The organism is Legionella navarrensis (assembly GCF_052527415.1).
This window is the reverse complement of record NZ_JBNVZR010000001.1, coordinates 115344-173014: the sequence shown is the minus strand read 5'-3', so window position 1 is coordinate 173014 and position 57671 is coordinate 115344. Positions and strand designations below refer to the sequence as shown.

Below are 57671 nucleotides of genomic sequence, written 5' to 3'. Positions count from 1 at the left end.
CCAGGGATTAACATTTTTTGCCGGGGAAGGAACGCCGGTTCATGCCGTTTATCCAGGAAAAATTGTATTCAGCGACTGGCTGAATGGCTATGGTCTGCTGATAATCATTGATCATGGCCAGGGCTTCATGACCCTCTATGCCCGCAACCAGTCACTGTACAGACACAAAGGCAGCATGGTCATGCAGGGCGAACAGATTGCGGCTGTAGGACACAGCGGTGGAATTCAGAAAAACGGTCTATACTTTGAAGTGAGACAACGTGGCAAAGCTGTTCCACCGTTAGACTGGATATCCTGAGTGCGTATCAACGAACAAATAAAGCAGCTCCCGGGGACACATTTTTAATCAGCGACGGTCTACCCTGCAGACAGGGATTGAAGTTTTTTTTGTTGTAAAAAAAGCATTCTGTTTGGCATTTATATTGCTTAATAATAATTAACACTGGAAGGTAGCCGCCTCTTGCGTGCCACACTATCCTTGGGAGAGAAACCATGTGGAAACAACGCCTTTATTCTGGAGCTATGGCATCGATTTTAACAACGGCACTGGTGTTGCCTCCGCATCTGTTTGCGGCAGCCGCAGCGTCAACATCAGCGTCTACTGAAGCAAATCAGCGCATTCCCCTGGAAGACGTGCAGCGATTTTCCAATGCGTTGAATCAGATCAAAAAATATTATGTTAAGCCCACCGACGATAAAGAGCTTTTCGACAACGCCATACGCGGCATGTTGACAGGCCTGGATCCCCATTCAAGCTATTTGAATGAGGAGGACTATAAGGATCTGCAGACCTCCACCAGTGGCGAATTTGGCGGACTGGGTCTTGAAGTCACCATGGAGGAAGGCGTTGTCAAGGTGGTTACGCCATTAGTGGATACGCCGGCGTTTAAGGCCGGAATCAAAAGCGGTGACTACATCATCAAATTTGATAAAAAATCCGTGGAAGGTCTCAGTCTGAAAGATGCGGTGGATCTGATGCGCGGCAAGGAAGGTTCCACTATCGATCTGACTGTCCTGCGCAAAGGTGAAAGCAAGCCCCTGGTTTTCTCTCTGGTGCGGGAAAAAATATTAATCAAAAGCGTTAAAAGCAAACTGCTGGATAACGGCTACGGTTACATTCGCTTAACCCAGTTCCAGGCGACAACGCCACAGGATATGGAAAAGGCCATTGCCCAATTAAAGCAACAGGCTGGTGGTCATTTGAAAGGCATGATTCTCGACTTGCGCAACAATCCGGGCGGCCTGCTGGACTCGGCCATTCAGGTATCTGACGCGTTTCTCGATACCGATAACAAAGGCAAGGAAGAGATGATCGTTTACACCCAGGGACGCCTGCCGGGCTCGAAATTCACGGCACTGGCCAATCCCGGCGACATGCTCGACAAAGCCCCCCTGGTAGTTATCATCAACAATGGTTCCGCTTCTGCGTCTGAGATTGTCGCCGGTGCGTTAAAAGACAACAAGCGCGCTATTATTGTAGGCACACGCAGCTTTGGTAAAGGCTCGGTGCAAACGGTATTGCCGCTGGACGACAAGCGCGCCATTAAACTGACCACGGCTCTTTACTACACGCCATCAGGCACGTCAATTCAGGCTAAGGGAATCACACCTGACATCATAATTGAAGAAATTGACGTACCCAAAAACACTGGAAAACCTGATGCCATGGACTTTAGCGAAGCTGATTTGAATGGCCATCTGGCTAACAAAGGGGATGCTGCCAGTCAGGCCAGCCAGGAAAAAATGGACAAGGAAAACGATGCCCTGCTGCATGAGGACTATCAGTTATATGCCGCACTGACGATCCTGAAAGGTCTGGCAGTAGCGCAGAAATAAGAGGCCATCTTGAATACAGTCCCGGATTACGCTGGCGCTAATCCGGGCTACAAGAGATTTGGTACGTTTCTTACCAGGCCTGTTCAAACTCAGCCAGTTTCAATTCAAGCTGCCTTTGCAGCCCCGCTTTTTCGCTTTCCTTGATGAACTGATCGCAGCTACTGCTGTTTAAATCCATGCACTCAGGAACAGGAATCGCCAGGGCTGCATCACGCCACAGACTTTTGCCGGGGAGAAAACTGTAGGTCAATGCGTTACGGTTAATCTGCCTGAGTGCGGGGTAATCCACACCGTGTTGCTGCACTGCCTCAACGTATTGATGCGTCAAATCGGTGCGTAATATTCCCTCATCATCCGTAGACAACACCACCGGTACGTTACGGGACAGGTAGTAGGACAAGGGATGCTTTCTACCCGAAATACCAAAAATCTTTTGATTACTTACCAGATTAATTTCTACTGGAATCGAATTTCTGGCCATATCAGCCAGTATGTTTTCCGCATTGTCTTCAAAGCCAATATCCAGACCATGACCAATGCGTTCAGCATGACCGGTTTTAATGGCATCATGAATATGAAAACGCAAATCCTCGGGTAACACATCGCCAGATGACAGCTCCCCGGCATGAAGAGAGATTCGCACATCAGGATAAGCCTGATGCATAAACTCGAATATCTGCATTTGCTGACGATAATCGCGCAGAGAGATAAAACCATCTTCAGCCTGCACCAGGTTCACACCCACAATCGCCTTGGACCGCGACGCCGCAGCAAAGGCATGTAACGCCTGAGGAAAGACTTTTTCAAGAGGCTGGTTACGCAACACGTGATACTGAAAACGAACTGTCAGACGGCAGACATCCTGCTCCAGCGTCTTATCACAGGCCAGATACTTCTGAGTGTCTGTCAATAGAGAGTCGGCCACCTTCACTGTATTATCAATCTCGGCGGCAAAAGCCGGATCAGCCAGCAGGCGCGATTTTAATTCGGTAAAATCAGCCGGTAAAACCGGTATGGAGACAATGCTGCCAGACTTCGCGTTATCCGGCATGATCATGATTTCCATGTACTGCTCATTTTGATCCACTGCCCGCTGCATCACTTCCGCCAGAAGAGGCACGTGTTCTGCGGCAACCAGTTTGCCGAACAGATAAAAGCTGGCAAAAAAATGATCATGCGATGATTGCCGCCCGGGAATAAAGTCCTTCATGGACCAGGCTCGTATGGTTTGATTATACAGCTCAGGGTTCTGGCTCAAATCCCTGGCCTCTATCCCCTCGCAGGTCTGCAGAATCGGACTCATGACAAAAGTGTCCTGATTCAGACAGTAATTGCCCTTAGCCGCGACTGCCAGCATGGTTTCGGGATACGCACCACCGGACAGGTGATAATGCAGCTCACCGCCTTTCGGCATGTTTTTTAAAAAGGCATAGAGGGCATTGGGATCAGATTTGACCTGCTCAAAGCGCTCGTTGACGCTGGCAGCTGCCAGAGAAGGCAAGGTGGAGAAAAGAATACAACTCAAAGCAAGCAAACGCATGATGACCTCGTAGTTGATTGCAGATCACACTAAACACCGGATGTATTTCACGATGTTCAGCTTAAGGGGCGCAGCCCAGGATTTCCTGGGGCGCCGAATCATTTAAAACAATGCATGTGTTCCTGATGTTGTATGCAATGATCCTGATTACGGTAGGTTGGGCCTTGGCCCAACAATCAGCCGGGGTGCCAATGCCATGTTGGGCCAAGGCCCAACCTACTTCATGTAGCGTGTTAAATTATCCGGCGCTTCAGGCGGCAAAGGGATCCCGGAATACCATCGTTGAATCACGCTCAGGCCCTGTTGACAGCATATCAACCGGAATACCCAGAATGGCCTCGAGCCGCTTCACGTAGGCACGGGCATTGGCTGGCAAATCGTCAATCGAGGTGATATCGGCCGTGCACTCCTGCCACCCTGGCATGTCTTCGTATATCGGCGTCAAACCGTCAAAATCATCAGCCGACTGGGGTGGACGACTCAATTCCAGGCCATCCCGGTTACGGTAAGCTACGGCAATGCGAATCGTTTCCAGACCATCCAGGACGTCCATTTTGGTCAGGCACAGACCGGTGATGCTGTTCAGCTCTATCGAGCGGCGCAGCAGAACGGCGTCAAACCAGCCGCAGCGACGAGGACGGCCAGTAACCGCACCAAATTCGTTGCCACGCTCGGCCAGATGCCTGCCCACCTCGTCATGCAGCTCAGTCGGGAACGGACCACCACCCACACGCGTGGTGTAAGCCTTGGTAATACCCAGTACGTAATCGAGATACCTCGGGCCAAAGCCCGCGCCATTCACGACACTGCCCACGCAGGTATTGGACGACGTGACGAAAGGATAGGTTCCGTGGTCAACATCCAGATAAACGCCCTGCGCCCCTTCAAACAGAATATCGTCACCGCGCTCACGATGCTCATGCAGACGCGTGGTCACATCGCAAACCATGGGCTTTAATTGCTCAGCCCAGGCCATAGCCTCGTCAAACAGAGCCTGGAAAGGAACTTCAGCCTGATGGAAATAGTTTTTCAAGACAAAATTATGGTATTCCAGCAGCTCCTTCAGTCTGGCGGCAAACCGCTCAGGGTGGAACAGGTCACTGACTTTCAGGGCGCGTCTGGCTACCTTGTCTTCGTAGGCAGGGCCAATGCCGCGACCGGTCGTACCGATCGCTGACTGGCCTTTATGCTGCTCACGGGCCTTGTCCAGAGCAACATGGCAGGGAAGAATCAGAGGGCATGCCTGACTGATGAACAGACGGCTGCGCACATTGATTCCCTTGGCTTCCAGCTCGGCAATTTCATCCAGCAGGGCCTGGGGCGACAGTACCACGCCATTGCCAATATAACACTGAACGTGTGTACGCAGCATACCGGAAGGAATAAGGCGGAGAACCGTCTTTTCACCATTAATCCTGAGTGTGTGGCCAGCGTTGTGTCCACCTTGATAGCGAACTACCACCTGCGCCTCGCGCGTCAGCAAATCAACAATTTTACCTTTGCCTTCGTCGCCCCACTGCGTACCAACAACTACAACATTTTTACCCATAGTCAACTCTTACTCTGCAAATTGGTGAATAATCGTGAGGATAACAACCCCCACAGACATGCTAAAAAATCCGATCATGCGTAAACGCCTGTCACTTTGCTCCAGTATCCTGCGAATAACCTGCTTCCAGCGCTGTGGCGAGGCAAATGGCATCAAACCTTCCAACACCATAACCAAAGCCAGAGCAGATAAAAAATTAACCAACACTTGCCAACCCCCTCAAACGCGTAAAAAAAAAAGGTTAAGCGTACTTAACCCATTTTCAACATTCGTCCATTCGTTTTTGGCAAAATCAGCAATTATAATCAGTTTTTCTTGCTAACACCATCCTCTTTTACCATGGATTGTTTAAAATAACGAAAGAAGTCACTGCTCTGATCAAGAACGAGCAAATCCTGCTTGCTGGTAAAACTGCCTTCATAGGCTTTCAGGCTTCGATAAAAGGCAAAAAACTCTTTGTTTTTATTGTAGGCATCGGCATAAATAGCTGCCGCTTTTGCCTGACCGGCAGCGCGGGTTATCTGACCTTCACTGCGGGCCTTCGCCAGGAAAACGGTGACCTCGGCATCGGCTGCGGCCTGAATGGCCTCGGCGGTCGCGTTACCGTCCGCACGATGGCGGTTGGCAATTTCCTGCATATCGGCACGCATCCGCTGATACACAGCATTGGTAGCGCTGGAGGGTAACTCAATCCCTTTGATACGAACATCCACAACGTGAACACCCAGACCGCTGGCCTGCACTTCGGCATTATCACGCAGGAGACCCATCAGATCATCGCGCCCGCCAGACACCAGTTCGGAAATGCTGCGTTTACCAAACTGCGCCCGAAGAGACGTATTCAATTGCTGTTCGAGCAGGGTCTCAGCCTTAAACTCATTGCCACCTGTCGATTTGAAGTAGCGAGCGAGGTTATTGATTTGCCATTTGACGTAATAATCTACGATAACGTCTTTCTTTTCTTTGGTCACGATACGTGAAGACTTGATATCCAGGGTCTGCAGGCGGGTATCAAACAGACGCACGCTCTCAATAAAAGGGGTTTTTACGTGCAGACCAGGAGACAGAACTCTGGCCTCGCCGGTTTGCGCGTCATTCACCAGACGCCCAAGTCGCAGCAGGATACCATGCTCACCTTCAGTTACCGTGAAGACGCTGGTCAGGAACACGATGAGACCAAAAAAAAGAATCAAACCAAGGCTTATTTTTAATTTACTCATGATAATTACTCTCTCCCTTGACGCAGGGTTTGCCGTACAGCATCCCGGCTGGACATTATCTGATTCGCCATGTTGTTAACATCTTCAGGCTCGCCAGGCATGGCAGTGGCCCTTGTGCCGTTTGCTGGCGGCTGCGCAGCCGCCATTTTGTCCAATGGCAGATAAAGCATGTTACCGGCCTTGCCATCCACAATTATCGTGCTGCTGCGGCTCAATACGGTCTGCATGCTGTCCAGATACATACGTTCAGCGGTTACAGCCGGTGCCTGCAGATAAATGGGTAAAACAGCCAGAAACTCTGCCACGTCACCGGTTGCTTTCAGTACCACCTGTTTGGCATAGGCTTCCGCTTCGGCTTTAATCCGTTTTGCGTTACCCTGAGCAATCGGCACCACGCGGGCCTGGTAGGCAAGAGCCTGAGCCTTGAATCGCTTTTCATCTTCCTGAGCCTTGATGGCGTCATCGAAGGCATCCTGAACATTCTCAGGCGCGCGCGCCGGCTGCGGGGTTACGTTAACAATCACAATACCCGTTTTGTAGTCACCAAGAATTTTTACGAGCGAGTCCTGCACGTTGATACCCCAGGCCTCACGACCGGCGGTAATAATCTGATCAAGAGTAGTATTACCTACAACCTGGCGCAGGGCGCTGGATGTTGCCTGTCGCAGACTTTCCTGAGGATCGGCAACATTGAACAGGTAGGCCTCCAGATCGCCGATACGGTATTGCACGGCCACAGAGACTGAAACCAGATTTTCATCCTGGGTCAGCATTTGCCCGGAATAGGAATAGTCGGACACACGATCGACGTTCATGACAATTTTGGAATCGATAAGGCTTGGGATCCAGTGCGGCCCGGGCCCTACGGTCTCGATGTACCTGCCAAAACGGAGGATGGCCGCCTGCTCGGCCGGATCAACAATAAAGATTCCAGACAGCGCCCACAGCACAAGCACAATAAGGCCAAGCATGGATGCAATAAAACCGGCGCCCGATCCCTGAGATTTGTCCGTCTGAGCATCAGAGCCCTGGCCTGAACCGTCGGAACCACCAAAAAATACCTTTTTCAGTCTGGCCTGCAAACGCTTCAGCGCCTCGTCCAGATCGGGTGGTTGCTGCCTGCCACTCCATGGATCTTTACCTTTGTCCGGTTCATTCCATCCCATTGGATTCTCCCAACCTTAATTTATGCAAAGCTTGAATTCTATGACCTATGCGCGCTTTAAGCAAGTGTTGTGCGTCAAACGCAGACTGTGGCTGTAGTTAGCCGGTTTGGCGTACATGCATGGGCACTGACAGGCTCCGGCTTCAGCTGATATACTCTCCGGCTTTTTACAGGATGGGTTACATCATGCGACGAATTATCAAAAGTTTTGTGTTACGCACAGGACGTGTCAGCAACAGGCAGCAGCATGCGCTGGACAACTGGCTGCAGGACTATTCCCTTCCCTGCGACAAAAGCCCATGGGACTTCTCTGCTCTGTTTGGTCGAGAGGCGCCGGTTATCGTTGAAATTGGCTTTGGCATGGGCGCCTCGTTATTTGCCATGGCACAGGCTCATCCGGAAACAGATTTTATCGGCATTGAAGTGCATCTGGCGGGCGTAGGCAGTCTGGCTGCAGACGTCCACGATCATGACCTGCACAACATCCGCCTCGTTTCTCAGGATGCCGTTGAAGTGTTCCAGCAACAGATAGCCACAGCCTCTCTGGATGGTATCCAGATCTTTTTCCCTGATCCATGGCATAAAAAACGCCACAACAAACGTCGCCTGATTCAGACTGATTTTGTGCGCCTGCTGTCTGACCGTCTTAAGCCGGGCGGTTTTCTGCACTGCGCTACCGACTGGGAAGATTATGCTGAACATATGATGAGCGTCTTGTCTGCCGAACCAACATTATGCAATACTCAGCCGACTGGGCAATTTGCACCCAGACCAGACAGCCGTCCTCTCACTAAATTTGAACAGCGTGGACAACGTCTTGGGCATGGCGTATGGGATTTAATATTTAAAAAGTCCTGAATCGGCGTGGGCTGTGCGTAATTGGTGCACACAATCAATGCGCTCGCTTTTCTCTTAAACTGTTACAGGAAACAGCACGATGGCTTTATTTACCGAGTTACAATCTCACATGGAACTTAATCAGTTTAAAGAATTTATTCTGATGAAACTGCAAACTGACGAACGCTTCCTGCATCAGACATTCTGGATGGAAGGCGGGCAGCAGTTAACTGTTTTGAACTACCTGATTATGGAGCATGACTCCAAGGACAACAATCTGGTTGAACACATGTCCTGGTTAATAGAACAAGGCGCCCCACTGGATCTCGATCAGCCCATTCACCTGGCCTTTCAATGCAGAAAAGAAGATTTGATAGCGTTTCTGCTGCGCCAGATACACGCTACACAGTATGTGGCGACTTCCGCCCTGGATACACCCGTTCGTCCCCCCTTCTCTCCTGTTCGATTTGCTCTCTCACCGGCAATAAATGACGCTCAGCCCGGCTCGAGCACATTACAGGATAATGACTCCGACGATGACACAGACAACACCGTCGGGCAGGAAGTGGAACACAGACAAAGCGTCGATAGCATCCTGGTCAGTAACGCCCGCCCTCTTTCCAGACAATGGCAACGGCAGGATCAACAGCCCCAGGTGATACAGCCTAAAGCCAGCATCAACTCGCGTGATGACCAGGGCCGTACCCTGGTTTCTCATGCCATAGAGCTGCGCAACATCGATGTACTGAAGCTGTTAATGCAGTTGAATCCTAACCCCAATCAGAAGACAAACAACCTGCAGGCGCTGCATGAAGCCGTCAAATGTAATTTTGCTGATGCCGTGGAGCCCCTGGTTAATGCCGGTGCGCAGATACACAATCCCTGCGGAGCGAAAAAAGAAACACCACTTATCCTGGCTGCCCGCTACGGTGCCATTGATGCCATGCAGGCTCTGCTCCGGCACATACCGGTCCAGCCCGGCCCCCAAAACCCTGTGGATACTGGAAACAAGAATAACACCCGCGCCATCGACCTGTTATGCAAACGCCTGAATCAGAATAAACAGCGTCCGGAAGCTCTGCGTGGAATTGCCATGCTGCTGTGTCATGGCGCCGAAGCCCCACGGAGTGAGCGGTGGTGCAAACTGCTGCAAAGCAACCGCCGGGCGCTGATTGCCGCTGTAGCAGAATATAAAAAGGACAGGCCAGAGCTCGTTGCCAATTTCTACCGGGCAGCTCACAATCGCGCCAATCCTCTGCACGAGATCATTTTTGCGGATCGCTCCTTTTTGACGGCGCTCCGACACTTCTTTGGTCGCGCAGACAGGACTGTTTTTAAACTGGAAAAACTGGTTCCTGATAACGCAGACAGGCAGATTAAAGGCAACTTTGATGAGGATGAGCAATGGTTCGCAGAATTGCTCAGACGCTATAGAGCCACAATCAAGACCAGTACCTTCTACAACCCATACAGCGACTTTCTCTGGTCAGTCAGCCGAGGGGTTATCAACAACAGGGCCGAAGCCGAGCGTTACTGCGATAACCATCCCAACAGCCGTACTGCCAGATTGCGTTCGATACTGAATCGGGAGCTGGCCGAGGCCGCACAACAGACAGCCCAGCCACTGGCAGCAGAGGTGGATGACAGCCCAGGTGATCATGAACCTGTCATGTCAATATAATTCGAGAAATTTTCACAATAAATGGTCAGGGGATTTGCATCCCTGGCCTTTTTTTGCTATAAAGTCACACCTGTATATTGCAGATTAATTTGCTGACTTAAATCTATAGAATAATTGGAGTAACAACATGTCAAGAGTATGTCAGGTTACTGGCAAGCGCCCCATGAGCGGGAATAACGTATCGCATGCCAATAACAAAACAAGACGCCGTTTCCTGCCTAACATCCAGTTCCATCGTTTCTGGGTTGAAGAAGAAAACCGTTTCGTTCGTTTGAAAGTCAGTACGAAAGGCATGCGTATTATTGACAAACTGGGTATCAAGGCTGTTTTGGACATGCTGAGAGCCAATGGCGATAAAATTTAATTATAAGGGGCTAACATGGCAGCAGTTACTGTCAAAGTCAAAATGGAATCTACCGCTGGTACAGGCTATTTTGTGACGACAACCAAGAATCCACGTAACCATCCTGAAAAGATGGAATTAAGAAAATACGATCCCGTCGTTCGTAAGCACGTTATTTTCAAAGAGAAAAAAGTAAAATAATCTCTTCGAAACAGATGTTGCAAATAGAAAAGGTAGACTGCTTTTCAGGCATTCTGCCTTTTTTGTTTCATTCAGGCTTTAAACCATGAGCAGTATCAAAGCAGCAGTAAAAATTCTGGCACCCGCCTACCTGGGAACCGTACTGGAATGGTACGACTTCTCCATCTTCGCTTTTTTTTCACCCATCATGTCTGAGCGTTTTTTCCCTGCTGACAACCCATGGGCATCATGGATATCTGTATACGCCGTATTTGCTGTCGGTTTTTTGATAAGGCCATTGGGAGCCGCCGTATTCGGTCATTATGGGGATCGCATTGGCCGTAAACGGGTACTGGTTCTGTCCATGCTTGCCATTTCTCTGTCCACAATAGCGATTGGTCTGCTGCCCACCTGGCAGCAGATTGGCTTGATGGCGCCGGTGCTGCTGGTGATCTGCCGCCTGATTCAGGGCTTTTGTGTGGGCGGCGAAACCACGGGAGCAGCGGCCTATGTACTGGAATCGCTGCCCGAAAGGTCGCGTGGCGTACTTGGTTCCATGATGTGGTCGGCGGTTGGTACTGGAATGCTGTTAAGCTCGCTTGTTACCAGCATCATGACACAATGCATGAGCCCCGCAGATTTGAGCGCCTGGGCCTGGCGGCTTCCCTTTTTATTTGGCATCGTCAGTGGACTTCTTGGTTATTATTTTCGCCGTCAACTACCGGAAGCAGCGTTGTTTACGCGCATCAAAAACGAAGGTCAGCTCAACGAAGAATCAACCCTGCAGGTGATCAGACACAATAAAAAATCCATTGGCATCCTGACAGGCCTCTACGCCCTGAGCGCCATGATTACTTATCTAGTGTTCGTATTCATGCCCTTCTATGCGTCAAACGTCATGGGCATTCCCATGAACACAGCCAGCCTGGTCACGACCGTGGCGATTGCGGTGGTGACATTCACTATCCCCTTTGCCGGCATGCTGTCGGACCGTATAGGCAGAAAGCCCTGCCTGTGCGCCGGTGCGGTTGGGTTCCTGATTTTTGCCTGGCCCTCTTACGCCCTGCTGGCCAGCAAAGGCTCTCTGGCCAGTCTGATTACGGTTGAAGCCATATTCGTTCTACTCGCGTTTTTGTATCAGGGAACCCTCACAACGGCGGCTCAGGAGCTGGTACAGACTCCGGTTCGCTACACCATTACAGCCATTGGGTACAACGTCAGTTACGCCATTTTTGGTGGCACAGCACCTTTCGCAGTCACCTGGCTGACCAACCTGACCCAAAGCCAGTCCATACCCGGTCTGTATCTGATGTCAGGAAGTATCCTGGCACTTATCGCCCTGAGCCAGATGAAGGAAACAGCGAATACTGCGCTGGAGTGAGACAATCTCCTTTATCGTTATGCCACTTCTCTCGCAGGCTCCCGAGGCATGATCAACAGGTAATAAACAAACATCATGATGCCTGATATGACCAGGAAAAATAGCGGCAAAGCGTTCAGGCTACCGTTGTGCAGAAGCGCCATCAGTGCCGTAAACAAAGAAATTAAAAAGTAATAATAAAAGCCAAAAAGTGAAGCCGCAGTTCCCGCATACGAACCATATTCCTGCAGGGCCTGGCTCAGGCAATTAGGAATAATCATGGTTACGCCGCTCATGACAACACAGATACAGCTTAAGGACAGCAGAACAGATATCAATGGGCCAGAGGCGTCAATCATGGAGGATGTGGTTAATATATAGAACGATAAAGCTCCTGAAATAATCACGCGAATACCATGGCAGAGGATACGGTCGGCAGAATCACCTCGCGCATGTAATCGTTTGGAAATAGCCCCGCCCAAGGCGAGGGGCAGACAAATCCCAAAGGCCAGCAGGCCAAAAGTCGAACTGTTTAACCCCAGTGACTCGATGAAGAAAAATGGGGATTCCGCGAAGTAACCAAAGAGGATTCCGTTCACACCACCTACCATCATACCCAGGCCCAGCAGTCTGGGATCGCGGATCATTTGTGCCATACAGCTCTTGAGCAGGCTGCCTTTTGCAGAAGGCGCTTCGGTTTTAATAAGTGTTTCTGGTAGAAACAACAGGATCTGAATGATGATAAGAACAGCCAGGGCACACAGGACTAAAAACACAGACGACCATTTCGTGTATTGAATAATAATCCCGCCAATGACAGGACCAAGTGCTGGAGCAAATGCCATGGCAATACTGACAATCGAAAAGGCACGCCCTCTGTCTTCTGGCCTTATCACATCACGGGCAATGGCCTGTCCGAGAACGGAACCAACGCTTGCGCCAAAGGCCTGCAAAAACCGCATGGCAAGTAACATTTCAATAGAAGTGCTCAGGTAGCAGGCGAAGGATGCGATAATGTAAATAATTAAACCAAATAAAACTCCAGGCTTCCTGCCAATGCGATCTGATAATCGGCCCCATAGCAGTATGCCAAAGGCAAAACCGATGAGATAGGTTGTCAGGGTGTATTGCGCGAGGCGCTCAGTTATATGAAGTCCCTGCGCAAGCGCTGGCAATGCCGGGGTATAAATAGTTTCACTCAGCTGCGGCAGGGCGGCGATTAATGCGATAATCCATAAGGGTACTTTGATGCTCTTCATGTCAGCTCCTCCCGGTCAATGCTGCAGATACTTAAATAAACAGCTTAATCGCCGGGTCCTGCTGCACTGTCTGTGAAGCTCAGCGATGCTCTTTGCATGGGATTATATAGTAAGACAGTTTATCTGCTACTGAAACGACGGATTTTTATCAGGACCTGTTCATAATGGGTAACGCGGTCAAAAACCAGGTTGATTCGCATAAATTATCCGGATTTTTGCCTGGCGCCGGAAAATGTCAACAGACCTGAGCCTAAAACTCACTTTTTATTTCCCTTCCTGACCCGCATCTAATATCATACGGGCTTTATTATTGCGGTGCTTGTTCCATGACTCTATCTGCCCTGAATGCTGTTTCCCCCATCGATGGTCGCTATCTGAAAAAAACGGAGAGCCTTAGCCCGTATTTCAGCGAGTTCGCGCTTATCTATTATCGCCTGATGGTGGAAATACGCTGGCTGGAATCGCTGGCTGCCAATAAGGACTTGCTTGAAGTTCCTGAGCTGGATGCCACATCGAAGGCCTTTCTGGCCAATATCCTTACAAATTTTGATGAGCAGGAAGCCGAGCGGGTCAAGCGCTATGAAAAACAAACCAATCATGACGTTAAGGCCATCGAATATTATCTGCAGGAAAAACTGTCTGTTCACACTGATCTGAAAAAATACGCAGGCTTTATTCATTTTGCCTGCACCTCCGAAGACATCAATAATCTGGCCTACGCCCTGATGATGAAGGAAGCGATTGCCCAAATCATGCAGCCTGCGCTGGCCGAAATTATCGGTGGCATCACCATGCTGGGTAAGCAACACGGTGATATCGCCATGCTGTCGCGCACCCATGGTCAGCCGGCAACCCCAACGACTGTGGGCAAGGAGCTGGTGAATTTTGTTGCCCGCCTGAAGCGCCCGATGCAGCAGCTGGCTGAGGTGTTAATACCGGCCAAGTTCAACGGTGCGGTAGGAAACTACAACGCACACACCATCGCCTACCCGGAAATTGACTGGCGCAGGCACTGCGCGCAGTTCGTAACGTCCCTGGGCCTGTCGTTCAGCGCCTACACCACCCAGATCGAGCCGCATGATGGCATCGCAGAAGTCTGCCATATCATGACACGCATCAACAACATTCTGATCGATTACACCCGCGACATCTGGACCTACATCTCACTGAGCTATTTCACTCAGAAAACCATTGCCGATGAAGTAGGATCCTCGACCATGCCGCACAAAGTGAATCCCATTGACTTTGAAAATGCAGAAGGTAATCTCGGCCTGGCCAGCGCACTGTTCGAGCATTTTGCCAACAAGCTGACGCAGTCACGCATGCAGCGCGATTTGTCTGACTCGACCGTTCTGCGTAATCTTGGTGCCGCCTTTGCCTATAGCCTCATTGCCTGTCAGGCTATTGCCAAAGGCAACGACAAACTGCAAATCAACAAGGCAGCCCTGCAAAGTGATTTGGATGAAAACTGGGAAGTGCTGGCCGAAGCGGTACAAACGGTGATGCGCCGTTATCAAATCGCCAATGCTTACGAGCAGTTAAAGGATTTAACGCGTGGTCACGGTATTGACGCACACACACTCAAACAGTTCATCACAGCACTGAATATTCCGGAAGACGCCAAAAGCAGGCTGCTGGCACTGACGCCAGAAAAATACACCGGTCTGGCTGCTCAGCTGGTTAAGGCTTTTTCATGACGAACAGCACCTCCCAACAAGGCGAAGCCCGCGAATTTGACGTGCTGGTTTTAGGCTCTGGCCTGGCTGGTCTGCACTACTGTCTGCAGCTGCTGAAACGGCAGCCTCATGTACGCATTGCTCTGATAAGCAAGGCAGAGGCCAGTGAATGCAACAGTCGATACGCGCAGGGAGGTATTGCAGCCGTTGAGTCTCATGAAGACTCAGTAGAATCCCATATCGAAGATACCCTTATTGCCGGGGATGGCTTATGTTACCCTCCCGCGGTCGAATTCATCATTCGCCAGGGCCCACAGGCTATTCAGGAGCTGCTCGATTATCCGGTGCTGTTTAATAAAACTCCAGGCGGAGATTTTTCTCTGGCACAGGAAGGCGGACACTCTCATCGGCGGATTTTCAACACCGGCGATCAGACCGGGCTGACGGTAACCCAGACCCTGCTGCAACTGGTCCGACAGCAAAAACAGATTGAGATTTTCGAACATCACATTGCCGTGAATCTGATTACTCATTATCACCCACACCGCACCGATAATCAGGGCGAGGTACTGGGTGCCTACGTACTGGACTGTCAGAAAAATACGATTCATACCTTTGTATCGCGCTGCGTCATCCTCGCCACTGGTGGTGCCGGCAAAACCTATCGTTATACCACCAATCCCATGGTCGCTACCGGCGACGGGGTAGCCATGGCTTACCGGGCCGGTGCCCGGGTGGGTAATATGGAATTCTATCAGTTTCACCCAACCCTGCTGCATCATCATTCGGTTAATAATTTTTTGATTTCCGAAGCGGTACGCGGTGAAGGCGCCCTGCTGAAAAACGCGGAAACCGGCGACCGGTTCATGAGGAACTACGCACCGGAGCAACTGGAACTGGCAACACGTGATGTGGTTGCGCGCGCTATTTTCAGCGAAATCGAGCAAGGGCAGAACGGCTTCGTATATCTCGACATAACCCATCAGCCCCGTGCCTTTTTGAAAAAGCGCTTTCCCCAGATATTCACGACCCTCGAATCAATCGGTATCGATATGAGCCAGGACATGATTCCAGTAGTTCCTGCAGCTCATTACCAGTGTGGAGGCGTATTGACCGATGTGGACGGCCGGACGGATATCAAACGCCTGTTTGCCATTGGCGAAGTGGCCTTTACCGGGCTGCACGGTGCCAATCGACTGGCCAGCAACTCCCTGCTCGAAGCGCTGATTATGGCCAGCAACGCGGCACACTGCACCCTTAAGGACATCATGACGCCCTGCAAGGGCGTGGACAACATCCCGGGCTGGAGTTCCCCCGGTGAAATCAACACGCGCCGTGCCAGCCAGATCAATGCTCACTGGCGCAGTCTGCGTGGCGAGATGACGTCTTATGCCGGCATCGTTCGAACCGAAGCAGGCCTTGAGGATCTGCTACAATTAATCATGAAGCGCAAAAAAATAATTGAAGAATATTACTGGAAACACTGCATTACCCGCGATTTTATTGAATTGCGCAATATCGTGTTGAATGCTGAATTAATTGTGCGTGCCGCCCTGTCGCGCCGGGAGTCCCGTGGTGGCCACTACAGAGAAGATTTTCCGAACAAAAAGGCTCACGCTCAGGAAAGTATTTCCCGAATGACTTCACCGCAGAACCCGTTTATTTAAAGTTTGAGGTATCTTGATATGTTTCGCAGCCCAACCGAGTACCAGCCTGAAAAAACGCTGATGCCCATTACCAATGACATGAGCATTTGTCAGAGTGATTATCCTCTGGACTGGTATCAACAGGATTTTATTCCTTATGCGGAAGAATACCAGGCGCTGCCGGATCGCAGATTAACCACTGTTTTAAACTGGATGACGCCCTACATCCGCAAAGCCCAGGATCACTTCGGCGATGAACTGCTCCTCCTCGCTCACTATTATATGGGTGGCGACATTGTCCGGCTGATTGAACAGTTTGGCGGGCAGATTGGCGACTCGTACCAACTGGCGCTCATGGCGGCTGATAATCCGCAAAAATCGGTTATTATCGAATCGGCAGTTCATTTCATGGCTGAATCTATCAGTATTCTGGCCAATCCTCATCAGTCCGTGTATATCACCAATCCCAAATCCGGCTGCACGATGGAAATGCTTGCCAAAGACTTTATGGTCGAACCGGCTTTTCAGGATCTGAATGAACGCTATGGTGCTGAAAATATCTTACCGGTTTGCTATATGAATACGTCGGGCCGGGTCAAAGCCATGACGGGTGCCCAGGGTGGCGCAGTGTGCACCAGTTCAAACGTGAAAAAAATCTTTCAATGGGCGCAGCAGCAAAATAAAAAAATCCTGTTTATTCCTGACCAGCATATGGGAGAAAACGTAGCCTGGTGGCTGGGCATCAACAATCTCGCCTACTGGCCGGGTGGTACCGCAGGTGCACAGTATTCACTGGCCGAACAGGACAAGGCAACGCTGGATCGCTTCGACAAATCCGACTTGATTCTGTTTGCCAGTCAATGCGCCGTACACACACATTATCAGCCCGAGATGTGCGAGTACTGGCATCAGCAGAAATACACCACCATCGTACACCCTGAGTGTCGCAACTCCGTGGTTCGAGTGGCGCAGCATGCCGGCTCCACCGCATTTATCTGGGATTACGTTGTCCATGATCGTGCCGGTACCGGACATTACGCCATTGGTACCGAGAACCATATGGTTGAGAACCTCAGACAATACTGCCAGAATCTGGGCATCACGGTCGTTAATCTTGCTGAGGCCCCCAAAAATGCTGATGAAAAAGGCATAGGCTGCGGTTGCGCCACCATGTCACGTAACGATCCACCGCATCTGGTAGCCCTGCTTGATCTGCTGCGTCAGGGCAAAGCCATGCCCTATAACGAGGTCAAGGCAGGTGACGTAGTAAATGAATTTACCGGCACCCGTCAACGGCTGCAGACCCAGGATCAACAATGGGTGATTGATAATGCTAAAAAGGCGCTGCGTAAAATGATTGAGATTACGGAGAGTAAATAAGTCGATACAACAAAACCAGCACGGATAAATGCAGAGGGTAATACCACCAGAACAAATAGCGTATCCGTGGCACAGACAGATTTACCCAGGGTGCCAGCAGCATAATCGGCAAGGCCGCCATGGCCCAGAAATTCCTGTTAACGAGGTATAAAAAGGCCGTGGCAAGCAAGGCAGCCACGGCCGTGACGCCATTTGGCTGCCTGCACACCCGCCAGTAGGCCAGACCAAGAATAATCCCCGGCCAGCTGTATTCAACAAAAACACCCGCTACGAGAGCGATGGCAAAGGATTCCAGATTAATCCTTCTGTTCAGCTCATAAAAATACACACAGGCACCGATCGCAAACAACGTAAACAGGATATTGAGCGGAACGAGACCAGTCATGTGTTTCATCAAGATGTACGCAGGTGTTGCAAGGGCGCCGAATATCAGCAGGCGACTGAAGGATTTTTGATAAAAATCGGATTCGAATGGCACCACCTGAGCGTAGTTGTAAGAAAAAACAAAGGCAAAAAGAGGTAAAGCCAGACGCCCCACGTCATAGGCCCAATTGATGCTGCCGTTGTAAAACACACGGTTGCTGTGATCAATCGTCATAAACAAAAGCCCCAGCCATTTAAGTGCCTCGAGGGTTCCGCTGCTGATTTTTATTGGCTTTAAAGCATGCAAGGTATCCGTACTCCCAGAACCAGGATTGATAAAAGGATAATGACACAGATAAGCGTCAGACTAAACACAAACTAAAAACGCAAACCGTATTGATCTATATCAGCTCACACAACACACTCAGCTCTGTACTGGACAATTTCTTAATCTTTATATTATTTGCTCTTCCAGTGCATCATTTGTCCTATCCGCGCAGGCGGGGACTTCCAATTAGCCTTAAGTTTTTCTTTACTTTTGCACTGCCTACGTACCGCGGCTTGTCCGCGGTATCCATTGGTTCAGCGTGAGAAGTCAGCCACTTATGGATACCGCGGACAAGCCGCGGTACGTAGGGGGCTTAGAGTGTCAAGCAAAACTTAAGGCTAATTGGAAGGGTGGGGATCTATGGTCAAATCAGGCCGGAAGCCCGCTCCTGGATAGTTTCCCGCCTGCGCGGGAATGACAGTCCGGAGTTTTTGTCCAGTATAGAGCATACTCAGATTTATCATAAAATTTATGAGTATTTTTATAAATTATCTGCTAAGCTGTAATTGGTATCTTGTTGTATTTTTTTAATTTAATCTAAGGAAGGCTCATTATGAAAAAATCATCATTAGCTGTTGCCACTCTGCTGGCTGCTCTGTCTACCATGCCAGTTGCTTCTGTTGCCTATGCAGATGACACAACAACTGCTCCAGCTTCTGGCTGTGCAGGCTGCAAAGGTTGCAAAGGCTGCTCAGGCTGCAAAGGCTGTTCAGGTTGCTCAGGCTGCAAAGGCTGCTCAGGCTGTTCAGGAAGCTGATTTCCAGATTTGCAGAAGGCTGCTCTGCAAAGAGCAGCCTTCTGTTCCTATGATTATACTCCAAGAGCTTTTTATCGATTCATTATGTCAACACCACCTGACTTTACATTACCCGAATTAAGTAAATGGCATCGAGCCAGGCTGTTGCAGTCAGCAACCCGTGTTCTTGAAGCCCAGCATCACATGACCGGCAAAAAAGGAAAAAACATTTTGCACTACACACTGCAAAAGTCGCGCCGTCATACCAGTTACAGCCATTACCCCAAAGGAGACCGCATCGATCATGCAACGGGAGCGCAGTATTTCTATCATTGCCACCGGGAAGATTTGATCAGCGAGGAGCATGGCCATTTTCACTGCTTTATGCGTTATAAAAACATACCGAAACGCATCCGACACAGCTACCCCGCTGATGTCGCCAGCCATACGCACCCCCCAATGACCCACCTGGTTGCCATCGCCATGAATCGCTTTGGACAGCCTATCCGCCTGTTTACCGTGAACCAATGGGTGTCATCCGAGATCTGGTATGACGCCAGACACGTAGATTATTTTGTCAGGCGTTTTAAAATGACACTGGATAATGACCCATACTGGCAGGTTATGGATCAATGGGTCAGTGGCATGATACAGCTGTTTGCGCCGCAGATTCACTGGCTCCATATGGTGCGCGATCAAAACATAGAACAACTGCGCCTTAAGGCGCCTGATGAAAACGCATTTGAAAATCGAGAAATAGAAGAACTTTCTTCCATTCCACTCGATTTTTCAAGGCAAATCGAGTGGATCATCGGATAACAGGCTATTTGAGGCGCTTGTGCCAGGCCATTAATGCGTCCATTTGCTCACGAATCAGCCCCTGAATCCGCTCATCTGTCAAATTGCCATCGGCATCAAAACCACCGGCAAAGGCATTGGCGAAGACTTCTGGTCTGTTCAGGGGATGCAGGTTGAGAAACACACAAACCTGACGCAGATGATATTGTGAACGCGCTGTTCCCATGCCACCTCCCGCTCCCATGATGGCTACCGGTTTACCCGCGAGGATGGCGTTATCAGGCTCACGGGAAGCCCAGTCCAATGCATTTTTGAGGGCTGGAGCGATGGAATAATTGTATTCTGTACTGGCCAGCAACAAAGCATCTGCCTGTTCTATCTGCCTGAGCAGGGCCAACACCGGTTCCGGTTTTTCGACGATATCAGCATTATAAAAAGGTATCTGGCTGAGGTCAGCAATTTCGATGCTCATACCCGCAGGTGCGTTCGCTTTGGCGTAACGCAGCATACCGGTATTGGTTGACTTGGCGCGCAGGCTACCTGATATTCCCAACACACGTAAGGGACTCATAATGAACTCCGTTTCTGGTGATTACTGTTCACTATAGCAAATTTTGCTGTATTTAAAATACTTGTGTGCTAAAACAGTACAAATATGGTACTATACGCGACACTTTTATCTTTAACTCGGTAACAGTTGGCAATTAGCTCATATTCTGTGATACTGGCGTGCTTTTTGATTTCGTACAAGCTTTATAAGGATTCTCATGTCTAAAGAATTTATCAAAAAAATAAAATTACCCTTGTTTTTATTGGCTATTCTGACTCTCCCCCTCTTTTTAGGCTCGCACGTACCGGTACAGATTAAATCGGTATGCTATGCATTGAGTCTGAGCATGAAAGTGATTCTGGAGTTTATGCTGCCTTTTATCATTTTCAGTTTTGTGTTTTCCTGTCTGTCTAATTTACAAAAGGGTGCCTTGTTTTTTGTTTTTCTTTTGATTGTATGCGTATTTATTTCAAACTTTACGGCCCTGATGGTTGGCTACGCATCCGGTTACGTTGGACTGAACCTGTTCCACTTTACAGCCACGGCCGTTGACTCGGCTCCTCAGCTGTTACCAGCATGGACTCTGCATCTGCGTAAGCTGGTATCCAATGATATTGCTCTTCTCTGTGGTTTTTCTGTTGGAATCTTCTTCTCGATCTGGCCAAGTGTGCGAGCCAAACGCGTTGCCGTTACGCTGAATAAAATGGCGAATGGTTTTTTGAAGCGCGTGTTTATTCCTGTATTGCCCATTTTTATCCTTGGTTTTGTATTTAAACTGGAGTATGAAAAGGTTCTGCAAACCTCACTTACCGTTTACGGGCCTATCCTGTTACTGATCATTTTTACTCAATGGCTGTATCTTACATCCTGGTATCTGGTCGCCAGTCAGTTCTCGCTGAAGAAGTTTGCGTTCTATCTCCGGAACGTGCTGCCCGCAAGTCTTACCGGCTTTACCACCATTTCCAGCGCGGCAGCTATGCCTGTGTTGCTGGTATCTACCGAAAAAAATCTGGGTGATGCTCAAAAAGCTGAAATTCTGGTACCAGCCATCATTAACATTCATACCATTGGCAGTGCGATTGGCATTCCCATTCTGAGCCTGGCCACGATGCTGACCTTTGGCATGCCTATCCCTCCGTTGTCGGTGTTTGTTGTTTTTGCCCTGTACACAGCTTTGGCCAAATACGCCGTTGCGGCGGTTCCTGGTGGCGTAATTATCGTTGTGGCCCCCCTGCTTGAAGCCTATCTTGGCTTTTCCAGTGACATGGTGGGGCTGATAACCGCCGTCTATCTGATTTGCGACCCATTTGGCACAACGGCCAATGTCACGGCAAACGGCGTGTTTCCTATTCTGTTTACACGTTTGCTGGCTACGCTGGAACGCATTACACCACCTGCTCTGACTGGTGCCGGCAAAGTGTCACGTCAGGTTAATTAATAACAATCTTTGCCGGGCCTTGTCTAATGGCGCTGCCCTGGGGCCCGGCAAATCTACTTCAGCCTAATCATAAGTAAATCATCTTAGCAGTATCAATCTATTGCAAGGCAATAAAAAAACACACTGGGCTATAATAATTCATATAAATCACTATTTCATAAAATAAGAGATTAATATGCCATATTTTAATTTTTCCGACTCAGATGATGCCGCGTCATCTTCCGCTCCAGCGCATGAGAGTCAGGTGCAACTGGCAACCGTTTTAGGCAAAAAAAATCTCTCCCCGGAACTATTTGCTCCAAAAAATATCAGTCACTTGTCACTGGAAAATAATCTCAATGATCATGCGAACTGGTTATACCAGAATATATACAGTGTTGCTTATCCTGGATCGCCGCCCATCCCAGCGCACCAGGGTTTATCCAGAGTGGTTCACGGCATAGCTCATGTCTCACGGGCAGCCCACTATGTGCCTGTGCTGGCGAATCTGTATCGCAGACATGGCGCATCGGGAGCCCAGGAACTCACGTCTGAAGACGTACGTTTACTGCAAATCGCGGCTCTGTTCCATGACTCGGCCCGAGAGGGTGAGGAGACCGATTACTGGGACCATGAAAGCGCCCTGCTCCTTTATTGTTACTTGAGAAATGCACTCGGAGTTGAACAGGAAAAAGCACGTACCATTGCCGAAGCAACAGCCAATAAAGACATTGGCCACAAAGGGTATTTTAGAATTTATGAGGAGGACAACGGGGACATCACAGGGGATTTTGATACCGCTTCCGTGCCGTATCAGAAAACAATTTACCATCAGATTATTCATGACGCAGATTGCCTGGATATTATTCGAGCACGTCCCTGTTTTAATGCCGAATACCTGGATTTTTATCAATTGATTGCCATTAATAATCCTCAGGCTTTTGAGGAGCAGGCCCAACTGATTTGTGAAGCCAGAAGTCTTATTAACCGCGTGGGGGACGCATGGGGGCGTCTGGATTTTTCCGTTAAAACCCATTATGAAGGTCATCATTGCTTTCAAAAGCTCAGGCAGGAAATTGAGTCGGGTGCATATCCTGTTCTTGGGAAACTGGGTGAGTCACTGCATCCCATTGAACAACTGACTCAGATGACATTGGTTAATACAACAGCATTTACTCCGGATGCGGAATTAACACAGGAAAATCTTGAATCTGCTTTGCGTGAAGGGCGCATTCTTGGTAGAAGCATCATTTATCCATCGGAAGAACTCGCTATTGGGGCACAGAAAGGAATCAGGAGAAACAAAGCACAGATTGAATTTCAAAAAATGCTGCGAAGACCGGGTATTCCAACACCCAGTTCAAAAGAAGACAGATACAGCAAGCAGGGAAATCCCGATCGTTCTTTTTCACTGATGGGGTATGGAGCCGGCCTTTGGAGTAATGCCGGCTTTCTCGTGATAAATCCGGATTTAGGCGATGTAAAACTGATAAGTGATACGGATATGGATTCCAGTTATGCTAAAAAAACGGAAATGAAAAAACTGGACAACCCATCTATTGAGCAAATTCAGGAACAATATTCCGCTCTGCATAGAAAAATCAAAATGGGTGGAACCTTTAAAAACAGGGGTTTTGCCGGCATTTATATGACTCACAGTGAAATCCTGTACCGTTTCACCAGAGTCGACGCTATTTATTTCAGTAAGGATCCTACAGTACAAAATCCACGTATCACAGCACAGGCGGCTTTCTTACAAGCGGTTTTCTTACGCAATGAATACGAAAAAATCTATGAAACAACCAGAAGAGAGTATATTGAAGTCCATGGAGAAAGCGCAGGAGAATTATTATTCAAAAAGGACGTTGGTGAAAAAAAGCAGTTACCGATTATTGAATACTCCTATCTGCATAATCAAATCAAACCCGTACCGGCAACGGATTTAACAGACGATTTTCTGGTAGAACAGTGGTCGCAAATGGTTGAGCACTACATCAAGACTCAATTGGATACGGGTAATATTGACGTGCTTACGCAAAGCAACGACATCATTAAAATCAGGAGCATGTATCGTATCGAAACCTACGCAGCAAATGAGCAAAGGTCTGATTTGGTTGAGCGTGATTACCTGCTTTATAACAGTCACGTACATGGAGCCGGTGTAAGACCTGCTGATTCAAACTATCCACCAGCCCTGCAGGAACGAATCAGCGAGGTCATTGAGCAACAAAAAGCAAACATGGCACGTGCGTATGAAGACAGCCTGTATGAAAGGCTCATGTCCGGTGACGGCTCGATTCTATCAGAGCACAGTTATCAACTGATTATGCTAAGCCCGGGTTTTCGGGAAAGGCTGAAAGCAGGCGGAGATAAGCTGAACGTATTATTTTTAACAATACCCGAAGCTGACCCACTCAAAAACCAGGCTTTTGTTTACCGCCCCTTGGCTGGGGAAGAAAAAGAGATCCCTAAAAATGCTGAACATTCTTTTAACCTTTTTTATGGCAGCCATGAGATACCCGATTTACGTATCTCGATTGACAAACAAATCAGGCTGATTTTTGCCCTGGGTCTCAATGTCAGGGAGTGTCTCGGTAAAAGATTAAGTGAAGAAGAAAACTTTGGCTTTGATGATGTTATAAGGCTGGTCTACGGCTCCTCTTGTTATCTGATAAAAACCGATCAGGTGCCATCACTTGATGAGCTGAAGGATGCTGAGGCGTCACACTACTATATGTCAGGTGATAATAATCTGTACTATTATGACAAATTGAACCACAGACTTCATGCATTCCAACTTACGCCGGCTGATTTGAATGATTTAAAAGAAGATTTTCCAAACCCCGCTGGTGAAAAAATATATCTGGATGGCTTTAAAATACACTTGCTTACCGCCACGGCGTCTGCCGACGTGGGAATAGGCCAGGTTCAGATCGATACCTGGCTGTTTTCAACCATGGTTAATAAATTAAAGTCCCATTATTTTAATAACAGCGCCAGCTTTGGCCTGAATTACCGGGTTTCCTGCAATGAATTAAATCGTTGCGTTTTTGAACTGGTTCGACTTCTTCCAGACAGCACATTGTCAGAAGCAGAGCTGGCCTGCCTTGAGGAGCTCTATTCCGGCATTCACAGCGAGCATATCAGGCTTATGGCAGGCTGTAACACCAGCTACGAGCCGGATAACCCACTATTCACAGCCGTTTTGGCATTTTATAGAAACAAAATTCAACAAGGCCAACACCTGAGGCAGCAACCAGCCATACCGTCCAGCAGCTCCAGCGAATCATCGATTCAGGACTCCCCGGCCAGACATATCCCCAACCCTCAACCATCCGCCAGGATTCCGGGGGGAGTCATTGGGCCTGGTCCACAATTGTACTCAGATGATGCAGCATTTGAACGGGATTTTGGCATCCCATTCAGGGAGGCGTTAAGCAATAATGATACTCAAGGGATAAGGAAGCTGCTGAAAAAGCGGATCAATCCAGACGATATCAGCATCTTTGATTATCAATTTCGCACCAGTTTTACGGCTCTCAATTATGCAATAGAGCATAACCAATCCGATATGGTCACCCTTCTTCTGGAAGCGGGAGCGAATCCCAATCAGTTTCAAATGGACGTTTCCCCCCTGTGTCGGGCGATAGATAAAAAAAACATGTCCATGATACAGGCACTGCTCAGGCATGGGGCAAATCCAGACATGCCCTCCAGAAGTCTGGTAATGGAATCATTCACGACGATGTACCCTTTGAATATTGCTGTGGCAACGGACAATGTTGATCTGGCCAATCAATTACTGAATGCTGGCGCCCTGCCCGATCCTGAATCATTTCCGTTGCATACGGCCGTTTTTAACAGCATGCTCGACATGGTAAAAACATTGCTGGAGCACGGCATAGAAGTCGATGATAAATGTAATGACATGTTGGCGTTGCTGGATGATCCCTCACAAGTACCGTATTTCCCACCAGTCGATGAGCAGGGCATTATAAAAGAGGAACACTTCACGCCAGTGAAATTATTAAAGTTTTACATTGCTTCGGCACTGGTGAGTGCGGCTATCGACAAACAACCAGATGAAATAAGAACCATGTGCCAGAGTCTGAGTTTAAATGATTCAGATGACTGGCATGACCAGTTTAGATGGCTTATTGCTTACCCTGGGCAAAATCAAAATAACAATAACTCTCCTGCCATAAAGGATTTCTGCAACAGATTACTGGGGTTTTTAAGCAAGACAGCTGTTGACGACAGGAATTATTCCTTTGTACTCGCAGAATATCAAAAACGTCATCAGATAAGTCTGCAATCAAGGGAGGAGCTTAAGAATGAGCTTGATATCTTACTCGCCACTATCAGCTCAAATGCCATTGGAGATAAAGACCAAAAGGTTATGGACTACTGTGCCGAAAAACGGGAGGCCATGGCAGGCAACCAGCAAAACGTAGGCTATCTGCTTATCATTCGCGCTGAACTGACAGAGACACTGCGGTCCCTGCAATCAAATGAGGTAAGACTGGTTAAAGAGGCCATTCAGAATTTACGACAGGACGGATTAAGATTTTTTGGCAAGACAGCTAAAGCCGGAAAAATTGAAGCAGCACTGCGAAATACACCACTCAGCGAGCGCGGCAGGGTTTTGTCTCACGAGCGTCCAGGCAGAGAAGCCAAATCGGTGCAAAAAGAACTGGCCAGACATCGTTTCCTGCTGGCGGGAAAAGTCTATAAAACTGCGAATGGAGCCATTGATGAGCAAAAGGCCGCTCGAAGCTATAGGAAACTGAAACAGTCTTTGCGTGATATTGCCGAAGTTCCCGACAAAACAGGCGATGACAGTGCCACCCCTGGCTCTTCAAATTGATTTTTATCAAGAGCCTGTGGTGTCCCGTAGAATTCGCACAGCGCGGCATGAAAACGGGCAACCCGTCCGGACAAACCTCTGTCGCAGTAATCCATCACCTGTTGGTAAATCGCCTGCTTGAAGGATGCGGTATCATTCTCACCGCCGCTGAGGTTGTCGATACTGAATTGAAACCGATAGCTACAGGCCACGGATAGAATCCATTCGATCGCCTGTGGTTTGACTTCCACACGCTGAAAAAGAGCCTGCTGCTCTGCTGTTCGACCATCCGGTTCATACCAATAGCCATAATCCTCCTGTAAACGCCGCTGTCTGCCGGCAATGAACCAATGCGCACATTCATGCAGCGCACTGCTGAAAAAGCCATGAGCGAAGACAATGGCATGATAGGGCTGTGATTCAGAGACTGGGAGGTAAATGGGTTCGTTATCGCCCTTGACCAGCCGGGTGTTGTGGGTTTTGTCAAAAAGAGTATTGAAGATATGGATTAAGTCGTTATAGCAGTGCATCAGATTTATTTTCCGGAACGGTGTTTTTTCAGAGGAGATTATACAGGATCTGACCAGCACTCTGAACTGCCCAATGACATCTGACGATAACGCGAGTGCAGCGAAGCAATTCACGTTCCGGGCGCTGAACCATGGATTGCTTCACTTTGTTCGCAATGACGGAGAATGGCTTTTTGTTCTAACATGAGTTACTCATGCTCTTGCCCGGAAAGCCCCTTAAACTCCAAGGCTATCCCATGATCTGCCATAAATTCCTGTTCGCATCTCAGTACAAAGCAGTATAGTATATACCAGTCTCACAAGGATTTGAGCTTATGTATCCATTCTATCATGTTGGTTTGTACGTCACGCGATTACTCAGATCCATTGGCCTGTTTTTTGTATTTTTCGGACACCTCTGTCACAGCGTTCTCATCAGCATGTCTGGTCAACTGAGCATCACCTGGAATCATATCTGGCGCGTGCTGTTTCACTCTGGCGTAGCTCTGGTGCTGCCTCTGGCCTTTATCAGCAGCCTGATGACTGTATCAGTAACCGTCAGTACCTATCTCATTCTGTCCCGTTTTAATCTGCAGCAGAAAAATCTGTCCATCGTTCAGGATATTATGACAGTTGATTTGCTTCCGGTTCTGATTGGCTTTGTTTTGTGCATCCAGTCTTCTCTGAGCCTGATAAACGCACGCATCAAAATCACCCGGCGGCAGCAAAGTCCCGAGGAGGTCATTCTGGCGTTTGTCATACCCATCATGATCGGCATCAGTATCACGGCGCTGTTATTATATACCTACGTTCTGGCCGCCATTTTTTTATCTCTCTACCTGACCTTCGATTATTTATATCTGCTGACAACACATGAATTTATTCTGCAGATGTCGCAGTCGATTAGCCTCGAGGAGATCCTGTTTTCTGTGTTTAAAACACTGCTCTTTGGCCTCATTGTCAGTTTGACGGCTGGCTATTACTATTATCAAGTGGCTGTCTACCAGATTACGATGAGACGTGGTGTATCCCGGATACTCACGCGCGGCCTGCTCTGGTTGTTGCTGAGCAGCGTTTTACTGAAACTTATCACGATTTAGTCCATGAACGGATGAAATCATTACTGCCCTTAAGGACAAGCATGCGTAAAAACAGTTTTTATACATTGGTCGGCATATTTGTGCTCGGCTCTCTGGCTCTGATGATAGTTGGCGGCATGCTGGTATACAAAAATCATTTAAAATCCGAAGTGCAGACTTACGTTATTTTCTTCAAAGGCTCACTGAAAGGATTGGATATTTCTACGCCAATTACCTATCGAGGCGTAAAAATCGGCGAGGTCAAGCTGATTGAAATAACCGAAAACAAAGCTGGAAACAACGTAGTAATCCCAGTATATGTTGAGTTTTTTGTTGAAAAAACGCTGGGCTTTTCAACCAACCCGGTCAATCTGCTGATTGCAAATGGCTTTGTGGCCGATATCTCCAAACCCAATTTTCTCACAGGCATAGCCGATATTGAACTGGTCAAGCTGAAACCGGTGCCGAAAACGATTAAACAGACTTTTTTCCGTGGCTATCCCATTTTCCCCTCACGCAACACAGTGGATAAATACAGTTCGATTGACGACTCACTGAAGGCCGCCAATAAAATGTTTAATGATATCAGTGACCTTGTGAAATCGCGTGAGTTGCGCGAAACCATTGACGCTACCCGGCTGATGGTTGATAGTATCAATGAACTGGCACGCAATACCGATCAGTATTTACCATCGGTTACCGCGTACCTGACGCAGAGTCTGAAAAAAATCGGCAATGCCGCTGAGTCCACCCAAAATCTGACGGACTATCTGGCGCGTAATCCAGAATCATTGATACGAGGGAAACGGTGAAGATGACGGACAGGTACAACATGAAACGCCTGGCTCAACACAGCATGATGGCATTGATGATGCTGGCCCTGCTTGCCTGCGGACGCAGCCGACCCGTGCAGTTTTACATTCTCAATCCTTTGCCTTTGCCAGCTAAGGCGGTTGGAAAATATCAGCACCTGCAGATTGGTATCGACAGCATTGAAACACCAGCCTACGCAGAAAAACCTCAGATCATGCTGTATCTGGGTAATCAACAGGTCAGCATGGAAGAATATCATCAATGGGCTGAATCGCTGGATAAAACAATCAAACGCGTTGTTGCCAGTAATCTGACTACCCTGCTGCCGGGTTCGGTGGTGGCCAATTCTCCCTGGGATATTCAATTCAAACCAGAATGGCATTTGCAGATAAACATATCGCAGTTCAAAATCGACGCACAGGGCAACAGCGATTTACGTGCCAATTACCAGATTTATGAACAGGAGCGCCTGGTCATCAAGCGGGATCGCTACTATCATATCCATACCGACAATCTGAGCATGAATTCGCTGGTTACCAGCATGAATCAGAACCTGACCCGACTGACTCGCGATATCGCGAATGCCTTCGCGGGTCTCGGAAGAACACGATGATGATGTAAGGGCTTCGTCACAGCGAGCTGAATGATTATACGGCTCTGTGCTCCAGCACATTGATGGCTTCGCTGGTAATTGACGGGTAGGTCATCATGCCTATCACAGCTCAAAACCAGCCATCCGGGCATCGTCATGAAACATTTTGACTGTGTCCAGCGAGTATTGATCCAGGCAATAGCCGACCAGATTCAGTTTGTTTAAAATACTGTGCATTACCGTAATAATGTGGCAGCCAATCGCATCAGCCTGATAAATATTCAATAACTCCCGCGGACTTGCCCAGATAAGCTCTGCCTTTGGCAAGGGTTTCAGCCATTCGAGAGTGGATTTGAGCATGGGCACCGGATCGCGGCCGGTGTCGGCTATCCGCCCTGCAAAAACGGATAGATACGATGGCACATCGGGATTCAACACACGGATAATATCACGAACCTGGTTTAACGACATAAGTGCGGTTACGTTCACCTTCACCCCCTGCCGGGTCAGTCTTTTTATCAGAGACTGACTGGATTCACCCTGGCTGTTGGTCACCGGAATTTTAACGTACACGTTATCCGCCCAGGAGGCGATCTCGTCTGCCTGGCGCTGCATGTCGGCAAAATCATCGCTCAACACTTCAAACGAGACAGGCTTGTCTTTAATATCAGCCAGAACATCAAGAGCAAAGGCTTTATAATCAGCGATTCCCGCATTGCGCATCAAGCTGGGATTGGTGGTAAATCCCTTTATGCAGCTTCGCGCATACATATCCAGCATACCCTGTTTATCAGCCCCGTCGGCAAAGAGTTTGATCTTAAGCTCATCAACCCGTTTAATATCCATATCGCCTCTCGTTTATACGATTGCAGGTCGCTCTGCCGTGGCAGACTCCCATTTTGTCTGTCGCACGTTCAACCTGGGATGCGACACCAGCAAATGCCAGATCATTGACTGGAAGGCTTCGGAATGCGGGGTGATGCTGTCTGGATTCACGGTCGGGATAACAAGGCAGGCGTCTGCAACCCGCGCAGTATAACCTCCGTCACGCCCCGTCACCCCAAGAATCGTACTGCCGATTGTTTTAGCGTACTGCAGGGCCATCACCAGATTAGGGCTGATGTTTTTCTCCAGACTGCCGCCCCCCACCGATAGGACAAACACCCCATCCTGAGCCTTGAGCCGGCTGATGCGTAACCACTCGGCAAACACCGTTTCCCAGCCTTCGTCGTTGGTTCGGGCTGTCAGTTCGGCAGCGTTATCGCTGGGGGCATAGGCTTCCATACCGGCCAGTTTTCGAAAATCGCACACTGCATGCGAGCAGTTAGCGGCGCTGCCGCCTACGCCTAAAAAAAACAGGCGCCCCTGCCGCTCACGGACAGCGTACAGAAGGCTCACCATACGCTCAATCGTCTGCTGATCAAGTCGCTCGAGGATCATCATGGCTTCTGTTATATGTTGCTGTATGTAATTCATCGCTGCTGTTCCTTACCGTGCCTGTCCCGGATTACGCCTCTGAGATAATGGTCTGTTTCACACCATGCTTCCGGGGTCCCTATGTCATAAAAGCGATGAAAGACCTCGTACCCCAGAATCTCGCCCCGACAGGAATAATCGTGATACACGTCAGCCAGATCAAAACCCTCATGATCCGGGTAATCAGCCAGCATGCTGGCCGATAGAATGCTGATACCATAATCAATATAGTGCCTGACCGCGCTGGCCTGATGCTTGTTGTATTCCAGCAACACCCCGTCCTCAAAACGCACGTTGTTATCGCTGGAATATGGCTCTCGCTTGATAATCGTCATTAAGGCGGGTTTGCTCTGAGCACGAAACCGGTTTTCCAGTTCAGCGCAGGAAACCGACAGCCAGGAGTCCCCATAGAGTACAAAAAAAGCATCTCCCAGCAGAGGCAGGGCTTTTTTCAGAGCCCCCCCGGTTCCCTGAGGTGAGACGCCATCAGATGAATAGTCAATATTCAGTCCGTAACGCGCACCATCGCCAACAAAAGACTGTATCTGCTCACCCAGATGTCCCAGACACAGCACCACCCGCTCAAATCCCTGTTCTTTGGCAAAGGTCAGCTGCCATTCGATAAAAGGACGACCGGCTACCTCCAGCATGGATTTGGGCCGGTGTCGGGTAAACGGGCCGAGGCGGGTGGCATAGCCTCCGGCCAGAATGGCAAGCGTCATCCTCACGATGACAACACCACGCTGGCGCCTTCAAAATCAAAACGAAAACGCACTTCATCCAGGCCTATCTGTTTCATGCGCTGCCGCAGTTTATCCCTGTCCTGAGCCAGGAACATCAGAAAGCCCCCGCCTCCGGCGCCCACGAGCTTGCCGCCCACCGCGCCGTTGCGAATACCCTCGTTATACCAGTCGTCAATCAGCGGATTGCTCATGTGGGTCGATCGTTCTTTTTTACGTTGCCAGTGTTCGTGCATCAGCTCACCGAATGCCAGCGTCTGGCCGTTTTCCAGCAGGTCCCGGCTGAGAAAGCCAAGCTGTTTGATATCATGTAAATTCTGGATCATGGCGGCGTCACGCTCGTTTGAGCGGCTGTTCTGCTCGCTCAAAATACTGCTGGCACTGCGCGAAAATCCAGTAAAGAACAACAGCAGATTGTCTTCCAGATCATGCAGAGTTTCCATGCTCACGGCCAGAGGAGTCGTGCTGACGCTGTGATCCCTGTGAAAGGTAAAACAGCCGAGACCTCCAAGAGCTGAGATGTATTGATCCTGTTTACCTACGGGTTCGCCCAGCCGGTCCAGCTCAATATGACAGGCGAGCTCTGCCAGCTCTCTGGCGTGAATATGCTGCCTGCGATGCGCATAAAGGGCTTTTAACAAAGCCGTGGTGAAACTGCCGGATGAACCCAGACCCGTTCCAGCCGGAATGTCGGCAAAGCTTGCAATTTCAATTTGCGGTAATTGAAGATTTTGATGCTTCAGAACTTCACGGATAATGGGATGCCGGACTTCGTCCACCGAATGAACCTGCTCCAGCTCCGAGTATTTTAAATAAATACCCGGAGTAAAAGGACGCATCACGGTGACGTACACGTATTTATCGATGGCTGCAGACAGCAGAAACCCTTCGTGCTCTTCGTAGTAGGAAGGCAAATCCGTGCCGCCGCCACCCAGACTGACGCGCAAAGGGCTGCGTGCAATGATCATGCTGAAATCAAGCCTGCCACAGCGCCATAAAATCAGGAACCGACATCGCAACCAGCGAATTGGTATCTGACATCGCTTTGGTAATGGCATCCACCTGAGCCGCGGCAAAACGCGTTTTCAGATTACGGGAAAACTTCTCCAGCAGCACCGGTATCCCTTCTTCACGACGTCGCCTGTGACCGATTGGATACTCAACACAGACTGTTTCAGACTCACTGCCATCTTTAAACACCAGTTTGATGCTGTTGGCAATGGAACGTTTTTCCGGATCATGGTAATCCTGCGAGAACTGTGTGTTTTCACTTACGTGCATTTTAGCGCGCAGGGCATCAATACGCGGATCAGCGGCGACTTTGTCTTCATAATGATCAGCGGTCAGATCACCGAACAACAATCCGATGGCTACCATATATTGCAGGCAATGATCCCGGTCAGCCGGGTTATGCAGAGCACCCTGCTTGCTGATAATGCGAATGGCTGACTCATGCGTCACCAGCTCAATACGGGCGATATCATTAAAGCGCGCTGCGACCTGAGGATGCAGCGCTACCGCGCATTCAACGGCTGTCTGCGCGTGGAATTCAGCGGGGTACGAGAGTTTAAACAGCACGTTTTCCATGACATAACTGCCATAAGGCCTTTGGAATTTGAAGGCATTGCCACCAAACAGCACGTCATAAAAGCCCCATTTGCTGGCGGTCAGGGCACTGGGATAACCCATTTCGCCGCGCTGTGCTATCAGAGCCAGGCGAACCGCGCGCGAAGTAGCATCTCCTGCCGCCCATGATTTACGCGAGCCGGCGTTGGGTGCATGACGATAGGTACGCAGGCTCTGACCATCAACAAACACCTGCGACAAGGTACGCAGCATCATATCTCTGTCGGCACCAAATAAGGAGGCTGCTACTGCCGCGCTCGCTATCTTGACCAGAAATACATGATCGAGACCTACCCGGTTAAAACTGTTCTCGAGAGCCAGGCAGCCTTGAATTTCATGCGCCTTGATCATCGCAGTCAGTACGGCGTGCATCGTGACCGCCGCTTTGTTTTGTCTGAGGTTTTCACGGCTGACGTAATCCGCTACCGCCAGAATAGCGCCCAGATTATCGGAGGGATGACCCCATTCGGCGGCCAGCCAGGTGTCATTGAAATCCAGCCAGCGAATCATGGTACCGATGTTGAACGCAGCCTGAACAGGATCCAGTTCATAGGACGTGCCGGGCACACGCGCTCCGCCAGCCAGAACGGCGCCGGGAACGACGGGTCCGAGCAGCTTGGTGCATTCAGGAAAATTCAGCGCCAGCATCCCGCAGCCAAGCGTATCCATCAGGCACAGGCGGGCGGTTTCATAGGCGCTGGCGCTGTTGATGCTGTGGTTCAATACGTAATCGGCTATATCACTGATAACCGCGTCATAATCAGGTTTCACGTTGTCTTCAACATACGTACTCATGTCAGCCTCGTTTCTCAATAGGTAAAAATGCGCGTGGCGCGGGCCCAGTGTATTCTGAACTGGGTCTGATCAGTCGGTTGTCCGCGCGTTGTTCAAATACGTGCGCAGCCCAGCCAGTGATGCGGGACATCACAAAAATCGGTGTAAACAAAGGCGTTGGAATATCACAATAGTGATAAGCCGACGCGCTGTAAAAATCCAGATTGGGGAACAGTTTTTTCTCACGACGCATAATCGCTTCAACACGCTCAGACACTTCATAGAGGCGCGTATCGCCCTTCACCTGCGACAGTTTTTTCGACCAGTGCTTGATAATATCGGAACGTGGATCGCTGTCTTTATAGACACGATGCCCAAAACCCATGATTTTGGCTTTGCTGGCCAGCATGGCCATCAGTTTTTTTTCGGCATCGTCGGCTGTTTCAAACTGTTCCAGCAACTCCATGGCCGCTTCGTTGGCACCGCCGTGCAGAGGGCCACGCAGCGTTCCAATCGCTGAGGTGATGGCCGAATAAAAATCAGACAGGGTGGCGGCCGTTACGCGAGCGGCGAAGGTTGATGCGTTAAATTCATGTTCGGCGTAGAGAATCAGGGATACGTTCATCATATCGCGTTCGATATCCGTAGGCTTTCTGCCATGCAGAAGCGTCAGGAAATGACCGCCAATGGATGATTCGTCAGTGAACTCATTTAATTCCTTGCCCTGAAAATGCCAGGCATACCAATAGCACATCATGGCCGGAAACACGGCAAGCAGGCGGTCTGCGATGTCGTATTGCTGAGAAAAGCTGAATTCCGGTTCCAGATTACCGAGCATGGAGCAGCCTGTGCGCAAGACATCCATGGGATGCGTGTCTTTGGGAATCATTTTCAATACGGTTTTCAATTCGGCTGGCAGCGCACGCAGGCCATTAAGGCGCTTGATGTAGGCGTTCAACTCGTTTTGCGTAGGCAAATGACCATAATGCAGCAGAAACGCTACCTCTTCGAAACTGGCTTTTTCGGCAAGATCATCAATTGAATAGCCGCGGTAGTTCAACCCGCTTCCTTCGTGTCCCACGGTAGCAATAGCGGACTGTCCTGCAATCACACCGGCAAGCCCTGCTGTATTAGTTTCCATCATTTCCCTCCATCAATTGATCCAGTTTTTTTTCGTAATCGAGATAACCGAGCACATCGTACAGTTCCTGCCGTGTCTGCATCCGGTCTATCATGCTTTGCTGCGTGCCCTGCTGGTGAATAGCCTGATATACAGAGAGAGCCGCCTGCGACATGGCACGGAAAGCACTTAAGGGATACAGAATCAATTGTATCCCGGCAGCCGCCAGCTCGTCGCGGGTAAACAAGGGGGTTTTACCAAATTCGGTGATATTGGCCAGCACAGGCACCTTGACACGCTGGGTAAATATTTTGTACTCGTCAAGTGAGGTGATGGCTTCGGCGAAGATCATGTCGGCACCAAGGCTCACGCAATACTGCGCCCGCTCGATGGCTGCATTCATGCCTTCCATCGCGTAGGCATCGGTACGGGCCATGATAACAAAATCGCTGTCGCGGCGGGCATCCACGGCCGCCTTGATTCGATCGCCCATTTCTGCCATGGATACCACGGCTTTATTAGGGCGATGGCCACAGCGCTTGGCCAGTACCTGGTCTTCGATGTGGATGGCGGCCACGCCGGCTCGTTCCATCAGTCTGACGGTTCTGGCTATGTTAAAGGCGTGTCCCCAGCCGGTGTCGACGTCAACCAGCAAAGGCAGAGAACAGATGTCGGTAATGCGCCGGGCATCTTCCAGCACATCGCTCAGACCAGTCATGCCAAGATCAGGCAGGCCATAAGAGGCGTTGGCAACGCCGGCACCTGATAAATAGACCGCCTGACAACCGGCCCGCTCGGCCAGCATGGCGCAATAGGCATTGATGGTACCAACAATTTGCAAAGGTGCCTGCGTCGCAATCAGATGGCGGAATTTTTTTCCGGGGGAATCAGACATACAATGAAACTCCATTTAACACGTATTCAGGTAGACAGGCATTTTTATCATGAGCGAATTCGGATAGCAATAAAAAACCCTGCGCCCAGGTTCCATATCGAGCCGGAGCGCAGGGGTTCTCGGAGTATTTTACCGGGACTGCGCTTTATTTTGCAGAGACTTCTTTCCACCAGTTTGTTTTGGTTTCAGTAGCCCAGTGACCATCGCGTACGCGCGCAACAAAGGCTTCTGTTTTTTCTGGGGAAGAGGATTTCTGATCGAGCTTGACGCACCAGTCCCAATCACCGGTTGTAGACCACATGCTTTCTACGCCATCCCATTTAGCGATTGCGTTTAGGTTTCCGGAGAGACGACTCCGGGTGTGTTTGAGCGTATACCATGGTGCTTGAACCCGCCAATATATGCCCGGAATTTTTTCTGTACTGGACAATTTCCTAATCTTTGTATTATTTGCTCTCCCAGTGCAGCATTTGTCCTCCCCGTGCAGGCGGGGATCTATGGTCAAATCAGGCAACGAAGCCAGCTCCTGGATAGTTTCCCGCCTGCGCGGGAATGACAGTCCGGAGTTTTTATCCGGTGCAGAGCGGAATTTTTTCAGGGCTGAAAGTCTATATCCTCAATAGCATCTAAGGCCGGTTGTTCTTTAAAGACCAGACAATTAGGCAGACTGGCATAAAAATTTTTGGTATTATCACTGCGAAAATTAAACAGCCTGCCGTTGGACAGTTCAGCCCGGCATGTCAGAGTCAATATCCGTTTTAAACGCTCAGCTGGAGCCATTTCCTCATCATAAAGGATATTCTGCATGGCGACGACGGTCGTAGGCCGTTCGTCCCAGCGTGTCTTCCAGAGCCGCCTGTCTTTACCTACAAACGCCAGCAACATGGCGTTCAGAGATGCATTAATATCCACCGACATGACATCAAATATCGAATCATATAACTGGCGGGTGTGTTCGGCTCGCCGACGATGCGGGGCGCTGGCAGCCAGCATGGCCATTTTGATCACAGAAACGGCGGCACCATAACTTTCCGATACATCATTCTCCGCGCGGCGGATTTGCTGCCAGAACCCGGCGATGTGAGCAGGTACTCTTCTGCTGGTTCCATCGTCCAGCTGAATGACAGTTCCGGCAAACAGCCCGCCTCTGACACGCCAGAAATTCCTGTCCAGGCCATCAAGGACTATCGATTTCAAATCAGCCAGAGCTTCCGTTGCCAACTCGCTCTGCTGCTCCAGTATATCTGAAGTTGATATCGGTTCATCCTGCTCCATATCCGGCGAAGGCGTGCGCAGCAATACCCGCGTTAAGTCTGCTGCCGATTCATCATGACTGATGGTCATTTCGTGGAGACCACGCGTTTCCTGAGCACCTTTCACCTCATTAACACTAACAAGAAACTGAGTCATTTTGTCGTTAAACACCGTAACCGCCTGCAGTACCGGATGCCCGCCGGGGAGGAACCCCTCTCCGAGCTGCTTAACCCATGTTTGAGTAAACAGTGGCAGTTTCGTCAGGCGCTGATAGGGCATGGGAACCAGATCCCGGGCAAGTGACACTTCGTTTAACTTCCCTAAACTCGACTGGAGACAAGTAACCACGGTGGTGTTTTTCTGGATAAGACCACTTAGTTTCTCCAGGTTACACACGACCCAGTAATAGCTCGTCAGACGATCTGCCCATGCCCTGCTGAGAGACTTGTCGTCAGTCAGCTCCTGCATTCGCATAAAAATCTGATTAATCGCTTCCTGAGTATAAACGTCCAGCGGATGAGGTTCGGCATTATCGACAGGTTTTTCTGGCAGACATATCTGCCAGAGATCCGTTGGTGTCGCCATCACGCCATAATGCCAGATGGCTGTATCCAGCAACTCACATTCGCTCTGCGTAAAATTTCTGCGGGGCAGCTCCCGCAATGCCTGGACAAAATTGCTCATGTGAGCCGCGAACATCATATCCGTGCTTTGTACTTCTTTCAGGCTGCCTTTCAGGGTCTGCGTGACAGTCGGGTTTTTACGGATAAAATTATGTCCTGGCTGGATATGTAAGACAACCTGATCGGATTGCTGCTCACGACTCAGGCGTGCCATATCGCGGACGCTTTGGTGATAATTCCAGTCAATCACTCCACTGCCAGGGATCACCTCCTGTTCTTCGGTAGAATCAGATACCAGTCGCAGACGGACGTTTCGAGGCAGCATATCAGGATGCGATGTGAAAAAACGTCTCAGATTATCCTGTAGATGAGGCTCAATAAAGCAGTCAAAATCAATCTGCTCTCTGGGATGCGCGCAGGCGGCTTTTTGTATCTGGGCATACAGAGGCAGCAGGCAGGACGCGTCTACTAAAGGCATGTCAGAAACCGCAGTACTGGAGGCCGCGTGCGATCTGGGGCTGTGTGATCCTGACCAGATACTGCTGACCTGAAAAGAGTCAAAGATCGCAGTCAGCTCTTCAGAGAAACTGGCCACAATATCAGCTGTCGGAGTAGCACCCTCCGCCATGGTATAACAGCGTGAATAATCCTGACGCGTGCCGACTGTTTGCTGTAACCAGTTATGATTTTCTGTCTGAAGAGGGTTAAGGTAAAACGAGAGTACGCGAACGGTCATGCCAAACCTGCTGAATATGATTTAATTTTGCGTAATCTATCATATTTTTGTTAAGGAAAAATTAAGCAAATTCCTACCCACCAGGCCTGCCTCTGTGCTCGATAAAAAAAGGATGTCAGCTCTACAGACAAGCATATCGTGGTAACCATGGTTCCCCGGATTACGGCTAAACGCCTAATCCGGGCTACGTGTCCGTTGTGAACGACCATCGTAAACCCCTTGTAGCCCGGATTAGCGTCAGCGTAATCCGGGAACAGACCACCAGCGAAGAATCGTGTGAGGAGGACAAAAAGACGCACGTCAGCCCGATACCTTCATCACCGTGCCTAAGTGCTCCAGAAACTCCTTACTGCCTGTCTCGCCCACGAGGCGCAGAGTATCCAGCTCCTGACTTTCCCTGCCGAGAAACACAAAAGTGGGTGGGGCCACCACCCGATAATCCTGCAACAGAGCCCGCGAGTCGGCGTTGTTTGCGGTTACGTCTACCTTAATCACTGCGAATGGTGCCAGCGCCTTCAGTACCTCCGGGTTTTTAAAGGTAGTGGCTTCCATTTCCAGACAGGACGCGCACCAGTCTGCGTAAAAATCGAGAAGAACAGGTTTGCCCTGGGCTGCAGCGATGGCCTGCTGCAATCCCTCCACGCTGGTCACCGTTTTCGTTTCCAGTGACTCACCTGCACGATTGTCAACAGCCCAGGCAGCCAGAGGCTGCAATGGATTACTGCCCCCCATGCTGGCGCCGACCAGCACCAGAAGGCCATACACCAGCAGCAGGATACCAACTGCCTGACCAAATTTTTCGTGATGCGTACGCGCCGGAACCAGAGCACCAGAGTAGATTCCTGAAAAAACCAGCAAGGCAGCCCATAAGCCCATAACCAGTGGTGCCGGCAAGATACGGCCAAGCAGATAAATGGCCACAGCCAGCAGCATCACACCAAAGAAGGCCTTAACAGCATTCATCCAGCGACCTGCCCTGGGAAGCCAGCGCCCCGCCGACATGCCAATCAGCAGCAACGGCGTCCCCATGCCCAGCCCCAGGAAAAACAGACTCAGACTGCCCAGTATTACATTGCCACTGCGCGCGATATAGCCCAGGGCACCAATCAGAGGAGCCGTGACACAGGGCGATAAAATCAGCGTAGACAGGCAACCCATGATGGCGGCCCCCAGATAATGACCATTCGCCTGGTTGCGGTTAATCCTGGCCAGCCTGGCCTGCCAGGAAACAGGCAGCTTTAACTCGTAATAACCAAACATGGACAAGGCAAGCAATACAAACAACAGACTGAATATGGCAATTACCCATGGCGACTGCATGATAATCTGCAGATTACTGCCCAGCATGGCAACAACAGCCCCTACTGCGGCGTAGGTCGCCGCCATGCTCAACACATAACTCAAGGACAGTAAAAAGGCCTTGCGCGTCGTTAAATCAGCGCCATGCCCGACAATAATGCCGGATAATACCGGCACCATCGGCAACACACAGGGTGTAAACGCGAGCAAGAGACCAAAACCAAAAAAAGTGATCAGAATAAGCGGCCAGTGATGCGAGTCAAAGACCTGGTCAACCGGGCTGGGTGCAACAACAGGCTTGTCTGACTCCGGCCCGCTCACATCATCATACAAAGCAACCGATGCCAGCCCCAGGTTGTCTCCAATGGTTAACAGCAGCTGGCTGGTCTCGGGAGGATAACAAAAGCCATCGTCAGAGCACCCCTGATAATGCAGTTCCAGCAAGGCCTCACCGGGCTGCACGCCCAGCACGGCAACGGGTAGAGACAGACGGTTACGATAGACAGAATATTGACGCCCCTGATGATCGACTTTGATGACGGGTTTGGGATACCGAATATCGCCCAGGTGAACATTACTGACGGCAGGTGTCGTGATTTTTATACGATCACTGTAAAGAAAATAGCCAGGTTTAATGTCCCAGTTCAGCACAAAGGTATTGGGATCAATGCGCTTCACTTCCAGAGGAAACACCTCAGATGCCGCGGGCGGTTCGGCAAAAGCGAGCATGGATGAAAAACAGCAGAACAAAATAAAAACCCATCTTTTCATAGTAAACCCAATTGTCGATGTCTGTTAAAATGCCATTCTACCTGAAAATGTAGTTTTTTTCGCCATATGATGATATTTGCCAGAGACGGAGAGCTCCTCCCCCTGCTCTTGCCCCGCGCTATTGAATAAACGCTACAAAAATATTTTTGTACCTGCCCTTGAAAAATCATTCCCCTCCCCCATATACACGACATCGGCATCGAACGTCGGTGCTTATCGAAGTCAGAGATCATTCTGAAGAAATTTGGTGATTAACAAAAATCAGGAGAGTAAGTATGAAAATTCGTCCTTTACACGATCGCGTTGTAGTTCGTCGAATGGAAGAAGAACGCACCACTGCCGGTGGAATCGTGATTCCCGACAGTGCGACTGAAAAACCCATGCGCGGTGAAGTCATCGCTGTAGGTGCTGGTAAGGTTTTGGATAACGGCGACGTTCGTGCTCTGGCTGTTAAGACAGGTGATGTTGTTCTGTTCGGCAAATACTCTGGCACTGAGATCAAGATTAACGGTCAGGAACTGGTTGTCATGCGCGAAGATGACATCATGGGCGTGGTTGAGAAATAATTTAAAAGATACGGGAGATAATAAACATGGCTAAAGAATTACGTTTTGGCGACGATGCGCGCCAGCAAATCCTGGCAGGTGTAAATGGTCTGGCTGACGCAGTACGCGTTACCATGGGTCCTCGTGGACGTAACGTGGTACTGGAGCGTTCCTATGGCGCCCCCACCATTACCAAAGACGGCGTGTCCGTTGCCAAGGAAATTGAATTTGAGCAACGCTTCAAAAACATGGGCGCTCAAATGGTCAAGGAAGTGGCGTCAAAAACATCCGATGCAGCCGGTGATGGTACCACCACCGCTACTGTTCTGGCCTGCGCCATCATGATGGAAGGTCAAAAATCCGTTGCTGCCGGCATGAACCCAATGGATCTGAAACGCGGTATCGACAAAGCGGTTGCTGCGATCACCAAAGAACTGGAATCCATGTCCAAACCCTGTAAAGATGGCAAAGCTATTGCTCAGGTTGGTACTATTTCTGCTAACGCTGACGAAGCTATCGGCGCGATCATTGCTGAAGCGATGGAAAAAGTTGGTAAAGAAGGCGTGATCACTGTTGAAGACGGCACTGGTCTGGAAAATGAACTGTCTGTTGTTGAAGGTATGCAGTTTGACCGCGGTTACATTTCTCCATACTTCATCAACAATCAGCAAAACATGTCAGCTGAACTGGAACAACCGTTCATTCTGCTGGTTGACAAAAAAATCTCCAGCATTCGCGATATGCTGTCTGTTCTGGAAGCTGTTGCCAAGTCCGGCCGTCCTCTGCTGATTATTGCTGAAGACGTTGAAGGCGAAGCGCTGGCTACGCTGGTTGTCAACAATATGCGTGGCATTGTTAAAGTCTGTGCGGTTAAAGCACCTGGCTTCGGCGATCGTCGTAAAGCCATGCTGCAGGATATTGCTATCCTGACCAATGGCCAGGTGATTTCTGAAGAAATCGGCAAGAGCCTTGAAACAGCAGGTCTGGACGATCTGGGTACAGCAAAACGCATCGTTGTTACCAAAGAAAACACCACAATCATCGACGGTGAAGGTAAAGCGACTGAAATCAATGGCCGTATCGCTCAAATCCGTTCGCAAATGGAAGAAACCTCTTCTGACTACGATCGTGAAAAATTACAGGAGCGTGTTGCTAAACTGGCTGGCGGCGTTGCCGTTATCAAAGTCGGTGCAGCTACCGAAGTTGAAATGAAAGAAAAGAAAGCCCGTGTTGAAGATGCTCTGCATGCTACACGTGCCGCTGTTGAAGAAGGTATCGTTGCCGGTGGTGGTGTTGCCCTGATTCGTGCTCAAAAAGCACTGGATGGTCTGAAAGGCGATAACGCTGATCAAGACATGGGTATCAACATTCTGCGTCGTGCGATTGAATCCCCACTGCGTCAAATCGTTTCTAACGCAGGTTACGAAGCGTCTGTTGTTGTGAACAACGTAGCCAGCAACAAAGGAAACTACGGTTTCAACGCAGCAACCGGTGAGTACGGTGACATGGTTGACCTGGGTATTCTGGATCCAACCAAAGTAACTCGTACCGCTCTGCAGAACGCGGCGTCTATCGCCAGCCTGATGCTGACTACCGAGTGCATGATTGCTGATCTGCCGAAGAAAGATGATGGCGCTGATGCTGCTGGCGGTATGGGCGGCATGGGTGGTATGGGCGGCATGGGCGGCATGATGTAATTGCCCCCCACCTCCCCTTCAAAACCCGCCATCTGGCGGGTTTTTTTTTTATCTGCTTCAGGCTGCCGTGGAGTTAAATATAAAAATATTAATCATCTTGCTTGATAAATAGCCTGTCAGTAACAATACTTTAAGCGGAAGGAACATACATACAGGTACAGGCACGTTTAATATGCCCAACTCAGTCAGGAATTATCATGGTGAAATTTGTCGAACTTGAGCACAAATTTTGTTTTGACACAGCGGCCGATCTAAACGCCCTTCGCACCTCTATCGAAGCCTGTCAGCCGGAAACGAGCTACAGCATAGAAGTCAATGAACGCTACTTTCTGGTTCAGGGGTTGAACGACTTCATCATTCGTCACAAGGTGGATGGGGAAAAACAAAGCCTGACGCTCAAATCATTTGCCCTTGGTGCCGACTCAGAGCAACGCCTGGAAATTGATATTCCCCTGTCGCAGGAATCAGGTGATCAGCTCGATGCCATTGAGCGGTTCCTATCAGCCTTTGGTGATTTTAACGAATATAAATTAACAAAAGAACTCGAGGTTTTTACGTTTCCGGAAGCTGAAATAATCCTCTACCGTGCTTTTTCATCTGACAGAGAAGTGTTTGTTCTGGAGGTGGAAAGCAAGAAAGAGAACAGGGACAGCGCCCTCTGCCACATCAAAAACTTTGAGACACAGCTCGAACTGCTTACAAAGCAGCGGGAAAAACGTTGTCTGTTTGAATTATTATTTACCTCAAACGAGACAGTGGCGCCACGCATTCATAAAAACAAAAGGTGAATCATGAGCCAACGAGTTGCACTGGTAACCGGCGGAGCAAAAAGGATTGGTCGCAGCATTTCTGAAAGACTGGCCGAGGCTGGCTACGATCTGGTTATTAACCATCATGCGTCCGATATTGAGGCCGAAGACATTAAGCGTGTCATAGAGGCCATGGGACGCCAGTGTCTTATCATGAAAGCGGACATCAGCTGTGCCGAAGCAGTTCATCACATGTTTGAGGAGGTCATGAACACATTTGGCCGAATAGACGTGCTGGTTAACAGCGCATCGCTGTATCCACACAACAGCTTCCCCTGCGAAAGCTATGAACTGTTTGATCAGGCGTTCGGCGTCACAGTGTACGGCAGTCTGTACTGCGCAAACGAAGCGGCGAAAATCATGCTTAGGCAAAATAACGGACTTATCATCAATATCGTGGATTTATTCGCGTTTCATCCACGAAAAAACATGATGTTTCATGGCGTATCCAAGGCGGCGCTGGCCAGTCTCACGCAATATCTGGCTATAGAACTCAGTCCGACAATACGTGTTAATGCCATTGCGCCAGGGCCGGTTCTCCCTCCCACACAGTATTCGCAGGAGAAACTGCAGCAGTCATCTGATCGTACGCTGCTGAAACGATGGGGAGAACCGTCAGACGTGACCAGGGCCGTGATGTACCTGGTTGAGTCAGACTATATAACCGGTGAAATCATGTATGTTGATGGCGGCTCGCATATTAATCAGGGCGTGTAGTGCGGGCAGGAAATACTGAAAATTTCAGTATCTTGTTTTTGTGTTGTAGATATCCCGCGTCTCTTCAAGAGGAGTAAGGGATTAATCATTACTCGGAGGCATTATGCAAGCACATTCCAAAAAGTATTTAATAGATGTCAGCAATGATGATCAGGAAGTCAACAGTATAGACCGTATGCAGACGATTAAGGATATTCTGTCGCTGATTGGCGAGGATTCTCAACGGGAAGGCCTGATTGATACCCCCAGGCGTGTTGTTGAAAGCTGGGCGGAATTGTATGAAGGCTATCGCATTGATGCCGGCAAAATTCTTGAAACGTCATTCACCAATAAGGAAAACTATAATCAGTTGATTCTGCTGCGCGACATTGAAATGTTCTCCATGTGTGAGCATCATATGCTGCCATTTTATGGCCGGGTACATATTGGCTACGTCCCTGGGGGCAAAGTTGTCGGCCTGTCCAAACTGGCACGTCTGGTAGAGTGCTTCTCAAGAAGGCTGCAGATTCAGGAGCGATTGACGGTCCAGATTGCGGAAGCCATTCAGGAGCATATGGCGCCTAAGGGAGTCGGTGTCATGATTGAGTGTCAGCATCTTTGTATGGTGGCACGGGGCGTAAACAAACAGAACTCGACCATGGTTACCAGTCATTACATAGGCAGCCTTGAGACGGACGCCAATATCAAAAAAGAGTTCACCGAGCAAATATTCAGCAAGAACAGATAAGGAAGATTTCGAGGATCTGATGAGTAAGGTCAGATCCTCGATTTCCGCAAATCATGAGTAAGCGCGTTCTGCCGAGTATTTTTTTTCTGATTATCCTGCAACAGGTTGCAATCGATATCTATTTGCCAGCACTTCCCACCATGGCTGAGTACTTTCAGGTAACACCCGCGAATATCCAGCACTCGCTGATTTTCTACCTGCTGGGCTTTGGCTTATCCCCATTAGTGGCCGGACCTCTGTCAGACAGTTTTGGGCGAAAACCGATATTAATCGGCGCCCTGCTCCTTTATCTTGCCGCAAGCCTTGGTTGCGCCGAAACATCGATTATCAACGTTCTGCTGTTCTGTCGGCTGTTGCAGGGTATAGCCAGTGGAGCGCTGCAGATATCAACCTCGGCCATGGCCTGGGACATTACATCGGGAGAATCCCTGGCCATACTGTCATCGCGCATGTCGGCCTGCTGGGCAGTCATCACCATGGTGGCGCCGGTAGCAGGAGGTTATATCTTGACCTGGTTTGGCTGGCGCGCAAATTTCTACGCCATATTTTACCTTGCCCTGGTCGTTTTTGTTTTTGTTCTCCTGGGGTTACCAGAATCGCACCGGAAGCGAAAAACCAACACCATAAAAAACACGCTGAGGATTTATCGTCGCAGCATCAGGAACAGGCGCTTTATTGGCTATATCCTCTTAACAGGGCTTAGTTTTTCGCTGACCATCGCCTTTTATACCATTGCACCCTTTATTTATCAGACGGTGTTTGCAGTCAGCCCAATACGATTTGGATGGCTGTTGTTGCTTGTTGCGGCCTGTTACCTGTCTGGCACGCTGGTGAATGCCCGGTTAATCAGAAAAATCCCTGTCGAAAGGGCTGTTTTATATGGGCTTTATATTATGCTGGTATCTTCGGCTCTTATGCTGTTTTTTATGCTTTTTTCCTGGTTTACTGCGCTTTCCGTGTCAGTTCCCATCTTTTTGCTGATATTTGGTCAGGGATTCATCTTTCCAAACGCTCTCGCCATGGCCTTGTGTTCCCTGAGAGGTAATGTTGCCACATCCATGGCCTTGCTGACCACCGGACAAATGATGTTAATAGGACTGATTGGGTATCTGACCACAATGCTGTCGATTGACTCAGCCGATGAGCTGACTACTCTGCTGGTGCTTATTGTCATCCTGATGATGGCACTGTTTTTTATCATTAACGACGAAAACAGAAAATCTCTGGGCTGAGATCAGCGCGTTGTAGCAAAAAATCGGACCAGGGCACGTGTTTCCTGAAGGTTGACGCTTACGTTGATCAAATTCAACTGCACTTGCGCGGTACTTTGTTCGCGCTGGTTAACCAGAAAAAGTGTACTGTCTCCTTCATGAAATTTTTTGGCCTCACCCGCCTCCACCTGCTGAGCCAGTTTCAGTTCCTGACTTAACAGTTTCCATTGCTGCCGGTATCTTCCGAGCGCTATCAGCAGGTTGGAAAACTGATTATTGAGCTGCTCATACAACAGCTGTCTTTCTGTCTCTATTTGTCTGAGCTCACTGGTTGTACTGATGATTTTTCCCTTAGCCTCCCGCCGGAAAACAGGGAATTTAAAATGAACCCCCACCAATGCGGCCTGAGGCAGAAGCTTGGGATCAGCGCCCGTTCCGTATTGCTTGGATGTGTAGGCCACCGCATCGAGGTTGGGCAATAATTCATTTTTTGCCAGATTCCGCTTTAGCCTGATGATCTGGTAATATCGATCCAGTTTTTGAATCGCAGGATGGCGTATCAGTTCGCGTTGCGTCTGACCGGGGTTGCCCATAGGGTGCGGTTTTTCAGCGAGCGCCGCCGAGGGCAGTTGCCTGACGGAGGGCAGCAGAGGCTGCCCCTTTTCATCGCGGTAATACAAAGAAAGCGCTACCGCTGACTGCTCGTACAGCATGGTTCCCTGATTCACCAGCTGCTGACGCTGCATGATAATCTGCTGATTTTCAGCAACAGCCAGTGCAGGCAAATCGCCAGCCGCTGCCAGCCTGACCACGGCGTCCTGCCTTTTTTGTGCCAAATGCAACAGATGCCTGAAGGTCTGCAGCTGCAGACCGGCTCCAACCCATTGCCAATAGGCTTTAATCGTCTCATGATAAACCGACAGCCTGGTCGCGGCGACATCATGCACACTCATGGCAATGGTTTCTGCCTGAGACAGCAATGCCGTACGTTGCTTATCTATAAAAAAATCCCGCAGCAAAGGCATGGCAACCCCCGCCCGATATTCCCCACCCGAGTTGGTGAGATAATTCTGGTAATAAACAGGGTAATCACCACGACCGATGCGATATCCGGCAAACAGCCGTATGCCATTGGCCAGAGTCGGGATGCTGAACTCGTTGTTGGCGTAATTATTGATATAACCGCCTTCTGGCTGCGAGCGGGTGTCGGCTTTCAGATAAGGATCAAACTGCCCAAGTGCGCTCAGATAATCCCCCTGTGCCCTGGCTACCTGTAAACGCGCTGCAATGATTTTTGGATAACTTTGATTAACCGACTGTAAAATGGTATCCAGTGATAAGGCGCCGGGCTTAGCCTGAGCAAAAACCAGAAAAGACGAACACCATAACAGCAAAAAACAAGGGGTTTTCCAGTAACTCATGGTTTTGTTCATGCTTTGCCTGACTCACTCTGACTTTCTGGTGGAAACCCGTTAAATTGCCGCCACAGTTCGTACCACAAAGGAACCTCGCCTAACTGAACCCAGCCATGCACACGCACTCCCTGGCGCAAATAACGTGTATCCGGCCAGGGCTCGTCGGGAACAATCACCGTACGAAACATACCCAGGCCATTATCGGTTGGATCAATAAAGGAGACTACACCTCCGAACGTGCCCACGGCTATTTCAGGCCACCCTCTGAATTGAATGGCAGGCCAGCCCTCAAACTGAAGACGTGCCTTTTGATTCACACGCACAAAAGGAATATCGTTCCCATCTATCCATAACTCAACTGCCCGTGACTGTGTATCAGGAATAATCTGAGCCAGCACAGCCCCGGCATTCACGACAACGCTTTCCTGACCGGTCAGTCGCTTGTAGATAATTCCGGAGGTTTGTGCCTTAAGCAGCTGGGTACTCTGACGCGCTATTTTGACATCGACATTGACCTTGTCAATATTCGCCTGAGCCAGTTCATTCTGGTATTTTGCGTATTCGATTTGTGCCAGCTCATATTGCCGTTTGGAATTAATACCCTGTTCATATAGTTTTTTCTGGCGGACGACATTCGATTCCGCTGCCTTGATGGCTTCGCCGCTCGCCTTGATTCGTAATAAAATGGCATCCCTCTCCAGCTCGAGACGAGCCAGCAGCTCGGGGTCATTATCGCTGATATCAACGATGGGATCACCCGGATTTACATGAGCGCCTTCATCCACATACCATTTTTTTATGCGGCCACTGATAGGCGAATTGACCGTATGCAGCCGCTCGGTTGGGGAAAAGGCGATGACCTTTCCATTGCCAAGAGCGAATTGCTGCCATGGCACAAAGGCGAAAAAGGTCAGGATAAGAATAAGACAAAGCATGGTGATACGCAGAATTTTCTGAGGTTTAGGCAGTTTCTTAATCATCTCATAGGCATGAAGCTTCATAGGGAGCACACCACTTGGTCAGGCAGTTGGGGGATTTGGTTTTTTAGCGTCGTAATAACCAGCGTTGTATGCTTCATTGCCAGCAACAGGGGCATGACCCTGTCCATTTCATCCTCCTGCAAGTCATCAAGACTGCGATCGATGATGAGCAGCCGCGGGTTGTCAATGATGGCGCGCGCAACCATTAACTGTATCAGCTCCGATAAGGTAAATACCGTCTGCCAGTCATGGATGAGGGTATTGAGCCCATCCGGGCATTGCATTATTTTTTCAAGGAGATGCAGTTTTTTCAAAAGTTCGCAAATAGCCTCTATGGAAACGCCGGCATGATTCAGCACCAGGTTTTGATATATGCTCCCTGCAAACCACTGCGGCTCGCGTATCAGGAGGCTATGCCGGCGTAGAGCAATCAGGGTTGCCTGCGTGCATGGAATACCATTGACCGTGATGGCAGCCGATAAAATATCGTTTAAACCTGATAAGGACTCAACAAAATTTTTGCAGGCATCCTCTTGTTTAAATACAAGCAGCAAGGGCTTTGCCGGCGATGCCTCGACTGGTGACAGGAGGACCTCGGCTGATCCTGAGCCTGCGCAAAGACGTATATCACTGATGCCGAGGTGAATGCTCTTCATGGATGGCAGAAGGTGATTGGCGAACTCCTGACTGTGGTAGTTTTCAAGGGGAACATTGAGCGCAAAATCAATTTTTTCTGTTGAAGCAATCAAATCATAATAATTTTCAAGCAGCGCTCCCAGCCGCTTAAAGCCATAGATCAGGGTGCCGAGAACAATTTCAGACGCAACCAGTTGACCAAGGCTGAGCTGATTATTAATGATCAGGTAGCCGCCGAGCCCCAGTAGTAAACTGGTGGCCAGTGCCGACAGGGCGTACAGGCCAATCTGGTGTTTAACCAGCTGTCTGAAGTGGCGGTTACGCGCCTTTAAAAAGCCAACCAGCCGTTTATCGGCCTGCTCCATGACGTAGCGGGGGTATTCATTGTATTTAAATAAATAGCGGTTAATTAAAATTTCTTCCAGCCAGGAGCCTGTAACATGCTTTTGCGCGCACTCCTCTTTCGCGCTGCTCGCAGCAATTCGGTAAGGAATAAAAATAACAAGTAACAGACTGATGATGATAAAGCCGTCAAAAAAGAGAAAAAGCGGATGATAGAAAAGCAGCAGAATCAGACCAAAGGTCATCTGCAGACCCAGAGTAATACCATACAGCAACAGACTGGCCAGTGCCTTGTTGATCACGACGATTTCAAAAAACCGATTAACCAGCTCCGGGCCGTTATGTGTTGAGAAAATCGCTGGCGACAGATGAGTGAAGTGTTTTGCCAGCTTCAGACTTATCCTGACCATCAGCTTTTGCTGAATAATTTCAATAATCAGCATTTGCCAGACACTCAACAGCCCGAGACCAACCATCAATATAAAAACGATAACACTCAAGGTAATAACAGGCTGCAGCAGCTTGCCAAAGGCAACAATGTTAATCAGGGTTTGAGCGGCAATGGGAACAACAAGGGAAAGCAGGCTTATCAGGGTGCTGATAATGCCGATTGAATAGAGTGAAGATCGGTCAAGAACCTCAAAAACGGCATTTGCTCCACCTTTATCTTTCATTATCAACAATTCCCTTTGAAACAATGGTTAAACTAATATATCTGAGCATACTGAATTTTAAGGTACAATGTATACAAATCAATGCCTTAAGCGCTTTAATAAAAAATACTCCAGCGATTCTATTGCTTTACCGGCTCCCTCTTTTTTGAGCAGCGAGATGTGAATGTCATTCAGTCTCGGGAGGATGGGGCTGTCGATTGACTCAAGATAGTCGGGAATCATGGTACGCTGAATTGCGGTGATACCAAGACCCGCCTTAACAGCCGCCATCTTTCCGGCATAACTGGTGCTCGAATAAACAAGCCGCCAGCGAAGCCCGGCATTCTGCAGGGTATGAATCACATTCTCCCGATAAACACAGGGCGGAGGTGACAGGACCAGGGGGATAATGCTGTTGCTGTCAAATGCTGAAAAAAAATCCGGCTTTCCTATCCATTCAACCCCCTCACTCCAGATGTTTCTGGCATGCGGCAGACTTTCAGGCTGATGTGTTTTCAGTAATACGATATCTGAGCTGCCCTGGGTGAACCTGTTTAAAATATTACGAGTCAGGTCACACTCCACGTTCAATATGACCCGGGGATGCAGTCTTGAAAACTCAACCAGAACATCAGACAAAATCATGGTGGCAAAATCTTCGGGTAAGCCAAAGCGAATTTCGCCTTCAAGTTCAGGCTCCTTAAAGCGGTCCAGTGCTTCCCGATGCAATTCAAAAATCTTTCTTGCATAGCCCAGAAAAAGCTCGCCATCGGTGGTCAGGGAAAGGGTTTTGCCACGGTTAATGAGCGATTTTTCGGTGATGAGCTCAAGCTTGGCGATTTGCTGACTGACAGCTGACTGGGTTCGACCTACGCGGTCAGCCGCCTTTGTGAAACTGCCTGTATCCGCAACCGCCAGAAAGCATTGCAGGGTGACCGTATCGAGAGACATTAGAATTCCTTATCGATAAAATAAATATTATTAATTTTACTGATATTAGCATTTCGACTATAGTTTTTCAATATCAATCGAAATTCTAATGGAGAAGCAGTGATTAATTTAAGCGGACCACTCATCAGCTACCCTGTCCTCATGATCCTTTTTCCAGTCATTGGTCTCAGTGTCAACGCGTTATTCTTCAAAGCAAATCCGGTTCGAGGGGCCAGATTTTCGTCGTTCATGCTGGGTCTGGGTTTGACAGGCAGCCTGGCGGCGATGTTTTTCTACCCTGATCATATCGCAGCGACTGCAGTCTGGGGTTTCAAAACCGATGGACTGTCGTTGTTGATGAGCACCTTAATTCTGGCAGTCAGCTTCGTTGTTCATCAGTACTCGCTGCGCTATATGGCAGGAGACCGACAGTATCGTCCTTATTTTCTTAAGCTGACGGCAATTAGCTCCAGCGCGATTGTGATGGTTTTTGCTGATAATCTGGCGCTTCTCTGGCTGAGCTGGTCCTTTAACAATCTTTTACTTGTCTCATTGATGATACACAAAAGAGAGTGGCAGGCAGCAAGGCAGTCCGGCCTGCTGGCAATTAAAACGCTGTCCCTGGGAAGCCTGGCGCTGCTATTGTCCTTTCTGCTGATGTATCAGGTAACGGGAAGCAGCTCTATTACCTACATCAACGCACAGGCGGCCGGCATACCACTGGTTTACTTAAGCGCTATTCTCGGCCTTCTGATAACAGGTGCCGCAGCTCAATCCGCTCAGTGGCCCTGCCACCGCTGGCTGACCAGTTCATTGAACTCACCCGGCCCGGTGTCGGCTCTGATGCACGCAGGGTTCATTAACGGTGGCGGGTTTATTTTAGTCCGCTTTGCCCCCCTTCTTCTAAACGCCCCCCTCTTTTTGCATCTCCTGTTTCTGACTGGAGCGCTGGCGGCGATTCTGGGCACGGCGTGGAAACTGGTGCAAAGCGATATCAAACGCATGCTGGCTCATTCTACCCTGGCGCAGATGGGATTCATGATGATGCAGTGCGGGCTGGGACTTTTTCCTGCGGCCGTGGCTCATTTATGCTGGCATGGCCTGTTCAAGGCCTCGCTGTTTCTGAATTCGGGTTCGGCCCTGAAGGTAAAAAAGGAAAAGGCCGCCGAATACTCACTCACTGTCATGCTCCTCGCTTTTCTGCCAGGACTTATCGGTGCCGCTGTTTTTGCACTGATCACGGGAAAATCGCTGTTCACTCTTCAGGCCGGAACCTTCCTCGTTGGCTTTGCGTTCATCTCAGGTACGCAATCAGCCTGCTCTATTCTTGCCAGTGGCTCAGCTCGCCGAAGGATGATACCCGCACTGATTACTGTTTCCTTGCTGGCGCTACTGTATGGCGGGAGTATCCGTTTTGTTGAGTCATTTTTCCCATCTTACCCGGCCGACATGCTTCCGGGTCTGAATACGATGCACCTGTTGGTTTTCACACTGTTCGTGCTGTTATGGCTCGGCATGAATTTCAAATCCTCACTCAGGCTGCAACAGAGTTCCCTTTGGAAAAGGCTTTATGTAAGCACGCTGAATGGAAGCCAGCCTCATCCAGACACCATCAGCGCCACTCGTAACAACTACCAGTTTTAAAAGGAGTCACGACATGAACACGAGCAATGCCGTAAAACAAAAACACGTAAGCAGGGAGCAGCTGATGCCTGGCGTAATGTCAGAAAATCAGCCAGGATTGAGTATCACGGAAATGGTAAGCAATGCCGCGGAGCGCCTTGCACCTGTATGGCCCCTGGAAACATTCGTTGCCTGCAATCCTTTACGAGGCTTCGAATCCATGCCATTTGAAGAGGCGCTGGTGGAGGCCAGACGCCTGTTTGGCTCGGCTCATGCCGTTCCAAAACTGGAAATGGTCAATCGCGAGCTGATAAAGTGGTGCGGTGTTTTTCTGGATATGGGACAGGGAACCATCGAAGCCCCCGATCGTCACCTGGGTTTCTATCGTGCATTTGTGAACCTGTCGGTCTATGACCACGCTCTGCACCAGGGCTGCCAGAACACCAGGAACTGGTTAGCTGATTTACCCGAGCGTGCGGAAGACTGTATCCGCTTATGCCTTTCCAAATCAGGCATTGCTCCTGAGCATCAGGCTTCATTTATCAGAGAAAACCTGTTCTGTCTTCCCGGTTGGTCAGGGTATGTCAAATGGCGCTCGGAATGGAAAAACCCGGACGTCATGGACGGCTCATGCCCGGTAACGCTGCTGGATTTTGTTGCCGTTCGCCTGGTTTTGACAAGCGTGCTGTGGCCGGAAGCGCGTTGGGAAAAAAAAAACCTTAAAAAAGATACGGCCTCTGTTCACGCGCTGGTGGCGCAGATAGAACAGGATGAACAGGCATACCAGCATGAGCTGATGCGCAAGCTCATGCCTCAGCTCAAGGGCATGAAAAAAACAAGGGGTCGCGCTCAGGCTCAACTGGTCTTTTGTATTGATGTTCGCTCAGAGGCCTATCGACGCAGTGTTGAGTCGCTTGGCCCCTATGAAACTCTTGGCTTTGCCGGATTTTTTGGTGTTCCGGCGCGCGTTCATCATTACAACACGGGCACAGGCACAGACGCATGCCCCGTACTGCTCAAGCCCCGGCACGACATCGCAGAACGTCCCATTTCCTCAGCCCTGGCCTGTGTCAGAAAACACGAGCAGGGAAGAGGACGAAGCAGACTGCTCAGAAAACTGTACCAGGATTTAAAATATAATTTTTCCAGCCCGTTTGCTCTGGTGGAAACACTGGGCCTCTGGTGCGGATTATCCATGCTGGCAAAAACAATGGCTCCGAATCTTACGAGCAGGGCATCAGCGTGGTTCAGTCACCTGCTGATGCCGACCGTACCCACACAGCCTGCCATTCACAGGGATGACACCGGTTCCAGATACGGTATATCCCCGGCGGAGCAGGCAGACTATGCGGAGTCCGTATTAAGAATCATGGGGTTAACCGAAAATTTTGCCCAACTGGTGGTCTTTTGCGGTCATCGCAGCAGCACGAGGAATAACCCCTATGCCTCCTCACTGGATTGTGGCGCCTGCGGCGGTAATCATGGCGGCGCCAGTGCCAGAATTATTGCCGCCATTTTAAACGCTGGCTCCGTGCGCAAGACCCTGGTACAGCGAGGTATTGTTATCCCGGACGATACTCTCTTCTGTGCGGCAGAACATGATACCACTACGGATGCGATGGTGATATTTGAATCGGGGACAACAGACCAGACGCATCAGCGGCTCCTGGATCAGTTAAGGCAGGATTTGCATCAGGCACGCCAGATTACGGCTCAGGCGCGCAGCCTGAATCCTCAATCAAACGCCATGCAAACCGCTCTTAAACAGAGCAATGACTGGGCCGAAGTCAGACCAGAATGGGGACTGGCACGCAACGCGGCCATTATCATCGGCCCCCGCCAGCTGACAAGGCATGTTAACCTGAATGGACGTTGCTTCCTTCATTCTTATGAGTGGAAGCAGGATGAGGACGGTCGTTCCCTGGAGGCCATTTTAACAGCTCCAGTAATCGTAGCAGAGTGGATCAATACCCAATACCTCTTCTCAACACTTGATAACACTGGCTTTGGCAGCGGCAGCAAAATCACCCACAATGTCACCGGAAAAGTGGGGGTAATGCAGGGGAATGGCAGTGACTTGATGTCGGGTCTGCCGCTGCAATCGGTCAATATAAGCGACGAAGAGCCCTATCACAGGCCGCAGCGCCTTTTAACGCTGGTGTTTGGCAAACGCCGAATCGTTGGAGACATTCTGGCGCGGCAGAAAGGTCTGAATGAATTGATTTTAAATGGCTGGATTAAACTCGTTGTGATTGAGCCGGAAGAGGCAATCGCCTATCAATTGAGCAGAGAGGGTCAATGGCATCCCCTGCATGATTAACATAGAATCGTGCAGGGATGACCATGGTGTCCCGGATTACGGCTACGCCTAATCCGGGCTACGTGTCCGTTGTGAACGACTATCGTAAATCCCTTGTAGCCCGGATTAGCGCCCGCGTAATCCGGGAAACGGGCCACTGACGTGGAACCGTGCCAGGATGACCATGGCGTCCCGGATTACGGCTACGCCTAATCCGGGCTACGTGTCCGTTGTGAACGACTATCGTAAATCCCTTGTAGCCCGGACTAGCGCCCGCGTAATCCGGGAAACGGGCCACTGACGTGGAACCGTGCCAGGATGACCATGGCGTCCCGGATTACGGCTACGCCTAATCCGGGCTACGTGTCCGTTGTGAACGACTATCGTAAATCCCTTGTAGCCCGGATTAGCGCCCGCATAATCCGGGAAACGTGTCTGATGAAATCACCCTCATCCGGTTTTATGGCAGTGAATAACTATCGGTTAAATATACTCAACGTCGAGAATTTCATACTCGACTGGACCATCCGGTGTCTGCACAACAACGGTGTCATCCACTTCCTTGGCAATCAGTGCCCGTGCGATGGGAGAATTGTAGGATATCTTGTTCGCCTTAATATCAGCCTCATCCTCACCCACGATCTGAAAGGTTCGCTCGGTATCCGTTGCCGTCATGCAGACACGCACGGTAGAACCAAAAACGACCTTACCGTTGTTGGTCAGCTTGCTGATGTCTACGATCTGGACATTAGACAGCTTCGCTTCAAGCTCGAGAATACGACCTTCATTAAAGCTCTGCTGTTCGCGGGCAGCATGGTATTCGGCGTTTTCTTTCAGGTCGCCATGAGCGCGCGCTGTTGCGATTGCCTCAACAATGCGCGGTCTGTCAACGAATTTTAAGCGGTGAAGTTCATTTTTCAGCGCCTCTGCGCCTTGAACGGTCATAGGATGTTTTTGCATAAGCACCTCTAATGTAAATCCTGTAAACGGGTAACCGTTTCCCTGTCTTCGTATTTCATTGCCAGACACGCAGCTTCAGCGCCTGACAAAGTAGTTGTATAACTCACCTTATGCTGCAGGGCATTGCGGCGAATCGCGAACGAATCCGCTATTGCCTGCTTACCATCGGTGGTGTTTACAATGAAATCAATCTCATTATTTTTAATGTAGTCAAGCACATGCGGCCGCCCTTCTGCTACCTTGAACACCCGGCGGCATTCAATGCCCGCGGCATGCAGCACCATGGCAGTCCCCCGCGTGGCAATGATTTCAAAGCCAAGCTGTACCAGACGCTTGGCAATCTCACCAACCCGGGCCTTGTCGGCATCCCGAACAGAGACAAACGCGCGGCGACGCTTGACGATATTACATCCAGCGCCAATCTGCGCCTTGGCATAAGCCTGCCCGAAACGACGGGCTATGCCCATGACCTCCCCCGTTGACTTCATCTCCGGGCCGAGTATGGAATCCACACCGGCAAACTTGATGAATGGAAACACCGGCAGCTTAATCGAGTAAAAAGATGGCATGGGATAATGCCGGCTCAGCCCCTGCTGCTTCAGACTGATGCCCACTTTGCATCGTGCCGCAATTTTAGCCAGAGGCAAACCGGTTGCCTTTGACACAAATGGAACCGTACGTGAGGCGCGTGGGTTGACTTCCAGCACAAAGATATCGTCGTGCTGTATGGCGAACTGCGCGTTAATCAGACCGACAACCCCCAGCTCCAGCGCCATCTGTCGTAACTGCTCTATCAAATCCTGCTGCACCACCACGCTGAGACTGAACGGTGGCAGGGTGCATGCCGAGTCACCGGAATGCACACCAGCCTGTTCGATGTGCTCCATAATGGCGCCGATCATGACGTCCTTACCATCACAGACCGCATCAATATCCACCTCAATCGCGTCCGAGAGGAATTTGTCCAGCAATACCGGCGAGTCGTTTGAAACAGCAACGGCATGCGCCAGATAATGACGCAAATCCTCTTCGTGATACACCACTTCCATGCCTCGTCCACCGAGTACGTAAGAGGGTCTGACAACCAGAGGATAACCAATACGGTTCGCC

The 57671-nt window shown here is 49.6% G+C and carries 50 protein-coding genes (2 of these 50 cut by a window edge); 24 read left to right on the top strand and 26 right to left on the bottom strand.

Features of this window, described 5'->3' with window-relative positions:
• Both ACQUTA_RS00685 and ACQUTA_RS00680 read left to right on the top strand, forming a co-directional pair.
• Positions 1 to 298 carry the 3' portion of a murein hydrolase activator EnvC family protein gene (locus ACQUTA_RS00685; protein ID WP_444986224.1) on the top strand. Its footprint begins 836 nt before the window's first position, so 298 of the gene's 1134 nt are visible here — the last part of the coding sequence; its start codon lies off the left edge, out of view; it ends in the stop codon at positions 296 to 298.
• Between the two features lie 194 nt (positions 299 to 492).
• The gene (locus ACQUTA_RS00680; protein ID WP_444986222.1) at positions 493 to 1836 is read left to right on the top strand and encodes a S41 family peptidase; all 1344 of its coding nucleotides are present in this window, start codon (positions 493 to 495) and stop codon (positions 1834 to 1836) included.
• A gap of 70 nt (positions 1837 to 1906) precedes the next feature.
• Here ACQUTA_RS00680 and ACQUTA_RS00675 read toward each other — a convergent pair whose 3' ends face one another.
• The 5 genes from ACQUTA_RS00675 to hflK all read right to left on the bottom strand — a co-directional run bounded on the left by ACQUTA_RS00675 (position 1907) and on the right by hflK (position 7311).
• On the bottom strand, positions 1907 to 3376 hold the full coding sequence (locus ACQUTA_RS00675; RefSeq protein ID WP_444986220.1) for an adenosine deaminase family protein: 1470 nt from the start codon (positions 3374 to 3376) through the stop codon (positions 1907 to 1909).
• A 250-nt stretch (positions 3377 to 3626) separates the two neighbouring features.
• The gene (locus tag ACQUTA_RS00670; RefSeq protein WP_444986218.1) at positions 3627 to 4925 is read right to left on the bottom strand and encodes an adenylosuccinate synthase; all 1299 of its coding nucleotides are present in this window, start codon (positions 4923 to 4925) and stop codon (positions 3627 to 3629) included.
• 9 nt (positions 4926 to 4934) lie between these two features.
• Entirely contained in the window at positions 4935 to 5132 is a 198-nt protein-coding gene (locus ACQUTA_RS00665; RefSeq protein ID WP_444986216.1) for a DUF2065 domain-containing protein, read from the bottom strand.
• Between the two features lie 98 nt (positions 5133 to 5230).
• The gene (hflC, locus tag ACQUTA_RS00660) at positions 5231 to 6145 is read right to left on the bottom strand and encodes a protease modulator HflC (protein ID WP_444986214.1); all 915 of its coding nucleotides are present in this window, start codon (positions 6143 to 6145) and stop codon (positions 5231 to 5233) included.
• 5 nt (positions 6146 to 6150) lie between these two features.
• On the bottom strand, positions 6151 to 7311 hold the full coding sequence (gene hflK / locus ACQUTA_RS00655; protein ID WP_444986212.1) for an FtsH protease activity modulator HflK: 1161 nt from the start codon (positions 7309 to 7311) through the stop codon (positions 6151 to 6153).
• A gap of 185 nt (positions 7312 to 7496) precedes the next feature.
• On the opposite strand from hflK, the gene trmB reads away from it, so the two are divergent.
• The 5 genes from trmB to ACQUTA_RS00630 all read left to right on the top strand — a co-directional run bounded on the left by trmB (position 7497) and on the right by ACQUTA_RS00630 (position 11732).
• Positions 7497 to 8168, top strand: a complete 672-nt coding sequence (trmB, locus tag ACQUTA_RS00650) for a tRNA (guanosine(46)-N7)-methyltransferase TrmB (protein ID WP_444986211.1) — start codon at positions 7497 to 7499, stop codon at positions 8166 to 8168.
• A 79-nt stretch (positions 8169 to 8247) separates the two neighbouring features.
• Positions 8248 to 9828, top strand: a complete 1581-nt coding sequence (locus ACQUTA_RS00645) for an ankyrin repeat domain-containing protein (RefSeq protein ID WP_444986209.1) — start codon at positions 8248 to 8250, stop codon at positions 9826 to 9828.
• 127 nt (positions 9829 to 9955) lie between these two features.
• Positions 9956 to 10192 (top strand): 50S ribosomal protein L28, encoded by a 237-nt coding sequence (rpmB, locus tag ACQUTA_RS00640; protein WP_444986208.1) that lies wholly within the window; start codon positions 9956 to 9958, stop codon positions 10190 to 10192.
• A gap of 15 nt (positions 10193 to 10207) precedes the next feature.
• Positions 10208 to 10372 carry a 50S ribosomal protein L33 gene (gene rpmG / locus ACQUTA_RS00635; protein ID WP_444986206.1) on the top strand — a complete coding sequence of 55 codons (165 nt, stop codon included), beginning with the start codon at positions 10208 to 10210 and terminating at the stop codon, positions 10370 to 10372.
• 85 nt (positions 10373 to 10457) lie between these two features.
• On the top strand, positions 10458 to 11732 hold the full coding sequence (locus ACQUTA_RS00630; protein WP_444986204.1) for an MFS transporter: 1275 nt from the start codon (positions 10458 to 10460) through the stop codon (positions 11730 to 11732).
• A gap of 17 nt (positions 11733 to 11749) precedes the next feature.
• Here ACQUTA_RS00630 and ACQUTA_RS00625 read toward each other — a convergent pair whose 3' ends face one another.
• Entirely contained in the window at positions 11750 to 12970 is a 1221-nt protein-coding gene (locus ACQUTA_RS00625; protein ID WP_444986202.1) for a multidrug effflux MFS transporter, read from the bottom strand.
• 326 nt (positions 12971 to 13296) lie between these two features.
• On the opposite strand from ACQUTA_RS00625, the gene purB reads away from it, so the two are divergent.
• Genes purB through nadA form a run of 3 tightly spaced genes read left to right on the top strand, consistent with a single transcriptional unit; the run spans position 13297 to position 17672 of the window.
• Positions 13297 to 14667, top strand: a complete 1371-nt coding sequence (purB, locus tag ACQUTA_RS00620) for an adenylosuccinate lyase (protein ID WP_444986200.1) — start codon at positions 13297 to 13299, stop codon at positions 14665 to 14667.
• Positions 14664 to 16313, top strand: coding sequence for an L-aspartate oxidase (gene nadB / locus ACQUTA_RS00615; protein ID WP_444986199.1), 1650 nt, complete (start codon positions 14664 to 14666; stop codon positions 16311 to 16313). The genes purB and nadB overlap by 4 nt, the downstream gene beginning before the upstream one ends.
• Positions 16314 to 16331: 18 nt before the next feature.
• Positions 16332 to 17672, top strand: coding sequence for a quinolinate synthase NadA (nadA, locus tag ACQUTA_RS00610; protein ID WP_444986197.1), 1341 nt, complete (start codon positions 16332 to 16334; stop codon positions 17670 to 17672).
• Here the strand turns inward: nadA and ACQUTA_RS00605 are convergent.
• Positions 17656 to 18342 carry a TraX family protein gene (locus ACQUTA_RS00605; RefSeq protein ID WP_444986196.1) on the bottom strand — a complete coding sequence of 229 codons (687 nt, stop codon included), beginning with the start codon at positions 18340 to 18342 and terminating at the stop codon, positions 17656 to 17658. The genes nadA and ACQUTA_RS00605 overlap by 17 nt on opposite strands.
• Before the next feature lie 620 nt (positions 18343 to 18962).
• The gene (locus ACQUTA_RS00600) at positions 18963 to 19184 is read right to left on the bottom strand and encodes a hypothetical protein (RefSeq protein WP_444986194.1); all 222 of its coding nucleotides are present in this window, start codon (positions 19182 to 19184) and stop codon (positions 18963 to 18965) included.
• A 20-nt stretch (positions 19185 to 19204) separates the two neighbouring features.
• On the opposite strand from ACQUTA_RS00600, the gene ACQUTA_RS00595 reads away from it, so the two are divergent.
• Positions 19205 to 19918 (top strand): DUF6969 family protein, encoded by a 714-nt coding sequence (locus tag ACQUTA_RS00595; RefSeq protein WP_444986192.1) that lies wholly within the window; start codon positions 19205 to 19207, stop codon positions 19916 to 19918.
• Positions 19919 to 19922: 4 nt separating this feature from the next.
• On the opposite strand, the gene ACQUTA_RS00590 is transcribed toward ACQUTA_RS00595, so the two are convergent.
• Positions 19923 to 20468 (bottom strand): NADPH-dependent FMN reductase, encoded by a 546-nt coding sequence (locus ACQUTA_RS00590; RefSeq protein WP_444986190.1) that lies wholly within the window; start codon positions 20466 to 20468, stop codon positions 19923 to 19925.
• Positions 20469 to 20664: 196 nt separating this feature from the next.
• Between ACQUTA_RS00590 and ACQUTA_RS00585 the strand changes: the two genes are divergently transcribed.
• A complete protein-coding gene (locus tag ACQUTA_RS00585; protein ID WP_444986188.1) occupies positions 20665 to 21885 on the top strand; it encodes a cation:dicarboxylate symporter family transporter in 1221 nt (406 codons plus the stop codon).
• Between the two features lie 175 nt (positions 21886 to 22060).
• Positions 22061 to 26731 carry a SidE phosphodiesterase domain-containing protein gene (locus ACQUTA_RS00580; RefSeq protein ID WP_444986186.1) on the top strand — a complete coding sequence of 1557 codons (4671 nt, stop codon included), beginning with the start codon at positions 22061 to 22063 and terminating at the stop codon, positions 26729 to 26731.
• Here the strand turns inward: ACQUTA_RS00580 and ACQUTA_RS00575 are convergent.
• Positions 26641 to 27240 (bottom strand): elongation factor P hydroxylase, encoded by a 600-nt coding sequence (locus tag ACQUTA_RS00575; protein ID WP_444986184.1) that lies wholly within the window; start codon positions 27238 to 27240, stop codon positions 26641 to 26643. The two genes, ACQUTA_RS00580 and ACQUTA_RS00575, sit on opposite strands and share 91 nt — an antisense overlap.
• A gap of 314 nt (positions 27241 to 27554) precedes the next feature.
• On the opposite strand from ACQUTA_RS00575, the gene ACQUTA_RS00570 reads away from it, so the two are divergent.
• The 3 genes from ACQUTA_RS00570 to ACQUTA_RS00560 are packed head-to-tail and all read left to right on the top strand — an operon-like array spanning position 27555 to position 29724.
• Positions 27555 to 28319 (top strand): ABC transporter permease, encoded by a 765-nt coding sequence (locus ACQUTA_RS00570; RefSeq protein WP_444986182.1) that lies wholly within the window; start codon positions 27555 to 27557, stop codon positions 28317 to 28319.
• Between the two features lie 41 nt (positions 28320 to 28360).
• Positions 28361 to 29110 (top strand): MlaD family protein, encoded by a 750-nt coding sequence (locus tag ACQUTA_RS00565; RefSeq protein ID WP_444986180.1) that lies wholly within the window; start codon positions 28361 to 28363, stop codon positions 29108 to 29110.
• Between the two features lie 20 nt (positions 29111 to 29130).
• A complete protein-coding gene (locus tag ACQUTA_RS00560) occupies positions 29131 to 29724 on the top strand; it encodes a PqiC family protein (protein WP_444986178.1) in 594 nt (197 codons plus the stop codon).
• 102 nt (positions 29725 to 29826) lie between these two features.
• Here the strand turns inward: ACQUTA_RS00560 and ACQUTA_RS00555 are convergent, their stop codons facing one another.
• From ACQUTA_RS00555 to dsbD, 10 genes are all read right to left on the bottom strand, one after another.
• Positions 29827 to 30549: a transaldolase gene (locus ACQUTA_RS00555; protein ID WP_444986176.1), complete on the bottom strand. Its 723-nt coding sequence runs from the start codon at positions 30547 to 30549 to the stop codon at positions 29827 to 29829.
• Positions 30550 to 30561: 12 nt separating this feature from the next.
• Positions 30562 to 31179 (bottom strand): SIS domain-containing protein, encoded by a 618-nt coding sequence (locus tag ACQUTA_RS00550; RefSeq protein ID WP_444986174.1) that lies wholly within the window; start codon positions 31177 to 31179, stop codon positions 30562 to 30564.
• The gene (locus ACQUTA_RS00545) at positions 31176 to 31901 is read right to left on the bottom strand and encodes a sugar phosphate nucleotidyltransferase (RefSeq protein ID WP_444986442.1); all 726 of its coding nucleotides are present in this window, start codon (positions 31899 to 31901) and stop codon (positions 31176 to 31178) included. Before ACQUTA_RS00545 ends, ACQUTA_RS00550 begins: the two co-directional genes overlap by 4 nt.
• A gap of 2 nt (positions 31902 to 31903) precedes the next feature.
• Positions 31904 to 32887, bottom strand: a complete 984-nt coding sequence (locus ACQUTA_RS00540; protein ID WP_444986172.1) for a GHMP family kinase ATP-binding protein — start codon at positions 32885 to 32887, stop codon at positions 31904 to 31906.
• 7 nt (positions 32888 to 32894) lie between these two features.
• Complete coding sequence (locus ACQUTA_RS00535; protein ID WP_444986170.1) at positions 32895 to 34340, bottom strand: bifunctional 2-methylcitrate dehydratase/aconitate hydratase; 1446 nt, start codon at positions 34338 to 34340, stop codon at positions 32895 to 32897.
• Between the two features lies 1 nt (position 34341).
• The gene (gene prpC / locus ACQUTA_RS00530; protein WP_444986441.1) at positions 34342 to 35460 is read right to left on the bottom strand and encodes a bifunctional 2-methylcitrate synthase/citrate synthase; all 1119 of its coding nucleotides are present in this window, start codon (positions 35458 to 35460) and stop codon (positions 34342 to 34344) included.
• Positions 35450 to 36334, bottom strand: a complete 885-nt coding sequence (gene prpB / locus ACQUTA_RS00525) for a methylisocitrate lyase (protein ID WP_444986169.1) — start codon at positions 36332 to 36334, stop codon at positions 35450 to 35452. Before prpB ends, prpC begins: the two co-directional genes overlap by 11 nt.
• A gap of 145 nt (positions 36335 to 36479) precedes the next feature.
• Positions 36480 to 36662 (bottom strand): hypothetical protein, encoded by a 183-nt coding sequence (locus tag ACQUTA_RS00520; RefSeq protein ID WP_444986440.1) that lies wholly within the window; start codon positions 36660 to 36662, stop codon positions 36480 to 36482.
• 266 nt (positions 36663 to 36928) lie between these two features.
• Positions 36929 to 38947: a hypothetical protein gene (locus ACQUTA_RS00515; RefSeq protein ID WP_444986167.1), complete on the bottom strand. Its 2019-nt coding sequence runs from the start codon at positions 38945 to 38947 to the stop codon at positions 36929 to 36931.
• A gap of 300 nt (positions 38948 to 39247) precedes the next feature.
• The gene (gene dsbD / locus ACQUTA_RS00510) at positions 39248 to 41017 is read right to left on the bottom strand and encodes a protein-disulfide reductase DsbD (RefSeq protein WP_444986166.1); all 1770 of its coding nucleotides are present in this window, start codon (positions 41015 to 41017) and stop codon (positions 39248 to 39250) included.
• 275 nt (positions 41018 to 41292) lie between these two features.
• On the opposite strand from dsbD, the gene groES reads away from it, so the two are divergent.
• The 6 genes from groES (at position 41293) to ACQUTA_RS00480 (ending at position 46744) form a co-directional block, all read left to right on the top strand.
• Positions 41293 to 41583 (top strand): co-chaperone GroES, encoded by a 291-nt coding sequence (gene groES / locus ACQUTA_RS00505; RefSeq protein ID WP_444986164.1) that lies wholly within the window; start codon positions 41293 to 41295, stop codon positions 41581 to 41583.
• A 26-nt stretch (positions 41584 to 41609) separates the two neighbouring features.
• Positions 41610 to 43259 (top strand): chaperonin GroEL, encoded by a 1650-nt coding sequence (gene groL / locus ACQUTA_RS00500; RefSeq protein WP_444986162.1) that lies wholly within the window; start codon positions 41610 to 41612, stop codon positions 43257 to 43259.
• A 197-nt stretch (positions 43260 to 43456) separates the two neighbouring features.
• Positions 43457 to 44047 (top strand): hypothetical protein, encoded by a 591-nt coding sequence (locus ACQUTA_RS00495; RefSeq protein ID WP_444986161.1) that lies wholly within the window; start codon positions 43457 to 43459, stop codon positions 44045 to 44047.
• A gap of 3 nt (positions 44048 to 44050) precedes the next feature.
• A complete protein-coding gene (locus tag ACQUTA_RS00490) occupies positions 44051 to 44785 on the top strand; it encodes an SDR family NAD(P)-dependent oxidoreductase (RefSeq protein ID WP_444986159.1) in 735 nt (244 codons plus the stop codon).
• Positions 44786 to 44888: 103 nt separating this feature from the next.
• Positions 44889 to 45512 (top strand): GTP cyclohydrolase I FolE, encoded by a 624-nt coding sequence (gene folE, locus ACQUTA_RS00485; protein WP_444986158.1) that lies wholly within the window; start codon positions 44889 to 44891, stop codon positions 45510 to 45512.
• Positions 45513 to 45565: 53 nt separating this feature from the next.
• A complete protein-coding gene (locus ACQUTA_RS00480; protein ID WP_444986156.1) occupies positions 45566 to 46744 on the top strand; it encodes a multidrug effflux MFS transporter in 1179 nt (392 codons plus the stop codon).
• Positions 46745 to 46746: 2 nt separating this feature from the next.
• Here the strand turns inward: ACQUTA_RS00480 and ACQUTA_RS00475 are convergent, their stop codons facing one another.
• The 4 genes from ACQUTA_RS00475 to ACQUTA_RS00460 all read right to left on the bottom strand — a co-directional run bounded on the left by ACQUTA_RS00475 (position 46747) and on the right by ACQUTA_RS00460 (position 51700).
• On the bottom strand, positions 46747 to 48156 hold the full coding sequence (locus ACQUTA_RS00475) for a TolC family protein (protein WP_444986154.1): 1410 nt from the start codon (positions 48154 to 48156) through the stop codon (positions 46747 to 46749).
• On the bottom strand, positions 48153 to 49139 hold the full coding sequence (locus ACQUTA_RS00470) for an HlyD family secretion protein (protein ID WP_444986152.1): 987 nt from the start codon (positions 49137 to 49139) through the stop codon (positions 48153 to 48155). The genes ACQUTA_RS00475 and ACQUTA_RS00470 overlap by 4 nt, the downstream gene beginning before the upstream one ends.
• Positions 49136 to 50770 (bottom strand): ABC transporter transmembrane domain-containing protein, encoded by a 1635-nt coding sequence (locus ACQUTA_RS00465; RefSeq protein ID WP_444986150.1) that lies wholly within the window; start codon positions 50768 to 50770, stop codon positions 49136 to 49138. Before ACQUTA_RS00465 ends, ACQUTA_RS00470 begins: the two co-directional genes overlap by 4 nt.
• 78 nt (positions 50771 to 50848) lie before the next feature.
• Positions 50849 to 51700 (bottom strand): LysR substrate-binding domain-containing protein, encoded by an 852-nt coding sequence (locus ACQUTA_RS00460; RefSeq protein ID WP_444986148.1) that lies wholly within the window; start codon positions 51698 to 51700, stop codon positions 50849 to 50851.
• Between the two features lie 99 nt (positions 51701 to 51799).
• Between ACQUTA_RS00460 and ACQUTA_RS00455 the strand changes: the two genes are divergently transcribed.
• A complete protein-coding gene (locus ACQUTA_RS00455) occupies positions 51800 to 53323 on the top strand; it encodes a proton-conducting transporter transmembrane domain-containing protein (protein ID WP_444986146.1) in 1524 nt (507 codons plus the stop codon).
• A gap of 13 nt (positions 53324 to 53336) precedes the next feature.
• Positions 53337 to 55622 carry a DUF2309 domain-containing protein gene (locus ACQUTA_RS00450; RefSeq protein WP_444986144.1) on the top strand — a complete coding sequence of 762 codons (2286 nt, stop codon included), beginning with the start codon at positions 53337 to 53339 and terminating at the stop codon, positions 55620 to 55622.
• 462 nt (positions 55623 to 56084) lie between these two features.
• Here ACQUTA_RS00450 and greA read toward each other — a convergent pair whose 3' ends face one another.
• Entirely contained in the window at positions 56085 to 56561 is a 477-nt protein-coding gene (greA, locus tag ACQUTA_RS00445) for a transcription elongation factor GreA (RefSeq protein WP_444986142.1), read from the bottom strand.
• An 8-nt stretch (positions 56562 to 56569) separates the two neighbouring features.
• Positions 56570 to 57671 carry the 3' portion of a carbamoyl-phosphate synthase large subunit gene (gene carB / locus ACQUTA_RS00440; protein WP_444986140.1) on the bottom strand. It continues 2111 nt past the right edge of the window, so 1102 of the gene's 3213 nt are visible here — the last part of the coding sequence; the start codon falls outside the window, past its right edge — the gene reads right to left on this strand; it ends in the stop codon at positions 56570 to 56572.

Excerpts from the sequence above, each read along its gene's own strand:
- groES (WP_444986164.1), top strand. The coding sequence starts at position 41,293 with ATGAAAATTCGTCCTTTACACGATCGCGTTGTAGTTCGTCGAATGGAA.
- ACQUTA_RS00680 (WP_444986222.1), top strand. The coding sequence starts at position 493 with ATGTGGAAACAACGCCTTTATTCTGGAGCTATGGCATCGATTTTAACA.
- hflK (WP_444986212.1), bottom strand. The coding sequence starts at position 7,311 with ATGGGATGGAATGAACCGGACAAAGGTAAAGATCCATGGAGTGGCAGG.
- nadA (WP_444986197.1), top strand. The coding sequence starts at position 16,332 with ATGTTTCGCAGCCCAACCGAGTACCAGCCTGAAAAAACGCTGATGCCC.
- ACQUTA_RS00480 (WP_444986156.1), top strand. The coding sequence starts at position 45,566 with ATGAGTAAGCGCGTTCTGCCGAGTATTTTTTTTCTGATTATCCTGCAA.
- ACQUTA_RS00570 (WP_444986182.1), top strand. The coding sequence starts at position 27,555 with ATGTATCCATTCTATCATGTTGGTTTGTACGTCACGCGATTACTCAGA.
- prpB (WP_444986169.1), bottom strand. The coding sequence starts at position 36,334 with ATGTCTGATTCCCCCGGAAAAAAATTCCGCCATCTGATTGCGACGCAG.
- ACQUTA_RS00465 (WP_444986150.1), bottom strand. The coding sequence starts at position 50,770 with ATGAAAGATAAAGGTGGAGCAAATGCCGTTTTTGAGGTTCTTGACCGA.
- ACQUTA_RS00550 (WP_444986174.1), bottom strand. The coding sequence starts at position 31,179 with ATGAATTACATACAGCAACATATAACAGAAGCCATGATGATCCTCGAG.
- ACQUTA_RS00670 (WP_444986218.1), bottom strand. The coding sequence starts at position 4,925 with ATGGGTAAAAATGTTGTAGTTGTTGGTACGCAGTGGGGCGACGAAGGC.
- ACQUTA_RS00560 (WP_444986178.1), top strand. The coding sequence starts at position 29,131 with ATGAAACGCCTGGCTCAACACAGCATGATGGCATTGATGATGCTGGCC.
- ACQUTA_RS00630 (WP_444986204.1), top strand. The coding sequence starts at position 10,458 with ATGAGCAGTATCAAAGCAGCAGTAAAAATTCTGGCACCCGCCTACCTG.
- ACQUTA_RS00555 (WP_444986176.1), bottom strand. The coding sequence starts at position 30,549 with ATGGATATTAAACGGGTTGATGAGCTTAAGATCAAACTCTTTGCCGAC.
- ACQUTA_RS00645 (WP_444986209.1), top strand. The coding sequence starts at position 8,248 with ATGGCTTTATTTACCGAGTTACAATCTCACATGGAACTTAATCAGTTT.
- purB (WP_444986200.1), top strand. The coding sequence starts at position 13,297 with ATGACTCTATCTGCCCTGAATGCTGTTTCCCCCATCGATGGTCGCTAT.
- ACQUTA_RS00535 (WP_444986170.1), bottom strand. The coding sequence starts at position 34,340 with ATGAGTACGTATGTTGAAGACAACGTGAAACCTGATTATGACGCGGTT.
- ACQUTA_RS00515 (WP_444986167.1), bottom strand. The coding sequence starts at position 38,947 with ATGACCGTTCGCGTACTCTCGTTTTACCTTAACCCTCTTCAGACAGAA.
- ACQUTA_RS00590 (WP_444986190.1), bottom strand. The coding sequence starts at position 20,468 with ATGAGTCCCTTACGTGTGTTGGGAATATCAGGTAGCCTGCGCGCCAAG.
- ACQUTA_RS00475 (WP_444986154.1), bottom strand. The coding sequence starts at position 48,156 with ATGAACAAAACCATGAGTTACTGGAAAACCCCTTGTTTTTTGCTGTTA.
- folE (WP_444986158.1), top strand. The coding sequence starts at position 44,889 with ATGCAAGCACATTCCAAAAAGTATTTAATAGATGTCAGCAATGATGAT.
- ACQUTA_RS00545 (WP_444986442.1), bottom strand. The coding sequence starts at position 31,901 with ATGACGCTTGCCATTCTGGCCGGAGGCTATGCCACCCGCCTCGGCCCG.
- ACQUTA_RS00490 (WP_444986159.1), top strand. The coding sequence starts at position 44,051 with ATGAGCCAACGAGTTGCACTGGTAACCGGCGGAGCAAAAAGGATTGGT.
- dsbD (WP_444986166.1), bottom strand. The coding sequence starts at position 41,017 with ATGAAAAGATGGGTTTTTATTTTGTTCTGCTGTTTTTCATCCATGCTC.
- ACQUTA_RS00595 (WP_444986192.1), top strand. The coding sequence starts at position 19,205 with ATGTCAACACCACCTGACTTTACATTACCCGAATTAAGTAAATGGCAT.
- ACQUTA_RS00565 (WP_444986180.1), top strand. The coding sequence starts at position 28,361 with ATGCGTAAAAACAGTTTTTATACATTGGTCGGCATATTTGTGCTCGGC.
- ACQUTA_RS00585 (WP_444986188.1), top strand. The coding sequence starts at position 20,665 with ATGTCTAAAGAATTTATCAAAAAAATAAAATTACCCTTGTTTTTATTG.
- hflC (WP_444986214.1), bottom strand. The coding sequence starts at position 6,145 with ATGAGTAAATTAAAAATAAGCCTTGGTTTGATTCTTTTTTTTGGTCTC.
- ACQUTA_RS00470 (WP_444986152.1), bottom strand. The coding sequence starts at position 49,139 with ATGAAGCTTCATGCCTATGAGATGATTAAGAAACTGCCTAAACCTCAG.
- ACQUTA_RS00625 (WP_444986202.1), bottom strand. The coding sequence starts at position 12,970 with ATGAAGAGCATCAAAGTACCCTTATGGATTATCGCATTAATCGCCGCC.
- ACQUTA_RS00675 (WP_444986220.1), bottom strand. The coding sequence starts at position 3,376 with ATGCGTTTGCTTGCTTTGAGTTGTATTCTTTTCTCCACCTTGCCTTCT.
- ACQUTA_RS00540 (WP_444986172.1), bottom strand. The coding sequence starts at position 32,887 with ATGATCATTGCACGCAGCCCTTTGCGCGTCAGTCTGGGTGGCGGCGGC.
- ACQUTA_RS00580 (WP_444986186.1), top strand. The coding sequence starts at position 22,061 with ATGCCATATTTTAATTTTTCCGACTCAGATGATGCCGCGTCATCTTCC.
- prpC (WP_444986441.1), bottom strand. The coding sequence starts at position 35,460 with ATGGAAACTAATACAGCAGGGCTTGCCGGTGTGATTGCAGGACAGTCC.
- rpmG (WP_444986206.1), top strand. The coding sequence starts at position 10,208 with ATGGCAGCAGTTACTGTCAAAGTCAAAATGGAATCTACCGCTGGTACA.
- rpmB (WP_444986208.1), top strand. The coding sequence starts at position 9,956 with ATGTCAAGAGTATGTCAGGTTACTGGCAAGCGCCCCATGAGCGGGAAT.
- greA (WP_444986142.1), bottom strand. The coding sequence starts at position 56,561 with ATGCAAAAACATCCTATGACCGTTCAAGGCGCAGAGGCGCTGAAAAAT.
- nadB (WP_444986199.1), top strand. The coding sequence starts at position 14,664 with ATGACGAACAGCACCTCCCAACAAGGCGAAGCCCGCGAATTTGACGTG.
- ACQUTA_RS00495 (WP_444986161.1), top strand. The coding sequence starts at position 43,457 with ATGGTGAAATTTGTCGAACTTGAGCACAAATTTTGTTTTGACACAGCG.
- ACQUTA_RS00460 (WP_444986148.1), bottom strand. The coding sequence starts at position 51,700 with ATGTCTCTCGATACGGTCACCCTGCAATGCTTTCTGGCGGTTGCGGAT.
- groL (WP_444986162.1), top strand. The coding sequence starts at position 41,610 with ATGGCTAAAGAATTACGTTTTGGCGACGATGCGCGCCAGCAAATCCTG.
- trmB (WP_444986211.1), top strand. The coding sequence starts at position 7,497 with ATGCGACGAATTATCAAAAGTTTTGTGTTACGCACAGGACGTGTCAGC.
- ACQUTA_RS00575 (WP_444986184.1), bottom strand. The coding sequence starts at position 27,240 with ATGCACTGCTATAACGACTTAATCCATATCTTCAATACTCTTTTTGAC.
- ACQUTA_RS00450 (WP_444986144.1), top strand. The coding sequence starts at position 53,337 with ATGAACACGAGCAATGCCGTAAAACAAAAACACGTAAGCAGGGAGCAG.